This window comes from Acinetobacter sp. WZC-1 (assembly GCF_052544965.1).
This window is the reverse complement of the sequence record NZ_CP199370.1, coordinates 1-57671: the sequence shown is the minus strand read 5'-3', so window position 1 is coordinate 57671 and position 57671 is coordinate 1. Positions and strand designations below refer to the sequence as shown.

Genomic DNA, 57671 nt, shown 5'->3' with positions numbered 1-57671 from the left:
TCTTTGTATTAGATATACAAACTTAATAATATATTCAGGAAATAATAGAAAAATAATCCGGTTACATGCCCACAAAGCAAACAATTTAACGTACAATTTGTGTTTCCTTTTTTTTAATATATTGATGATATGGAACAAAAAAAGAGTGTTCAAAAAAGACAACAATTACTTGCTGCTGCGCTGGATGTCTTTTCCCTCTATGGTTTCAATGGGGCCAGTCTGGATGAAATTGCCCGTATGGCAGATATGCATAAGTCCAATATTTTCTATTATTATGAAAATAAGGAAGCACTTTATGTTGAAGTGCTGACCACAGTCATGCAAAAGTGGCTTGCGCCGCTGCAAACACTTGAAACAGAACTGGAACCCACCGAGGCATTGACTCATTATTTAATGACCAAAATTGAACTCTCCAGAACGCAGCCCAAGGCATCCAAATTATTTGCACTGGAAATTATTCAGGGCGCACCGCATATTTCAACCATTTTAAAAGGACCATTAAAAAAATTATTTAAACGCAAAGCCCGGGTCATTCAGGGCTGGCAGGAACAGGGTAAAATTTCAGACAAAATTGACCCGGAATTACTGATCATTAATATCTGGGGGTTGACACAGCACTATGCCGATTTTGGCGCACAGATTGAGATGGTCACCGGTAAGTCCCTGCGCAATAAAAGTATGTACCAGCGAATGATTGCGCATTCCATCCATGTGACTTTATATGGGGTATTACCGCGCGGCAGTTAATCGATCCTTATTCACCCATTTGCTGAAATAGTTCTGAATTCAGACAAATGCTGATTACTGCGGATGACCACCGGCCCATATAAACCGAATCAAACGCTGTACATGAACTCTCAGTTCATAAAATGCAGGAGACCAGCCCTTACAATTTAAATCAGGCATCCATAATATTCTCCGTGTCACCTCCGGCCTCTGTTAAACAGGTTCCAGATAACCGTTTTACGCCATCAATCGGTTTAAATATCCACTCCCACCAGCATAAAATAATTTGTCAGATCAAACACAATTGCAAGACGAAATTGTGAGAATATGGCAATATATATCCTTTTCAAGTTTTAAGCTTATTTTGAAATCATGAAGCTATTACGTCTGAATGCCTTAGCGCCTGATCTTCAATTACCAGAAACTGCGGTGACCATTGGCAATTTTGATGGTGTCCACCTGGGGCATCAGGCCATGATCTCCCAACTGAAATCCATTGCGGCAACACAGGGACTCAAAACCCTGGTGATCATATTTGAACCTCAGCCGCTGGAATACTTTAAAGGTTATGACGCGCCGCCCCGCATCAGTTCATTGCGGGAAAAAGTCGAATATCTGACCGAACTGGGCGTTGACTACATTGCAATTGCCAAATTCAATGATCAATTCAGAAACTTAAATGCCGGCACTTTTGCTGATATCTTAAAACAAAAACTCAATGCACAAAGCCTGGTACTGGGCGATGACTTCCACTTTGGAAAAGACCGCCAGGGCAACAGTGAATTTTTAAGACAACATGGTTTTCATGTCATCAATTTAAATACTGTGGAGTTTGAGGGAGAACGGGTCAGTTCCACCCGGATTCGCCAGGTCTTGCAGGCAGGCAATTTATTGCTGGCCTCAAAATTACTGGGACGCCGTTATAGCATCATCGGCCGGGTACAATATGGTGACCAGATTGGGCGAACCCTGAATTTCCCGACCATTAATGTCCGCCTGGGACGTCACAGACCCTGTCTGCATGGTATTTACGGAGTGGATGTCATCTGTGAAACAACTTCACTGACTGAAAAAGTCATAGAGGAAAATTCAGATAAATCAGGAATTTCCGGCTACCAGACAGGTTCATTGTTCGGCGCAGGTCATGTCGGAACCAGACCGGCTATTCAGCAGCAACATCCGGAATGGCGATTGGAAGTACATTTTCCTGATGTTTCTGCTAATCTGTATGGCCTGTTAATGCGGGTCACCTTCCTGGACTGCCTGCATGGTGAGATGGATTATCCTTCACTGGAAGCATTGCAGCAGGGAATTGATGATGATGTCGTACAGCTGCGTGAATTTCGCAAAAACACCCCCATATTCCCCTTTTAACCCGGATTTTTATTGTAAAACATGTCAGCAATCCTGCTGATCATATTGGATGACAATTTGCATGAGCGAAAAGCAAACTCCTGAAAATGCAGTGGATTATAAAGCCACACTCAACTTACCCGGTACTGAGTTTGCCATGAAGGCAAATCTTGCAGTACGTGAGGCAAAATGGCTGGAAGAGTGGTATGCCGACAACATTTATCAGCAGATTCGTGCATCGCGTATTGGTAAGAAAAAATATGTCCTCCACGATGGCCCACCCTATGCCAATGGTCAGATTCATCTGGGGCATGCCGTCAACAAAGTACTGAAGGACATCATTGTCAAAAGCCGGATCATGGATGGCTTTGATGCACCCTATGTGCCAGGCTGGGACTGTCATGGTCTGCCCATTGAACTGAAAGTGGAAGAAAAAATCGGCAAGGTCGGGGTCAAAGTCGATGCCTCAACATTTCGCAAAGCCTGCCGGGAATATGCCTATACCCAGGTCGAATTACAAAAGAAAGATTTTGTGCGGATGGGTGTGTTCGGTGACTGGGATCACCCTTATCTCACCATGAATTTCAAACAGGAAGCGGACATTGTCCGCGCCCTGGGTCAGATTGAAAAAGCCGGCCACATCCAGCCGGGACTGAAACCGGTCAACTGGTGTATGGACTGCGGCTCAGCCCTGGCTGAAGCAGAAGTTGAATATGAAGATAAAAAATCTGACGCCATTGATGTCGGTTTCGGTGTGGTTGACCTGGCAGACCTGTCTGAACGACTGGGTATTATGGTTTCCAGACCCACCGATATTGTCATCTGGACCACCACGCCCTGGACCATACCGGCCAACCAGGCCGTGGCATTACATGCAGACATTGAATATCAGCTAATTGAAGTGCAGACAGACCGCGCCAGCCAGAATCTGATTCTGGCACGTGACCTGGTCGAATCTGCCTGTGAACGCTACCAGTTAAAAGAGCCGCAGGTACTGGCAACTTTCAGCGGCAGCATACTGGAAAAACTACAGCTTCAGCATCCACTCATTGCCGGACGTCAGGTGCCTGTCATTCTGGGGGAACACGTGACTGCAGCCAATGGTACCGGTGCAGTACATACTGCTCCTGGACACGGTGTGGATGACTATAAAGTCGGTCTGCAATACGGCTTAAGCGTGGATAATCCTGTTGGCGGCAATGGCGTATATTTGCCTGATTCGCCCCTGTTTGCAGGTGAACACATCTACAAAGCCAACCCACAGATTATTGAAGCGCTCAACAAATGCGGCAAATTATGGGCACATACCACTATTAAACACAGCTATCCGCACTGCTGGCGCCATAAAACCCCGATTATCTTCCGTGCCACACCACAGTGGTTTATCAGCATGGATGAAAAAGGCCTGCGTGAAACGGCGCTGAAAACCATCCGTGATGATATCGAATTTATCCCGGACTGGGGTCAGAACCGTATGGAATCGATGGTTGAAGGTCGCCCGGACTGGTGTATTTCACGTCAGCGGACCTGGGGCGTGCCCATCCCGTTCTTTGTGCATAAGGACACCCATGCGCTTCACCCGCGGACCCCTGAACTGATCGAAGAAGTGGCTAAACTGATTGAGCAGGAAGGTGTTGATGGATGGTTTAACCGGGAAGCCCGTGACTTTATTGGTGATGATGCTGAACAGTATAATGCTGTGCGTGATACGCTGGATGTCTGGTTTGACTCCGGCACCACCCATTATACCGTCCTCGATCAGCGTGAAGAACTTACCGACCCGGCCGATTTGTACCTGGAAGGTTCAGATCAGCACCGTGGGTGGTTCCAGACTTCATTACTGACCAGTATTGCCATGCATGAACGTGCACCCTACAAAGGACTGCTGACCCACGGTTTTGTGGTGGATGAAAAAGGCCGCAAGATGTCCAAATCACTGGGCAATATCATTACGCCTCAGGACATCATCAAGGACATGGGGGCAGATGGCTTACGCTTCTGGATTGCCTCTTCAGACTATCGTTATGAAATGACCGCAGGAAAGGAAATTTTCAGTCGTGCCTCTGACGGTTATCGCCGGATCCGCAACACCCTGCGTTTTCTGCTGGCCAACCTGAATGGTTTCACGCCATCGACAGATGCGCTGGCCGTCGATGAGCTGATTGCGCTGGATCAATATATTCTGCAACGTGCAAGTGAAGTTCAGCGCACCATTCGCCAGGCCTATGACGATATGAATTTCCATATTGTATGCAGCACACTGACCAATTTCTGTATCAATGACCTGGGCGGTTTCTACCTGGATATCATCAAAGACCGTCAGTACACCACACGGGCAGACTCGCAGGCGCGCCGTTCAGCACAGACTGCACTGTATCACCTGGTACAGGCCTTTGTCCGCTGGATGAGCCCAATCTTAAGCTTTACCGCTCAGGAAGCCTGGCCACTTATTCCGGAACAGTCTGAAAAATATGTATTTACCGCAGAGTGGTACCCGATTCCTCTTGCTGCTACCGCCAATCTGATTTCAGAAGCCGACTGGCAGACCTTGATCCAGATCAAATCCGCAGTAAACAAACAGATTGAAGCCGCACGTAATGCTAAAGTGATTGGCAGTAATTTATCGGCAAAGGTTGAGCTGTGGGCGCATGCCGATCTGCAAAAAGTACTCAGCCAATTGGGCGATGAATTGCGTTTTGTACTGATCACCTCCCAGGCAGAAGTTTATGATTATGCTGAACAGGGCGAAGCCACCGAGCTGGATGGTTTGCGTGTCCGGATTTCAGCAGCAGCCGGTGAAAAATGTGTCCGCTGCTGGCATGTACTGCCAGATGTCAACACACATGCAGGATATCCCGGTTTATGCGGACGCTGTATTATTAACGTCACAGGCAGTGGCGAAGTGAGAAAATATGCTTAACCCTCCGTCTAAAAAGGGCCTGTTTCAGTTCCATGCCCATAATCTGGCCTGGTTTGGATTGGCTATTCTTACCATTGTGCTGGATCAATGGACAAAATGGATAGCCAGTACCCATCTCAATTATGCAGATCCGGTACAGGTATTACCTTTCCTGAACTGGACCTTATTGCATAATAATGGTGCAGCCTTCAGTTTTCTGTCCGATGCAGGTGGATGGCAACGTTATCTGTTCACCTCACTGGCAGGGCTGGTTTCAGTGGTGTTTATTTTCTGGTTAATGCGCATGCCCCGGCACAGCGTGGTATTACCGGCGGCAATTGCGCTGATTCTGGGGGGCGCCATCGGCAATCTGATTGACCGTGTTACATTGGGCTATGTAGTTGATTTTATACACATCTATTATAATACCAGTCACTTCCCGGCATTTAATATTGCCGACAGTGCCATTACATTGGGCACCATTTTATTATTAATTGATACCTTCTTTCTGGAAAAGCAGCGTATCCAGCGTGCGGAAGCGCAACATGACTGAAATCATTAATCCCGGTGATGAAACCCGTATCGCCGCAGGTTCAAAAGTGGAACTGCATTTTTCGGTTGCCATTGAAGGCGGTGCAGAAATTGACAACACCCGCAGCCGCGAGCAACCGGTCAGTCTGGTCATGGGCGATGGCAGCTTGCTGCCGGGTTTTGAAAAAGCACTGTATGGATTACGTGCCGGTGACCGCCGTACCGTCAGTTTGCAGCCGGAAGATGCTTTTGGTCCCTGGAACCCGGAAAATGTCCAGAAATTTGATACGGTTAAATTTGAACAGACGCCGGTGGCTGGCCATATGATTGAATTTGAAGACAAAGCAAAATCAAGCCTGTTCGGGGTGGTGATGTCTGTCAATGATGACATAACCGAAGTGGATTTTAACCACCCACTGGCCGGTAAAAATATTACTTTTGAAGTTGAAATTTTCAGGGTCACACCGGCAGGACAGCAGGGTATCCAGATCATGTAAATGAACAATGCCGGTTTTTAAAAGCGCCTTTTTCAGGCGCTTTTTTATGTGAATAAGATGATACAAATCCACTCTATGCAAATGTCCACATTCATATTAAGTTAAAAGTCATCACTGAAAACAAAGGCTTAAGTATGAAACTATATATCATCGTAGGCAGTGTCCGTGAAGGTCGCGTGGCCATAAAGATTGCAGACTGGCTTTTAAGGGAAATAAAAAAACTTGATTTCAGTACACTTCAGCCAGAAATTGTCGATCTGAAAGAATGGAACCTGCCCTTCTTTGCAGGTGCGAAACCACCGGCAAGTGGTATTTATGACCAGCCAAAACAACGGGAATGGGCCGATAAAATTGCCGCAGGAGATGCCTTTATTTTTGTAACACCCGAATATAATCACGGCTACAGCCCGGTTTTAAAAAATGCACTGGACTATATTTATAAGGAATGGCAGGCCAAACCCGCCGCCTATGTCAGCTATGGTGGATCAAATGGCGCACGTTCCGTTGATCAGATCCGGCAGGTCGGGACCTCCATTGGCATGATTGACTCAAATGCGGTCATACAGATCCGCGACATTGGCCAGCGCAACAAAACCGAATCATTTGAAGGCAATGAGTTTGACAATAAAGCCATTAAGCTGATTATCAACAAACTGATTCAATACGCCAATGTCTGATGGTCAGACAAAATGCCTGTACGCTCAGGCTTACATCCATCGTCTGATATAACATCTATGGCTGCACTGCATATTTCATTATTCTACAGTTATCGGGAACAGGAAGTTTCTGAAATACAGAATAACAAAAAATAAATCAGTTCAGGGATGAAAGGTACGACAGGAGTTATACCTTGCAATGAATATGAAGAAGCCCCGTCAGGATGATGGGGCTTTTTTTAATGATCTAAAAAATTCACTCGAAGACTTTGTTAATTTTCCCAGAAGAATTATTCCCGGGGAATGGTCAAAAGCAGGATTTATTTTATAATCACATATCAGCAGAAGTCTTAATTTTCACACTTTATCTATATTAGTTTTTTGAATTTCTGTATTCATATAGCCACATGCAAATTAAAGGCTACATCTCTTTAAATTCGACACCAAAAGCCCATTCTTAGAAATAACCATAGTCAATTTTCCATTGAGGAAGAGCTTGGAGTTTATCCAATGTAGTTCAAAAAGTGCATTTGGCTATATACACCAAATCATATTAAAAAAGATATCCATGAATCAGAAATGTAATGAAAGATTATTTATTGTTATAAACAACCTGATCATATAGTTTTTTGGGAGGAGGTCAAACCTTGCGTTTAGGCGCGAATGTGGTAAATTATGCTATAGTGCACTTGAGTAGTCAGGTCACTACCGATATTTAAAACCTCGCATTTGCAGGATGGGGTTAATTTAAAATGAAACACTCAATATACTGTTAAGACAAATCAAAGATAGGTGATTTTTTAGTAAGCTTTTTTAGCATTTTATGCGGGAAAATTTATTCACAGAGAGTTGGTGGGAAATAACCCTATTGCTTTTCATTGTTTGGATGGTGATGTATTTTTCAATAAGAATAGATCGTGGGCTCACAGAAGTGAGTATTTAGTTTTTATCTACAGAAAGTTAGTAATTTATGAAAAAAATATTAGTTGGACTAGTTGGTTGTTTAGCTGCTTTTGCAAATGCTGCGACTTTGGAATGTGAACATAGCTATTCATTATTTAAAGAAATAATCCAAAAAAAATCAGATGCCGACTATATGAGTGGCTGGGATGAGATACATGATTATATTGCGAAATATGATTACACACAGATATTTAATAAAAATCACCCAGGTAAACAATTTTGGGTAGATAAACATTTATATTTTGCAGAATCATCCTGGGGTAATAATCAATGGATAAGTCAACGGGAATATAATAAAAGAATTAAATTAATTGTTAAACGCAATGCCGAAAGTGTTTTTAATCCATACTTCCATGAGATTCTGCCGCCTAAAGCTAATGTTTTAACTCAATCAGGTGAAATATGTGTAGTGCCAGTTCAGGCGTATCTTAAAGTAGAGGGCGAAACAGCACTGAAGGAAGAGGGAAATCAAAAGACACCAGAAAATTTAGTGCTTGAGGCCATGCGAATTGATCATATTTTTGTTAGAGATATTAAGAACAATGAGTGGCGTGTTTTAGAGTTTAATAGTTATATTACAGATAAGGATTTTTATGAATTTTTTCCAGACCTACCTGATAATATTAAAAGTGAATTGGATGACGGTGTTGTTGAAGCTCAGGAGGCAACAGCAGAGCAAGTAGAGGACCAGGATTGAATAAAATTAAGTCACCGTCATGATCTGCCCCCCAATAAGCTGGACAGTTCAATTAATCGGCTTTTAAGGACTGAGTCCTGTTCTGTACAGGACTCAGTCCTTTTAATTTAACCCTGATTCGATCATGGTTGTAATAGTGAGTATATTCTTTCACGGTTTGCTCCAATTCATCAATCATAGCCACATGTAAATTAAAAGCTACATCTCTTTGAATCCGATATCCAGGGCCTAACAGATGGAAATATTCTGCTGACTCACAATATTTCTGACTTTCCTTTTCAGTACAGGCCATGCCTATTCAATCGGATTTAAATCAGGGCTATATGCCGGAAGGTAGGCGATTCGTATAACCAGATGTACTTTTTAAACTACACCAGTAAACTCTAAACTTTTCCTCAATGGAAAAGTGACTATGATTATTTCTAACAATAGGCTTTTGATGTTGAATTTAAAGAAATGTAGTTCTTAATTAACATTTTGCTATACTAACCTGCAATGTTAAGTCGATTCGCCAGCTGCGGAACCTGTTTGCAAGGAGTCGTTCCAATGCTGTTTGACCGTATCAAAATCGAGGGGTTTTCTCCACAGATCCTGGTATGTCCATTCTGTATTAGGGATGCGCCATATAATTTCTACTGGAATTCCATCAGGATCTTTTCCGTACACAGAGAGATGCATGGCTTGATAGACGCTATCCATATACGCATTTGCTGCTTTTAAACGGTCGCCTAATTTCTCCAGTTCTGCAATTGTTCCTACTTCAAATGCAATATGAAAAATTCCGGGCGAGGAAGGCTCACCCCAACCCGGGCGAGGTAAACTTGCATTTGGAATTAAAGCAATATCATGGTGGTTAGTAGATTCTCCCTGTGCCCGAAAAAACCGCATTTCTTTCCAGTCGCTTTGTTCGGGAAGGGTTGTTACCCACTCAAGACCCAGGACATCTCTATAAAATTGTGTAGATAGATCAAGGTCTGAAACGGATAAAACAACATGGTTGACTCGACGGATTGTCATTCATTTTCCTTGTTTTTAACGGTATAAAATAAGAATTGATAGAACACAATGCAAAATTTTATGATTTATTCTGTTGAGATTTTACAATACGATGTATTAACGTCCCGGCGTCAAGCAATTGTTTTCGCTCAGTATCGGAGAGACATTGCATTGCATCCAATAGCCATTGATCACGTATAACGCGGGTTGCATTGACACGTTGTAATCCATTAGACGTAAGTGAAAGTCGTACTTTACGTTTATCTGATAAATCTGCAACACGTTGTATTAACCCACGTTCTTCTAAATCTTTTAAAAGTACTGCTAAGTTCGATGAACGCAGCTCAAGTTCAAGTGCAACTTGTTTTGGCGTGGCTTCACCGTTGTATCGTTGAATTACGCCGAGTGTCATTAACGCCGCCCACGTTTCATTGTCTGTACGAACAGACCGTTTTAATAAACGAGTTAAGGAGACTATTGCTACACGAAGTTCTGATACTTCTTCAAATTCATTGATATGTTCCATATTTGTTATATTATAATAGTTATTATTATATAGCAATATTTGCTGCTATTTAACGCCCTGAGTTGATCTAGGGTTAGATGATTCCCGATGAAATTGTTTCATGTATTCTAAGACTTACTCGAGGTTCCAGCCTTAATTAGAGATGTTGGGATTAATCAGCTGTCAGGAAAAACAGCGTTTATTTTTCCCAGGTTTTACGTGTGGTGTTACTCAGGGATTGAACTGTACCGAGATTGCCGGAGAGCAACTTTCCTGAGATGAGAAACACTGCTTCGCAAGGCGTCCCGATGACAAAATCAAAATTTACTCGCGAAATCACAGAAAGAGCTATACGCTTATTTTTTTGAATCTGGAAAAACTATCCATCGACTTGGGCAGCAATTACAGCAACTGCATCGGAGATGGGTTGTACACCTGAAACACTTCGCTCTCGGCATAAACGATATGTAGCTCAACAAAACCCTGTTAATTAAAGTGCACAGCTATCTGACCAGCAACGCATCAAACAACTTGAACGTGAGAATAAAGAGTTATAACAGGCAAATGGAATTCTTCGCAAAGCCGCCACTTTTTTCGCCCAGGTGGAGCCAGACCCCACACAATTAATGTTTGATTTCACTCATGATTATAAAACTCACTATGGCGTTGAAGCGATTTGCAACATATGCGCCATAACTGACCTGTCCACCACCTGTAATTGGAGAGCCTTAATCCTTATTTCAAAGTACTTCAAATTCAATACGGCGGTTTTTCTTACGGCCTTCCGCTGTCGTATTGTCAGCAACCGGTTTTTGTGAACCTGAACCAGCGGTGGCCAAACGTGTCGCAACAATACCTTTACCCACCAGATACTGCTTCACCGCATCTGCCCGTTGCTGACTTAAAATTGCATTTTTCTGAGGATCACCAGAGCTGTCGGTATGTCCAATAATTCTGACATTATTGCCCTGAACCTTATTTAAAGCCACCACCATTTCATCCAGAATCCGGGTGCCGGCCGGAGTCAGGATTGCACTGCCGGATTCAAACTCAATAATCCGGTTTTTCAGCGCATTATCAACCACGGCCTGCTCCGCCTGATTGACCGAAAGTTCTGCATTTAACCGGTACGGCGGCTGTACCATGGACTGAAATACATCGGTCAATGGCTGAATCTCCGCCTGATTTCCCATTTTTCCACTCAGATTCACCTGAATCCCGCGCACCGTTAATTTACCCTGGCTGACTTTTTTCAGATCCGGGGTAATCACACGGGTCACCGAGTCACTCCAGCCATTGGGCGCAGACACGGCCCGGATCTGTATTTTATCGACCACCTGATCCTGACCATATACGGCACGCAGCCTGGTCAGAATCGCCTGCTTGCTCGCATCATTGGGAACCGCGCCTTCAACCACAATCGGCTGGGCAAAAACACAGCTGCTGAATCCCAGTCCGATGCACAGGATGACTGGCTGTAATCGCTTTAGAAATTGATCAATTCTGTTCATGTTATTCTTCTATAAAGGTCTGTCGGAATAATTTCATGGCCTGATTCAGACTCAGCTGTCTTTCACATAATGACTGTTCAAATGCTGCCAGCCCTGCATTCTGTTCAAGATATCGGTCAATCCAGTCGGCATGCACCAGGGAAACCCAATGGTCATTGTCCATATTGCGGGTAAAAACATCACTTAAAGCCAGAATATCCGCTCCCTGAAAACCGAACAATAAAATCGGTGAATCGCCATGCAGAATGCCAATCAATGCTTCCGTATTATGTTTCGACAGGAATCGACCAATTAAACTGACCCAGAACGCCGCAATTTCATAGCAATAACTATGATTATTAACCGGCAGAATCAGCACTTTATTCAGTTTTTCCGTGCCTTTTTTGATAATGGGCTGCAATAACAGCCCTAAACCAATCATACTCTGTGCCAGTTCATAGACACTGATCTGCAGCAGTTGTGCAAAGGAATGCATGGTGTGATCTTCAAGAAAATCATGACTCTGCGATGCGGTTAATACCTGTACTTCGTTGCTGATTTTACCGAGCTCATCCAGTAGTACATCCGGTTCACGTATATTGCGGAAAGCCTGATTTTTCTGTACCAGCTCCATGAGAACCGGTTTATGGATATATGGTGCATACAGTAAATTCTGTAAAGGCGACTCCACTTCCATTAAATGACCAAGCACCATGGGAAACTGTCTGCCGGAACTGTCCTGGCTGGTCATTAAATTTGCCACCAGAAACATCCGCTCTTTAGGGTTGGCAATGAATAAATCCAGCGAAGGTAAACTGGCATACGCCTCATTAAAGCCTGGCTGACGCATGGCATGATCCAGTGCTTCCGTTATCCACTGGTCCAATACCTGAATCAGTGCATATTGCCCTTTGGTTTTCAGAAAGTCTCCGCGTGCAGGACTTTTTCCATAGTATAGCGGGGTCGTCTTTAATAATTGCATCCGTCTCTCCCCTGTATTATCGCATCAATTTGACTGATCATTGCGTCCTCCCTGCATGATCGGCAGCAGCAGTATCCGAAGAAACGGTACTCTCCACGGACGGTTGTGCAGCCGGAGCCGAGGCAGGTGTGTTTGCCGCCGCTGGTGCCTGTTGAGCCGCGACCACCCGTGCCGACTTACTGGTGGTTACCTTATCCACCAGTTGCAGGCCGGAATAACCACGCCCTGAACCGACTGAACCACCACTGTTACCACTGTTACCACTGATCAGACGGAAATTCATCTTAATGGACAATGCCGGGTTCTGCTGACTTACCCAGGTCATTTCAAAATTGCCGTTCAACGGTTTGCGCTGTGCAGAATCAATCAGACGATTGATGCCGTATTCACCCGGCTCGTCAAAAATCGTATGGGTCTGTCCTTCCAGGTCCACCACCGTAATCCGTGCACCGGGAATGGCACCCTGATTCGGCCATACAAAATTTACCCATTGCTGAATACCGTTTTCATAGACCATGCGCTGACCATCGATATCGATGGTATAGGACAGCAACTGCGGATTCTGTAACGGATAAAACTGGAAGTTGGACTGATTTGCAGCAGCAGGTGCTGCCGCAGACTGATTCAGATCCCCGGTTGCCACACCATTGGCCGGCGCCACATAGTTCTGAAAGTTCATGACAAACTGAGGATTTAAACTGATGCCCTGATCTTTCCAGGTCTTTGAGGTCAGCGTATAACCACGGCGGATCACAAAGGGATCGAGGGTTTCTTTCACAAAACGGGCAATACTGCCATTTTCACCCATGATCTGCCCAATCTCATGACTGGTCGCCTGAATGGTGGCAGAAGAATTGAATGGATATTTCTGGCTCAGATTCTGACTGAATGGCTGATAAGCCTGCATCACCCACAGTTTATTGATTTCATCCTGGGTCGGTGCAATCAGACTTTCAAAAGCCTGGGTCAGAGGACTGACCAGCAGTTTCTGCACCATTTGCTGATCCAGTTCATTCAGTCCTACAGTCAGTTTTTCATCCACCGTTTTCTGTGTGGTATTAAACACCGACGTCTGTTCATTAATGGTCTGTCGGGTTAAGGCCATGACATTTGGACCGATATCACCCGAGCTTTTTAAATCATTGAATTTACTTCGTATCTGAGAAAAATTCTGCAGATATTCGTCCAGCAATGATTTATTCTGCTGATCATCCCGTTTACGGACCAATTGATAAAAGACCTGAAATTGCTGGGAAATCGGTCCCTGTGCCTGAGTCATGGCCTTTTGAGCAGCATCTCCCTTACCCTGACCCAGTACTTTACGTTTAAACCAGGCCACAAATCCCGTCTGTGGTGCGGCCAGTTCAGCCTGTACGATCGGATTGTCCCAGCTGGTTTCCTTCGCCACCCGATCCAGTAACGTCCGGATCGGCGAATTCTGTGGTTCACCAAGTGAATCTACAATTTTAGCCTGCTGAACAAAATCAGTACTCCTGGCATAATGCATTCCATTCAGGAATTTTTTCCATTCCGCTATATATTCCTGCTGATACAGCTGAGTCAGCTGTTTACGAATCTGGTCCGGACTGCCACTGAAGGTCAGGTCATCTGACTGCGCACTGTTCAGCACCCAGTCCCGGGTATCTGTCGGTTTATTTGCAGCCTCGTCTATCGCCTGCTCCACATAATCATGCCAGGCTTTATGGGTAAACACACCTGGCAGGGCATAACTGCCCAGTACAGTTGCTTTGTTCACCTCACCGACGATCTGTGCCGTGGTCAGTGCAGGAAAGCGTACAGCTGCCCGCATTTTAATTTCATTATAAACCCGGTCACGTGCCGGCATGCCGCGTATTACTGACAGTAAAACCTGACGGGTCTGATCCACCAGCTGCACATCTGATTCAAGGACCGGGAATTTTTCATCATTGGCCAGGGTCATGGTATAGGACAGAACTTTTTCTGCTTTCTGAATCATCTCACCACGGGGCATCTGACCACGACTGGCATCCAGCCACGAACGCCAGAAACGGGTCAGCTGATCACTCAAATGACTGGCATCCATATATTGTGGATTACTCAGCATCAGATACGCTTTTAAAGCATTGTAGGCATCCTGCGGATTGTTGTCGGAAGGCTCCGTTGCCACCTGGGTGGCTGCAGTCTGTCTGATTTCCACATTGCTGTGATTCTGCTTCAGCTGTTCCTGATTACCCGTCACCCGCTGTAAATATTGCGCAATATTCTGCTGGGCCGGGGACAGCACAATCTGCTGAATTCCTTTTAAATACTCGCGCTTTAACCGGTCACGCAGTTCATTGCCCTGATAAAGGCCAAAACCGAATTTTAAGGGGCGATTTTTATTGAAATCATCCAGTCGCTGCTGTAAAACCAGCAGGGCATCCAGCTGAGTGGACAGCTGCTGACCGGAGATCTGCTCCATCTGCACCACTTTATTCAGATCGGCCTGAACATCTGCAATCAGCTGCTGATTATTCCGGTACGACCATACCCACAGCCCAAGAATGACCGACACACCCAGTAATGCGCCAATAAATCCCAGATAGCGTCTGCGTTTTCTGGCAGGGTTAATATGCTGTTTGACCAGATTTTTATCTTTCAGGATCACTTCTGAAAACAGACCTTTCAGAAAATAACCATGATTCTGTGAATTGGTCGACTGAGCAGTATCTGGCTCACTGGCCATGATTCTGGACAGGTGGAATTCTTCAGCAATCTGCTGGGTCATCGGACTTTCAATGGTGCCTTCCTGCACCGCACTGGTAAAGTAAAAGCCGCGGAAAACCGGTTTAAACTGATATGGGTTTTCTTCAAACAGCGTCCCGATAAAGGTCTTCAGCACCGGCTTGAGTGTTTTAAACTCCAGTGGGAATGTCATCACACTCGGAGAAATATTTTTTGAATGGCGGCGGCTTAAATGCGTGGTACTGACACTTTTCAGGCCATCATATAAAATATTGTAATGCTGCTCGAACAGCGCTGTGGCATTCTGTGCGGCCTGCGGATCATAGGCAATGGTAGCGCCCCAGACCTGATCAAACTCCCGGGCATCGTAACATTCAAAAAACTCGGTAAAGCCTGCAATCAGGTCCATCTTGGAAAATACCAGATACACCGGTGCAAAAATTTCCAGCCGCTCGGTCAGATCCTGAATACGGGCGCGTAAATTCTTGGCCAATTTCAGTGAACTTTCCGGACTCTGGCTGACCAGTTCTGCAATGCTGACAATCACAATCAGCCCATTGATCGGTGCCCTGGAACGGTTTTTCTTTAACAGGCTTAAAAAGCCGAGCCATTCGGAGTGGTCCTCCGTATAGACCGAATAACGGCCTGCGGTATCCAGCAGGACCCCTTCCGTAGAGAAAAACCAGTCACAGTTACGGGTACCGCTTAACCCCGCGGACACCATTTTCTGATGTGTTTCTTCAAAAGGAAATTTCAGTCCGGAATTATAAATTGCTGAGCTTTTCCCGGCCGCAGGATTACCAATGACCATATACCAGGGCAGCTCATACAGTGCCGCATTGCCTTTTTTATCTCCCAGCCTGGATTTACGAATCAACTGAATCGAGTCCTTCATCTGCTGGTTGATCAGCTGAAGTTCGTCCTTGTCCTTTTGCTTACCGTACTCGGCCTGGTTATCCTTTGTGATGGCTTCCACCAGCGCCTCACCCTGCTGAGCATGACGCTTCCGCTGGATTAGCCAGTAGATGCCATAGCCGATTAACCCCAGCGCATAAACACCCGCCAGAATCCAGAAATATTGCCGTGGAATCATGTTATACGACGACACCAGCGCAACAAATAAAGACAGGGCAATAATTGCTTTCGGATGGGTAATGTATTGCCACAAATAACCTAGAACTGTATACATGCTATTCTCTTTTTATACTTTTCAATCAATAAAACCGCCATCATGATACAAACCCTGCCCCCACAAAAACCTGTGTCTGCGCATGTTTTGTACTGTAAATCATGGCAACCTCTGCATCTGACTGTAATCCCAGCATGAATCCCAGCAGGTCTGATAAATGCCGGGTATACCCCAGTCCTGATTGACTATATAAATAATGGTGAGGCTCTATCGGTGACGTCAGAAAGTTCTGTTGCAGTTTCCTGAACATCCTGATACCGGACGGATCATCCAGAATCAGTACAAATGGATTTTCATCTTCATACTGCGTCAGTTCATTGATCTTCAGTGCCTCCAGACTGTCTGATATCTCTTTTTCATTCAATACAATACGGACATCCCTGACGGCATTTAAATCCCCGACCTGAACCGCCGGTCCCGTCAGGAAGCAGGCGCCTGCAAACTCTGCCGGGATATGGTTCACCGACATGCCAGACTGTTGATTCATAAATCCCTGATCCAACTCAGAATCAGCCACAATCATCAGCGAAACCTGCTCCGACTGATGCTGTATCTGTTTCAGCAATGACAACCATTCACCATACGCCGCCTCTTTATGCCAGTAATGATATTGCAGCTGAAGCTGCTCATGAATGATGTTCAGCGGGGTCAGATGATCCTGTATCTGATCAGAACAGAATGGTTCATCCCAGACCTGCAGCAAATTCTCCGCAAGAATGATATGAATATTCAACTGTGTTAAACGGGCAACCGGTTCAGCCACAGGTTCAGCTTCCTGTTCGGCTTCAGTCTCTGCCTCCGGATCAACCCATGCCGGATGCATGCGGTAGACCTGCGCCAGCGGGCCATCATAAAATAATGCCGATTGTTTCAGCTGTGCTGCAATTGTCGCCAATGATGTGTCATGCTGTTCAAGCTGTGTCTGAATCAGCGCCATAATGCGTTTGTGTCTGCTATTCATGCCCTGTTCAACCGCTTCTGCCAGGTCGTCAAGATCGGCAATCCGGTAAGAGACCACCTGTACATTCTGCTCATTGACCAGTTGCGAATCCAGGGCGGCGGCAGGGCTGTGCTCCAGGGCCTGTAAATGTGCAGGCCCTTCTCCGAATGAACTTACTGTACTGACCGACAGCACATACAGCTGCACCCATTCCGGCGGTTCACCCGACTGTGTTTCCTCAGGCGTTTCAGCTTCGGCATTCTGCGCTTCAAGTTGCTGTTTCTGCTTTTTTTCCTGTCGGTACTTATACCATCTGAACATCAGCACCGGACTGAGCAACAGCAGACTGATGCCCAGGGGAATCAAACCAAAATAAAGCACCAGCTGCTGCGGACCGGGTTCAAACTGAATGTCCCGCCAGTAAAAAATTACCACGGCGGAGACAATGACAAAAACACCGGCCAGGGTACCCAGAAAAATTTTCAGCATGTCAGGCAGCCCCCAGCAGCACATAACAGGTTTCATCATTGTCCTGCGCAGCATCCGGCATCAAAAATGCACCCTCTGCCAGCCCAGTCGATGACATGGCACTCAGCCGCAGTGGGCTGACATCTTCTTTTGCCAGGATTAAACGCAAATCCACCAGCAGGGTCGGGCTGCACCAGCTCTGTAAAATACTTTTTAATTTCTCACTCTGTTGCTGTCTGGGTAAATACTGCAGGTACTGTTGCCGTCTGAGTGGACCAATCTGTATTTCAATTCTGCCGTCAATCTGACGGATGCTGTCACCACAGAAGGTATTGATCCCCAGCAAAGCCGGCCCTCCCACACTTGACTCACCCAATTGGGCTTTTTGCTCATCTGAAAGCTGGAATTTTTCTTCAATGAATTCCTTAATTTCAATTTCCTGATGAAAAATACAGCACAGCATGGTTTTTAATGCATGTGCGGTATTGTTCTGCCCCTGCATCAACCCGGCAAACTCAGCAAAATAATCATCCAGTTGCTGCTGTTGATGCTGAGTACTGATATAGCCATTTAAGGCATGCAGAATATTCAGATAGTGGTTTTCATGCTCAACTTCATAACGTACCGGCAAGTTATAGGCCAGACTGGCATCCACATACTGGGCCGTAAATTTATGATTGAACAGATCGATGAATTTATGCACTTCCTCACGCTGTTTACGTGGTGTCTGCCGGATTTTACTGGTATAGACATAAGGTAATACCCCCTGAATACCGGTTAATCCCACCATTAACCCGGTCATCTGAATTTTTCCATCCTGCTCAGTCAATGATTCAATTTCAGCTTCAGGAAAATTTAAATTCAATGAACTTGCAAATCTGAACGCATCAGCCCAGGACTGACTTTTCTGCTGAAAAGGTACATGCCTGAACAGCCGTGTCGTCTGAATAAATTCGTAAGCGGCAGGTGACTTAAAAAGCTCATCAATTACAGAAGCTTCTTGCCACCAGTGTTCTGCACGCATTGGTATAACTCCTGTTGGGTATTTGAGTCAGAAATCAGTACATTGACAAAACTGTTCATCTGAACCTTTAAATTAAAAATATGGCTGAGCAATTCGCTGAAAATATACAGGCTGTGCCCCCTGAAAATCTGAGCGTCAATGGACAGCGTCACCTGTACCCCACGGACAAACATCGGAAAGGGTTTTGCCTCCACCAGCCGGTGGGTCAGTTCAAACTTAATCTGCTTGATCGCATCAATGATCAAATGGTTTTCCCTGGACTTCGGCAGGTTATACAACTCCAGTAATTCCTTGATATGACTGACTGCATCGCCCTTCATTAAAGCCAGTGTATTCAGTGAAAGATGTGAAATGACCCGCCACTGTTCCTTCTTATTCTGCTCAAAATGACAGGGAACCGTAGGACGTTTCAGCAAACGTATCTGATGTGTTGCATCACTGTCATTCAGGCTGAGAATATTATTGGACTGACTGAGTGCCTCGTGGGGTAAATCACGATTCGAACACAATAACCGGGTACTGATAAAATCAGATTTAATCTGATGCGGGCTCAGCTGCCTGGAAATAATGGTATAACCGGTTTCCACAAACTGACTGTGCAGCTGTGTGGGATTCAGGGCATAGAAAAACTGAACTTCATCGCCATGGTAATGGCTCATGGCGAAAAACGGCAGAACCGGGTGCAACACCTGATCCTGATCACTTTTCTCACGCACCATATTCATCTCTAAAATGGAGTACACCTGATAAAGCTCAGGATGCCGCATATCTGCAATCAGCGGATATTCCAGCTGCTTATGATCAATTTTCTGCGGTTCTGCCTGTTTTTCAAATAGATTGACCACCGGCGTGGTAAACAGCTTGAAGTTGGCGACATTCAATTCCGAATAGTTCCGGACAACGGCCTGATCATTCAGGTTCAGCTTCAGATGGATCTGAAGTTCAAAACTACCCTGCGTCAGATTCAGATGTTTTAAAAAACTGAGATCAAGATTCAAATAATTATATTTATCGGGAAAGCAGAAATATTCCATCAATAACCGATAGGCATGGTGGGTATGCTGGTCAATCGGTAACAGGCTTTGCGACTCAGTAAACCCCATCACCTGAAAAGGATTCTGAATATCAATCACCCGGTGATCTGTCTTCATGCTGAAACCGGTGCTGTTCAGAAAAACACTGTCCAGTAGCTGCAAGGGAAAATTGGAAATAGCATCCAGATAAATGGGCAGCTTTTCATGTTGCAACCATGTATGTGCCTGATTAAAAATTTCAAACCTGAGGCTGAGTGTTGCATTCTGGTTCAAATGAATATGAGCACTCGGATTAGTTCTGAAATTCAGCTTTGTCAACTGCAGTGGCAACAGACGCACTTCATTTGTAGTATTAAACTCACAGTGCACCCCCTTGACATTACGGGATTTTAAAGCGGTATGCCTGGCAATGGAATGAACTTCAGTCAGCTGCAGCTGCTTGCCGGCATCTTCAAAACTGACGACGGAACAGGCAGGGAAATGACGCAGATACTGAGGAAACATGACCTCAAATAACGCACGTGTAAATATGTCATAACTGTCGGTCAGTTTTTTATCAATTCGTGCTGCAATTAGTGAAAAAGCCTGGATTAAGCGCTCAATATGCGGGTCATCAATCTGCTCCTGATTTAAGGACAGACGCTGTGCAATTTTTGGATACTTTTGTGCAAACTCCCGTGATTGCTGACCAAATTCCTGTAATTGCTTTTCATAATACGGCAAGAGTTCTTCAATCAAATCGCACCTGCTTTATGCCCTGGCAGAAATTACATACTGCTGAGTTGTCGGTTTTAACAATGCATCAAAAATCACGGGTTCATATAAGGGGTGAATATTCAGATACGCCTGGATACTCAGACACAACACGCCCTTATTGTGCCCATCCATCAGCATTTGCACATTAATATGCTGCAAACGTGGCTCATGTGATGCAATTGATGCTTCAATGGATTTACAGATTTTGCTCCGGTCAGTCGGATTGGCAGTCGACAAACCCACAAAATCGATAATGCCAAACTGTAAAATTGACTTTTTGACCAATGGAAAATCGTCAATAATATGATCCAGATTGACCATCCGGCTATTCAGTAAATCCTCCAGATCCTGTGCGACAGATTGACGCAATTCCTGAATGGAGAGCCCCCTGGACGTTTCATTTTCCGGAATCAGACGATTGAATAATGTCGAACGGAATCCATAGGGATGGAGCTGATCTATATTCATTGCTGTTGTATTTCTTTTTTAAAAGTGGTCCATAATAAAATAAATAGAGGCTAAAACTGAGTTTAACCCCTATGAAAATCAAATTGTTACATTAAGCAGCATAAGATGCGGTATTGTTGGAAAGTGACCATTTCTTAGTCACAGCACCTTTCTGAGTACCGTTGATATCCTGCTGGTTATAAGTCCACTCAACCGCTGCATATTTCAGACCGAATGCTTCAGTAGGAACACCTTCTTCATTTACAGTCGGTGTAACACTTGCAACCAGTACGTGTTTCAGTTTGATCTGCAGATACTTAATGCGCTTATCACCATTTGCACGGTAAAAATCGATCTGTACCTCATCAAATGTATAACCCGCTGAACAGGCTTCCCACAGCTTGGGACTGGTTGCATCCAGGTCCTTCACAAAAAGCATGTCAGCATGTTCAACACGTTCTGCCGTATGACCACCAACGCTTGAAGACGTCGCTGATTTCGGTTGACGGATGTTGTGCGCCCAGGAGTTTACTTCGAGCCAGTCTTTGTGTTCGGTGTCCCGGGACTCACCATCCACTTTATACTTGCCACGAAATTGAACGTATATGTCTTTCATTGGATTCTTCCTGTTTATTTAAATTTAAAGTTATTATCAAGCTGTGCTCATTTTTAATTTGAGGACTGAGGTAACTCAGTAACGAGTCGCAAAGAAACAGACAACTCATCCAGCTGAAAATGTGGTCTTAAAAAGACCACAGACTTGTAGTGTCCTGGCTCAGCAGGGTTCTCTACAACCTTAACCGATGCTTCACGCAATGGATATTGAGCTTTTGCTTCCTGTGAAGCGCCATCATCAAGCAATACATACTGAGATAGCCAGTCATTCAGGAAAGCCTCAACATTACCGGCTGAAGCAAAGCTTCCCACTTTATCCCGCATCATGGCCTTTAAATAATGCGCAATACGGGAAACGGCCATAATATATTGAATCTGACTTGACAATGCAGAGTTTGCATTTGCTGTATCGCTGTCATATTTCCTGGGTTTCTGGGTAGACTGAGCCCCAAAGAAAGCAGCGTAATCTGTATTTTTACAATGCACCAGGGGAATAAACCCAAGGTCACTCAACTCTTTCTCACGACGATCAGTAATGGCGATTTCAGTCGGGCATTTAAACGCCACCTCACCATCACTGGTTTTAAAAGTATGTACCGGCAGGCCTTCCACCATGCCGCCGCCTTCCACACCACGGATTGCCGCACACCAGCCATGCATATCAAAAGCATTGGTCAGACGTGTACCGAATGCATAAGCTGCATTCATCCACAGGTATTCATCATGATTCTGGCCGGACACTTCCTCAACAAAGTTAAAGCCCTCAGTCACCATGCCATCCTTTGGATGGTACGGCAGACGCCCCAACACTCTTGGCATGGTCAATGCCACATAGCGCGCATCATCACTTTCCCGGAATGAACGCCACTGAACATATTCGGCTGTTTCAAAAATTTTCGATACATCCCTGGGACGATCAATATCCGTAAATGACTCCAGTCCCAGCATATTTGAACTTGCTGCAGAAATAAATGGCGCATGCGCTGCTGCAGCCACATGTGAAATCTGCTCCAGCAAATACATGTCCGAAGGCGTACGGTCAAATTCAAAATCACCGATCAGTGTTGCATAGGGCGCGCCACCGAAAGAACCATATTCTTCTTCATAAATTTTCTTGAACAGAGAACTCTGATCAAAATCCGTTGCCCCCTGAAAGTCCTTGATCAGCTCTTTCTTGGTGGTATTCATCATGCGGATTCTGATCATCGGATTGGACGGCGTTTCCTGACAGAAATAATATAAACCGCGCCAGGTCGACTCAATTTTCTGAAACTGCTCATTGTGCATGATTCTGCTCAGCTGACTGGAAATCAGTGCATCAATTTCTGCAATCCGCTTATCCAGCGACAGCGTCATATTTTCAGACACAGTAATGGTTCCTGCCATCACCTCCCTGGCCAGTTCACCAATCAGATTCCGGGCACGGTCATGTTCCTCTTCATTGCGGGCGATACGACTCTGTTCCACAATGGAGTCCAGTAAACTTTCCTGCTGAGTCACCGTACCGTCAGCAGCAGCTGCCTGTAAATTAGTCATTGTCTGCTCCCGCCTCTACACTCAGCTTACGAATCTGATCCGTATTTTTCAGCACTTCATCCAACAGATCTTCCAGCCGCTCACTGTTGGAAATCTTGTTGCGCAAATCGGTCAGGCGCTCACGGGCTTCAACCAGTTTACGCAGCGGCTCCACCTGCTGGGCAACCTGTTCCGGCCTGAAATCCTCCATGGACTGAAATGTCAGATCAACCGACATGCGGCCACCTTCTTCGGTCAGTGTGTTTTCGACCTGGAAAGCAGCTCTTGGCGCCAGTGATTCCATGACTTCATCAATATTTTCCAGATCAACATTAATGAATTTCTTATCTTTCAGCTTGGTCTTTTCCAGTTCCGATGCAGCAGAAAAGTCACCCAGAACACCGACCACAAACGGTAATTCCTTAATTTCCTTCCCGTCACCCACCTCCACATCGTAAGTCAGCTGAACACGGGGAGGTCTGATGCGCTGTAGTTTTTTCTGTACGCTTTCTCTTTTAGCCATAATAAAATTCCTTCATTTTAATCCTAAAGATCCTTAAACGGATTTGCACCTGACCTGGTCGCCGGGGCAGTTGTTGTCGTCGCCTTTTGTTTATTCACCGTACCGCTGCCGGCTGCCTTACTTTTCTGACTGACCGTTTTCTTTTTCCTGGTGACTGGCGCTGCCGGACTACCGGACCGAGCCGTTTTCACGACAGCCCCTGCTTTCGCCTCATCATCCGCTTTTGCATCCACGATGACCGGGGTTGGTCGGGCAAGTGCGATTTCATCGGAAAAACCCTTTGCCACCGGATATGTCCCGTCTTCGGTTAGATAACGCAGCTCATGCTCACGCATTTGCTTTAATGCAGTATCTGCAACACTGACACCCGCCAGAAATTTAGTATCTGTTAATATGGTGCTCTGAATATTCTGGGCATGCAGTGTATTTATCAGCTGTAATGCTTTTAAATTCTGACCAAGCTGCTGAAATCTCTGAGCCGCCTGCACCAGTAAATTATTTTTATTATCCTTGTTTTTTTTGTCGCATATTTGCTGATAAATTCCCAGCAATGCAGCATCCTTTTCACCGCTCACAAGGGGGTTACCCTTAATACAGCTTCTTTTCAGCTGTATATCAGCAGGTTCATTTGCATACGTCGCCTCACCACATAAACCGGCACATATAGCAGTACATAAAATTACTGTTCTATTCAAAATAAGCCTCTGTATATATAATAAATTTCCGAGTTTTTATGAAATAATGCAGATTATTCAAACTCATTCAGACTCTATAAAAAAACCCATAAAATCATCATGAAACATAAATTATGTTCCGATTAAACTAAACTCATACCATTCAAGTCAAGACAGTTTAATATTTATTTATTAACTAAATATTTCAAGAATATAATATAAAAACACAATAACGCATCAAATTTTTAATAATTTTATTCACAAACAGATATTTTTATGTACAATAACTGAAAGCACTTCATAAAATAACGCTCAATCCGTTGATATTCATTATCTTTAACGAATGTCAAATCAGCCAGCTCCATTATTTATACAAGTTATTTATACAAGAAAGATGAAGTGAAACACTCGAGACTAATGATGAATAATTTAAAGATTCTGATTACCAGGCTATCCAGTCCTGCCCGTACGGCATTAGAGAAATCTGCAAATTTCTGTATTAATCAGAAAAATTATGAGATTGAAATTGAACATTTATTCTTTGAATTATTAAATCAGAATAATGCAAGTGATATTGAGATCCTGCTGAATAAATACCATGTTTCCACACATTTATTAATGGATGATTTACAGGAAACCATCTCACAGCTGCCCAAAGGCAATACCCGCACACCCATTTTTGCAAAGTCGATCACCAGCCTGTTGGAACAGGCCTGGTTGCTGGCTTCCGCTGAACAGAATCCAGTCATCCGCAGTGGTCATTTACTGGTGGCATTGCTGACCGCACCGGACCTGTATCAGATTGCGATCCGAGCCTCCAGCCTGTTTGACCTGTTACCAATCGACACCATGAAACATAAGTTTCTGGAAATCTGTGCTTCAAGCTCAGAACACGAAAAAGAACAAAAACTTAGCAACAAAGAAGACACCGACATTCCAGCATCTGCAGAGAATAATCCACAGAAAAACAAAACCCCGGCACTGGATCAGTACACCATTAACCTGACTGAAAAAGCCCTTCAGGGAAAGATAGATCCGGTCATTGGCAGGGAATATGAAATCCGCCTGATGCTGGATATTTTAATGCGCCGTCGTCAGAATAATCCAATTCTGACCGGTGAGCCCGGGGTCGGAAAAACGGCGGTTGTTGAAGGGCTGGCGCTGAAAATTGCTCAGCATCAGGTCCCGGATGCCCTGAAAAATGTTCAGCTGCATACACTCGATATGGGGCTGCTTCAGGCCGGCGCCAGTGTCAAGGGCGAGTTTGAAAATCGTCTGAAACAAGTGATTCAGGAAGTCCAGAATTCAACATATCCAATTATTTTATTTATAGATGAAGCACATACTTTGATCGGTGCCGGTGGACAGGCCGGACAGAATGATGCCGCTAACCTGTTAAAACCGGCATTGGCCCGTGGCGAACTCAGAACCATCGCCGCCACCACCTGGGCAGAATATAAACAATATTTTGAAAAGGATGCTGCGCTCAGCAGGCGCTTTCAGGTCATCCAGGTTGAAGAGCCGACCGAAGAAGTTGCCATTGATATGCTGCGCGCCATGATTCCCGTCATGGCAAATCACTTCAATTTACAGATTGATGATGAAGCCATTGTCACCGCGGTACATGCTTCACATCGTTATATCAGCGGACGTCAGTTACCGGACAAGGCCATCAGTGTGCTTGATACCGCCTCTGCCCGGGTTGCACTCACTCAGAATGCCCAGCCGGTCAGACTTGATCAACTTAAGGCCCGGCAATACAACCTGAATCTCGAGCTGAAGATTGTCGAAAATGAACAACAGCAGTTTCCCATCCACAGTGAGCGCCTGACTGCATTAAAACAGCAGCTTGACAGTCTGAATCATGACATTCAGCAAACTGAGCAAAAGTGGCAACAGGAACTTGAACTGGTCAGACAGATTCAGGCACTGCAACAACCGTCGGACTCAGCTCAGCCGATCAATCAGCCTGAGATTATGCAACTGCGGGAACAGCTGCAACAGTTACAGGGGCAGGACCCGCTGGTATTCGAGCGGGTCAATGCCCGGATGATCAATGAAATTATTTCTGACTGGACCGGGATTCCAGTCGGTAAAATGGTAAACGATGAAATCCGGCAGATTCTATCGCTGAAAGAGAAGCTGGGTGAGCGGGTGATGGGACAGGACCATGCACTGACACAGCTTGTTCAGGGCATCAAGACCTCGAAAGCCCGACTTGAAGATCCTGGCAAACCTCAGGGGGTATTTCTGCTGGTTGGCCCGAGTGGGGTCGGTAAAACTGAAACAGCGCTGGCACTGGCCAATGAATTATATGGTGGTGAATCACATCTGATTACCATCAATATGTCTGAATACCAGGAGGCACATACCGTTTCATCCCTGAAGGGAGCGCCACCGGGTTATGTGGGCTATGGTCAGGGCGGTGTCCTGACCGAAGCTGTACGCCGTAACCCCTACAGCGTGGTCCTGCTGGATGAAATAGAAAAAGCGCATGGCGATGTACAGGAGCTGTTTTACCAGGTCTTTGACAAAGGCATGCTGGAAGATGGTGAAGGACGGGTGATTAATTTTAAAAATACCACCATCCTGCTGACATCAAATGCAGGCTCCGGCAGCATTATGCAGGCCTGCCTGAATCATCCGCCGGCAGAGTGGCCAACCGCCGAGGAACTGACTGATCAGTTGAAACCTGCGCTGTACAAACACTTCAAACCTGCATTCCTGGGACGTATGCGTATTGTTCCCTACTTCCCACTGCATGATGAGCTGTTGGTCCGCATTATTCAACACAAATTAGGCAAGATCACGGCCCGCCTGGAAGCACAATATGCCACAAAAGTTAAATACAGCGAGGATCTAATTGAACTATTACTCAGTCGCTGTACTGAAGTGGATAGCGGTGCACGTAATGTTGACAATATTTTAAATGCATCGGTATTGCCGGCACTGGCCACCGAAATCCTGGTTGCTTTGGCCGAACAGAAATTACCACAGCAGATTCTGATCGATGTTCAGGACGATGAAATTATTTACCAGCTCGACCCCAAAACTGAAAAGACCAGCAGGAAACGCGGCAGAAAGGCGAAAACAGCAGACACCTGAAAGACATTTAAAGAGAATCATATGACATGAGTTTAGACATCGATATTCTGCTCAATCCCATTTCAGAAACCCATTTATGTGGAGAGGACTGTTCATTCTCCAATGAGTTTCATGAAATAAAAAAAGCCAGGACCCAGGACGACCCACTGCTTGATTTAGGTGATTGGGTCTCGGAACCGAAACAGGCAGACTGGTCCTTTGTTGCTGAAAAAACCGCCGAATTGCTGCAGAATAAAACCAAGGACATCCGCCTTTTGACCTGGCTGACAGAAGCCTGGACACATCTCTATGGTTTTGAGGGAATTGCCTGCGGGCTTGAGCTTGCCCACCGGATGCTGGATCAGTATTGGCTGACCATTAATCCGGAAATTGAAGATGATGATCTTGACCAGCGACTGGGGCTTTTACAGGGTTTAACCCATCAATTGCCCAGTCTCATTAAACAGGTGCCATTGCTCAATACCCAGCCGGGTTATTCACTGCTGGATTATGAAAATTTTCTGCATCAGCAGAACAATCGCCGGAAAAATACCGATGAATCCGGAGCCGTGGAAAGCTCACCTGAACTGGAACAGTTTGATCAGGCACTGTCCGGCAGCTCCCGGGACTTTCAGCTCAGACAGTATCAGTACTTCAATGAGATCTTGCAGCACTGGCAAGTCATCAAACAGGTCCTTGATCAGCTCATGGAACTTGAAGCCCCCAGTTTTGCCAATATTGACTCTCAGCTGGACAGCATTCACAAAACCCTGAAAAAAATTTATAAGGCAGACCATGTGGCTGCCACCCCGTCAGCAGCGACAGATCAGACACTATCAACAATACCAGCGGTACAACATATTTCTGATGGATCACAACAGATGGTGCCCATAATGGACAATCAGCATCAGCAATCGTTTCAGCCACAAGCCCAGAACCATTTACAAAATCGTGAACAGGCCATGAAGGTACTGCAGGACATTGCAAATTACTTTCAGACCAATGAACCTCATAGCCCGGTCAGCTATATGCTGCAAAAAACCATTAAATGGAGTCAGATGCCCCTGCATGAATGGCTGACCCAGGTCATTAAGAATGACAGCCCCCTGGAGTCAGTACAGGAATTATTAGGGGTTCAACACAACAGCAACGAATCAAACGACTGGTAAGCTCTTATGTTTAAAGCGGAAAAAATTCTCTGGGGTGAAGGTCTGTTTTTAAGGCCTCAGCACTTTCAGCTCCAGGATACCTATCACGAACAGCGTTTAAACCATACAATCCGTTCAACCGTACCCTTTGCCTACGGTATACAGGACATCCGCTATGATGAAAGCCAGCTGGGTACCCATATTCTGACACTGGAAAAAATTGAAATGGTCTGGCAGGATGGCGAAATCTACAACGCCCCTGCACGGGACTTATTGCCCGAGCCGGTTCAGCTGGATGATCTGGATCTGCATGGAGAAATGCTGATTTATCTGGCATTGCCTGTTTTACAGGCCAATAAACAGAATGTTGACTCGAAAAAAGGCACTCAGCCCACCCGTTACCATTCATACCTGGCTGAAACCCATGATCTGTTTACAGAAGCCACTCCGGCTGCAATTTCTCTGCTGAAACGACGTGCAGCACTGAAATTACTGGAAGTCGGTACAGATCCCAATCATGATCTGGATGGTTTCCTCTACCTGCCTGTCGGAAGAATTAAACGTCACAGCTCGGGTAATTTTGAACTTGATCATAAGTTTATACCACCGATTCTGCATATTGAATCATCTGAATCATTACTCAACGATCTAAAACGCACCCTGAATGTCATTAAAGCCAAAATTAAAACCATTCAGGCCAATAACCGGGAAAATGAACAGAAGCTGATCGAGTTCCGTTCCGGTGATATTGTGTCCTTCTGGCTGGTTAATGCTTTAAATACAGCACATTCAACCCTCAACCATCTGTTGCAGAACCCTCAGATTCATCCTGAGCGCCTGTTTTATGAATTACTGCGTTTAACCGGTTCCCTGCTGACCTTTTCCACCGCTTATGACGTTGAGCATTTACCACAATATAAGCATCATCATTTACAGGACAGTTTCACACAGTTGGACATCATTCTCAGAGACCTGCTGGATACCATTATTTCAAGCCGCTATATTAATATCGCGCTGAAGGAAGTCCGGCCATCCTACTGGGTTGGTAGCCTCGAATCGGACAAGATTACCCGGGAAAGTCGCCTGTATATTGCGGTTTCAAGCAGCATGATGCAGACCCATGAACTGGTACAAATTGTTCCACTGCGTTTCAAAGTCGGCAGTACCGTCGATGTCGAACAACGTGTTGTCGCAGCTTTACCAGCCATTCCAATTCATCATTTAATGCAGGTCCCAACCGCAATACCGGTACGTTCCGGGGTCAGCTACTTTGAAGTGGAGCCCCACCATGAGCTGTATCAGCGCATGCTGGAGTCCGAATCAATCTGTATTTACGTCCCCGCAGGATTCCAGGATATCAGCCTGGAATTAATTGCGGTCATGAATGCCTGAAAATAAGGAGCAAAACAAATGAGTCAATCCGGCGGGGCCCCTTCCTTATTTGATGATGGTCAGATTGGCAGTGGCGTCCAACCTCCCCTGAACTCGCGGATATCACAGACGGCCAATCTCGTTGATTTGCTGCATGATGGTTTTTATCTGGTTTTTTTAATCAGAAACCAATACGTCCCTGAGAAAGCTGATGCGTTCCGGGAAAAAATCCTGGATCTTTTAAACCAGTTTGAACAACAGGCGAAAAAACTGCAATTTTCAGCAGAAGATATTCACGACGCAAAATACGCTTATTGTGCATTGCTGGATGAAACCATTGTCACACAACAGGATCCCCGTTTCTTTGAGCTGCAGAACTCCTGGCTGATCAGCCCCTTACAGTTGAGCCTGTTTGGCTCACAACTGGCAGGTTATCGTTTTTTTGAATTTCTGGAACAACTCAGAAGTCGGGGTAAAGACCGTCTGCCGGCATTGGAAGTATTTCATTATTGTCTGCTGCTCGGCTTTCAGGGTAAATATCGCATTGAATCCATTGAAAGTTTAAATCATCTGGTCGCCCGTACAGGCGACGAAATTGATTATCTGAAAGGGAAAAAAGCTGCTTTTTCACCCTTTGCCGCTTTACCGGATCAAATCAGGAATATGATTCATAAAGAGTTGCCTTTTTTATGGATCCTTCTTTTTTTATTGCTATTTGCTGTGCTGGCATTTTCCGGTTTAAGGTTCATGCTGTCAAAACAGGAAAATGCAGCGCTGTCTCATTTCAGCAATGTCATCAGCAGCCCGACTGAGCAGGCAAACATTACCATTCATCTACCTTAAAAAAGACAACAATATGACACAGGACAATCGAAATTCACTGCGGGTTTTACAACGTACGAACCAAAAATCACCTGCCCGTGTAACGCGCCATCTTCTGCTGGGGTTTATCATCGGCGTGATATGTGCCTGCATGGTGATCTTCATTTATAGCGCCAGTGTCAATCAACCGTCCAAAACAGATTCATTCAGTACACAACAACAGACAGACACTCTGCAAAACATGGCTGATCACATTCCTTCCGAGGCATCGACCAACCCGTCGGATGACTCACAGGAAGATGATCCTAACTATACACCCATAAATGAAAAGGAATTCAGTGGCTTGTTTAAGCATCAAAAACCCGCAGCTGATGTGAAACCGCGTCCAGGCACCTCACCCTTTGACAATGCTTTCGGTTCAGAGCAGAAATCGAGAACTGCTGTCAGACCGGCCGCGAACCAGACCAGGGCATCCGCACCCATTACATTGCAAACAACCACTGTACCGTCAGCCATCGGGCAGAAACCGGTCAGTGTTGTGGCAACTGATCAAAATATAAAAGAAGATACAAAAGATCAGGATGTTGAATTACCGAAAGGTTCAGTGCAAATTTCAATAACTCAGACACCAAAAGAGGATTAAAATGTCAGTGGTTGTCCCTGTTGAACGCCATTTTCCGATCCTGTCAGATAAAAATAAAAGAACCGCGATGAACAGATTCAAGTAAAACCAGCAGCCCGCTTTATCATTTAACAACATAAAAGAACTGAAATGATTATCCTGATAATCTGTTGTTTTATTTGCCTGACCATTGGCCTCAGCTTCATGATGTCATACGAGTTACGCAAAAAATTCATGACGTTTCTGCATCACCTGTTGCCACGGAGTAAACAGGGGCTGATTCATGCCGGTCGATTGGCACAGCAGATGAATGACGCCGCTTCTGCCGAACAAACTCAGTCACATTGGCACCTGCAGCAGTGGTGGATGCTGATTGCCGGTTTTTGTCTGCTTGGCAGCATTCTGTTGTTTGCGTTTACCCGGCCTGTGGATCCAACGAAAATTGAAGCAGACTATCTCAGAAAAGCAGATCCTCAAATTTATGCATTGCTCAATGGAGAAATATTGTCTCCACCTCCTGTAATTGAAGATCAACTGGTGAACCAGGCCATTGTTGAAGCCATTCAGCTGGAAAAACAATACAAGACCGATCATTCACATCTACCGGACTCCACCCTGACTATGGATGAATCCACCATTGATATGCATGGCCATTTTGACACCAGTATGGTTGACCGCAAATGGAATCGTATGAATCCACGCTATAAACAGCGTCTGCTTATGGTCTTTAAAATCATGAAAGAACGCCATGGTTACGAGCTCGTTTTACTTGAAGGATATCGCAGCCCTGCCCGTCAGAATATGTTATCAGGCAATAAGGCCACCACACTGGCAAAAGCCTATCAAAGCTACCATCAGTTTGGACTGGCAGGAGACATTGCATTTAAGAGGAATGGGAAAGTCGTTATTTCAGAACGTGACCCCTGGGCATGGAGGGGCTATCAACTTTATGGGGAAGTTGCAGAATCTGTTGGCCTGACCTGGGGAGGACGCTGGAAATCCATCCAGGACTACGGTCATACCGAATATCGCATGCCGGGTTTACGTAAAACTGCTGAGATGGCTGAAAAACTGACCAATGAAGATCAGTTCATGGCCAGCAATAGCAACTGATGACATCCTACAGAATGGAAATCATTTTGTAAGAAATAACCTACAGTAATTGCTGAAATTGACCTCTGTGCCCGTGTCTTCAAATTGAATATTCTATAGTCATAGGGAACAGGAAGTTTCCGGAACCAAAATAAAAATTATCAGTTCCAGCATCAGGATGTGATCGGTAAACAGGAAGTTATACCCAGGTCAAACGATACGAAAAAGCCTTGTCAAACGATGAGGCTTTTTCTTTTTGAAGATCAGTGCCTGGTCAGAACAAAACGATTCCAGGCAAAACTTTTCTTTTTTTAATGGCCTGAAATGACTCAGTTTAATTTTTAACTATCACGGCAATGACAAATGATAAAACTGATTATATGGCCCATCGGTATAATCTGAAAAAGCTGTACCTTTTTGAAAACCATTTTTTGTATAAAGTGCAATTGCTGCCTTAAAGGTTTCTTCCGGCCCTGTCTCCAGACTCAATTGCTTAAAACCATACATCGTGGCATCTCTTACAATATGCGCCAATAAAACCTGTGCTACACCTTTACACAAATAATCAGGATGCGTTCTCATGCTTTTCAGTTCGGCATGATCGGCCGTCAGTTTTTTTAAAGCACAGACTCCGGCAATACTTCCATTGATCCATGCACTCCACACCTGAATATCAGGAGATTGCAATACGGATATATCCAGAGCAAAAACACATTCAGGCGGAGAATTCTTCATCATTTCAGTGAGATGAAATAAAACCAGTTCCCGTGTGTTCTGGCGTGACAAATCATCCTTTTCAACCAGAATATTCTCAGACATATTTTACTTCTCTTAATACACATACTTATTTTAATTAAGCAAAAAACATACCGATCAATTTTTAAAAGCCTGGAATCCCGGACTTCATTGTTCCTGCTTTTATTCCCGGCATAAGAAGACACCCCGATCTGGTTAGAGATCGGGGTGCAGGAATAATGAGCTGGCGATGACTTACTCTCACATGGGTAACCCCACACTACCATCAGCGCTAAGAGGTTTCACTTCTGAGTTCGGGATGGGATCAGGTGGTTCACTCTCGCTATGGTCGCCAGCACAACTGTTGATGGATACTCGCCAGGTCTTATTTAAATGCCACAGCTTTCAGCCAAAAGAGTATTAACAGAATATCTGAGTTGAATATTGTATCCGGCTTTTTAACTGAATCAATTAACTTTGATCCTTTTCATGAAATCAATCAATGCCTCATAAACAACCGCTTGGGTGTTGTATGGTCAAGCCTCACGATCAATTAGTACTGGTCAGCTTCACACGTCACCGTGCTTCCACATCCAGCCTATCAACGTCCTGGTCTCGAACGGATCTTTAGTGAACATAAAGTTCAAGGGAAATCTTATCTTGAGGTGGGCTTCCCGCTTAGATGCTTTCAGCGGTTATCCCTTCCGAACATAGCTACCCGGCGATGCGACGGGCGTCACAACCGGTACACCAGGGGTTCGTCCACTCCGGTCCTCTCGTACTGAGAGCAGATCCTCTCAAATTTCCAGCGCCCACGGTAGATAGGGACCGAACTGTCTCACGACGTTCTAAACCCAGCTCGCGTACCTCTTTAAATGGCGAACAGCCATACCCTTGGGACCTGCTTCAGCCCCAGGATGAGATGAGCCGACATCGAGGTGCCAAACACCGCCGTCGATATGAACTCTTGGGCGGTATCAGCCTGTTATCCCCAGAGTACCTTTTATCCGTTGAGCGATGGCCCTTCCATTCAGAACCACCGGATCACTAAGACCTACTTTCGTACCTGCTCGACTTGTGGGTCTCGCAGTCAAGCGCGCTTTTGCCTTTATACTCTACGCGTGATTTCCGACCACGCTGAGCGCACCTTCGTACTCCTCCGTTACTCTTTAGGAGGAGACCGCCCCAGTCAAACTACCCACCAGACACGGTCCTCGTCCCGGATAACGGGACAGAGTTAGAACCTCAACATTACCAGGGTGGTATTTCAAGGATGGCTCCAGTCAGACTGGCGTCCAATCTTCATAGCCTCCCACCTATCCTGCACAGGTAAGGTCAAAGTTCAGTGTCAAGCTGCAGTAAAGGTTCACGGGGTCTTTCCGTCTAGCCGCGGGTACACTGCATCTTCACAGCGATTTCGATTTCACTGAGCCTCTGCTGGAGACAGCGCCGCCATCATTATGCCATTCGTGCAGGTCGGAACTTACCCGACAAGGAATTTCGCTACCTTAGGACCGTTATAGTTACGGCCGCCGTTTACTGGGGCTTCGATCAGGAGCTTCGCTTGCGCTGACCCCATCAATTAACCTTCCAGCACCGGGCAGGCATCACACCCTATACGTCCACTTTCGTGTTTGCAGAGTGCTATGTTTTTAATAAACAGTTGCAGCGGCCTGGTTTCTGTGGCTGCCAACAGCTCAGGGAGCAAGTCCCGTCACCGTCAGCAGCGTACCTTCTCCCGAAGTTACGGTACCATTTTGCCTAGTTCCTTCAGCAGAGTTCTCTCAAGCGCTTTGGTCTACTCGACCTGACCACCTGTGTCGGTTTCGGGTACGATTCCTGTGTAACTGAAGCTTAGAGACTTTTCCTGGAAGCAGGGTATCAGCCACTTCGTAAGTAAAACTTACTTGATGTCAGCTCTCAGCATAAAGCACCCCGGATTTGCCTGGGATACATGCCTACAACCTTTCACCTGGACTACCATCGCCAGGCTGACCTAACCTTCTCCGTCCTCTCATCGCATTACACAGAAGTACTGGAATATTCACCAGTTTCCCATCGACTACGCCTCTCGGCCTCGCCTTAGGGGTCGACTCACCCAGCCCCGATTAACGTTGGACTGGAACCCTTGGTCTTTCAGCGAACGGGTTTTTCACCCGTTTTATCGTTACTCACGTCAGCATTCGCACTTCTGATACCTCCAGCATGCTTCTCAACACACCTTCATCAGCTTACAGAACGCTCCCCTACCACTTGACCATAAGTCAAATCCGCAGCTTCGGCACATGGTTTTAGCCCCGTTACATCTTCCGCGCAGGCCGACTCGACCAGTGAGCTATTACGCTTTCTTTAAAGGATGGCTGCTTCTAAGCCAACCTCCTGGCTGTCTGTGCCTTCCCACATCGTTTCCCACTTAACCATGATTTTGGGGCCTTAGCTGGCGGTCTGGATTGTTGTCCTCTTGACTGCGGACGTTAGCACCCGCAGTCTGTCTCCCGGATAGTACTCACAGGTATTCGGAGTTTGCATCGGTTTGGTAAGTCGGGATGACCCCCTAGCCGAAACAGTGCTCTACCCCCTGTGGTATTCGTCCGAGGCGCTACCTAAATAGCTTTCGGGGAGAACCAGCTATCACCAGGCTTGATTAGCCTTTCACCCCTATCCACAAGTCATCCCCTGGCTTTTCAACGACAGTGGGTTCGGCCCTCCAGTCAGTGTTACCTGACCTTCAGCCTGCTCATGGATAGATCGCCTGGTTTCGGGTCTATACCCAGCAACTATGCGCCCTATTAAGACTCGGTTTCCCTACGGCTCCCCTAGACGGTTAACCTTGCTACTGAATATAAGTCGCTGACCCATTATACAAAAGGTACGCAGTCACCGAACAAGTCGGCTCCCACTGCTTGTATGCATGCGGTTTCAGGATCTGTTTCACTCCCCTCACAGGGGTTCTTTTCGCCTTTCCCTCACGGTACTGGTTCACTATCGGTCAGTCAGGAGTATTTAGCCTTGGAGGATGGTCCCCCCATGTTCAGACAGGGTTTCTCGTGCCCCGCCCTACTCGTCTTCATCATGCATGCCCTTTCGTGTACGGGACTATCACCCTCTGTGGTTGCTCTTCCCAGAGCATTCCGCTAGAACATGCATCACTTTATGGGCTGTTCCCCGTTCGCTCGCCGCTACTCAGGGAATCTCAATTGATTTCTTTTCCTGGGGGTACTGAGATGTTTCACTTCCCCCCGTTCGCCTCGCATGACTATGTATTCATCATGCGATACCTACCTTATGGTAAGTGGGTTTCCCCATTCAGATATCTCCGGATCAAAGGATATTTGCCGCCTCCCCGGAGCTTTTCGCAGGCTGTCACGTCTTTCTTCGCCTCTGACTGCCAAGGCATCCACCACATGCACTTAATTACTTGACCATACAACCCCAAACAGTCGTCAACACCTACAAGTGAGTGTTGTCCGTGCGATTATTCATCGCTACTATTTGTGGCCTGTGAATTCAATCACTGTACAGCTTCAATCAATTTCATATACCAAAACGCTTGATTCAGTTTGTTCGCTAGTGCTCATTCCATTCAGCATCAACAGTTCTCTGTTAAAACTTCATAAAATAAGCCAAACAATTATTTCAACTCAAATATATGCTGTTAATGATTCACTACCGCCTCGTCAGCAGGTAGGTATCCGTGATGAATCACAGAAGTTAATAAACTGAATGTTCATTAAATTCCATAATCAATCCTGTCTTTCAAATGGGTGCCTGCGCGAAGCACAGCTTCCTGCAATATTTTTCTTTCACTGTCATGTAAAATCAAATACTACGCGCAGCATAGCTGCTTGTCTTGCGTTTCGGCAAAGCGTTGCTTTGCTGATCCGAAACTCTGGTGGAGACTAGGAGAGTCGAACTCCTGACCTCCTGCGTGCAAAGCAGGCGCTCTACCAACTAAGCTAAGTCCCCGACTTATCAATAAGTCAATGTGTCTGATTTTCCGTACTGCGTCAGTAGTGGTGGGTCTGACAAGACTTGAACTTGTGACCCCACGCTTATCAAGCGTGTGCTCTAACCAACTGAGCTACAGACCCTCAGATACATCGTCATGAAGAACAACCTGTTGTGAATTCTCACCAATCGTCAATCTTTCGTTAAGGAGGTGATCCAGCCGCAGGTTCCCCTACGGCTACCTTGTTACGACTTCACCCCAGTCATCGGCCACACCGTGGTAACCGCCCTCTTTGCAGTTAGGCTAGCTACTTCTGGTGCAACAAACTCCCATGGTGTGACGGGCGGTGTGTACAAGGCCCGGGAACGTATTCACCGCGGCATTCTGATCCGCGATTACTAGCGATTCCGACTTCATGGAGTCGAGTTGCAGACTCCAATCCGGACTACGATCGGCTTTTTGAGATTGGCATCACATCGCTGTGTAGCAACCCTTTGTACCGACCATTGTAGCACGTGTGTAGCCCTGGCCGTAAGGGCCATGATGACTTGACGTCGTCCCCGCCTTCCTCCAGTTTGTCACTGGCAGTATCCTTAAAGTTCCCATCCGAAATGCTGGCAAGTAAGGAAAAGGGTTGCGCTCGTTGCGGGACTTAACCCAACATCTCACGACACGAGCTGACGACAGCCATGCAGCACCTGTATCTAAATTCCCGAAGGCACTCCCGTATCTCTACGGGATTCTTAGTATGTCAAGGCCAGGTAAGGTTCTTCGCGTTGCATCGAATTAAACCACATGCTCCACCGCTTGTGCGGGCCCCCGTCAATTCATTTGAGTTTTAGTCTTGCGACCGTACTCCCCAGGCGGTCTACTTATCGCGTTAGCTGCGCCACCAAAGCCTCAAAGGCCCCAACGGCTAGTAGACATCGTTTACGGCATGGACTACCAGGGTATCTAATCCTGTTTGCTCCCCATGCTTTCGTACCTCAGCGTCAGTATCAGGCCAGATGGCTGCCTTCGCCATCGGTATTCCTCCAGATCTCTACGCATTTCACCGCTACACCTGGAATTCTACCATCCTCTCCCATACTCAAGCCGACCAGTATCGTATGCAATTCCCAGGTTGAGCCCGGGGATTTCACATCCGACTTAATCAGCCGCCTACGTACGCTTTACGCCCAGTAAATCCGATTAACGCTCGCACCCTCTGTATTACCGCGGCTGCTGGCACAGAGTTAGCCGGTGCTTATTCTGCGGGTAACGTCCACTCTCATCAGCTATTAACCAATGCAGTCTCCTCCCCGCTTAAAGTGCTTTACAACCATAAGGCCTTCTTCACACACGCGGCATGGCTGGATCAGGGTTCCCCCCATTGTCCAATATTCCCCACTGCTGCCTCCCGTAGGAGTCTGGGCCGTGTCTCAGTCCCAGTGTGGCGGATCATCCTCTCAGACCCGCTACGGATCGTCGCCTTGGTAGGCCTTTACCCCACCAACCAGCTAATCCGGCTTAGGCTCATCTGTTAGCGAATGGTCACAAGTGATCCCATCCTTTCCCCCTTGGGGCGTATGCGGTATTAGCGTCCCTTTCGAAACGTTGTCCCCCACTAACAGGCAGATTCCTAAGTTGTACTCACCCGTCCGCCGCTGGGTCAGTTGCCGAAGCAACATCCCCCGCTCGACTTGCATGTGTTAAGCCTGCCGCCAGCGTTCAATCTGAGCCATGATCAAACTCTTCAGTTAAAATCATTTTGCACCTTAATTTAAAGACAAGGTGCCAATTCCGGCTCATCAATTACTGACAAATTCTCTCAAATAAACTTCGAGTAATTTAAACCAATCAATCAATGATAATATTTCGATCAATCAATCAGTGAAAATCCACACAAGTTGTTCTTCATAAGCTCTTAATGATTCACTTTCTGCTTCGTCAACAGAAAACTCAACGTGATACATACCTGAAACTTAACCCTGTGAGCTAAGTCTGCTTCGTGTATCGCGTCGGGATGCAGCGTATTCTATACACTTTAAAAACTCTTGCAAGCCCTATTTTTATTTATTTTAATTGTGTGGCTTTTTTTTCGACTATTTTGTTGAGAAATATGATTTTTCAACTGTTTTTTAACCAGTTTCACTGGAAATCCGCAATAAAACCCGGTTTTTGAATCAGGCAGACCGGAGTCTGCATTCATTTCAGTCATTCTCTACAGGCTCAATCTGTAAAGATCACCCGCGCAATATCTTTTTTACCGGCCTGAATAATGCAGGTTTTATTTTCTTTGACAGAGAACCCCGCATCCACTACCTGCCAGTCCACTTTTACTGCACCACGTGCAACTGCATCCTTTGCCTGTGCTGCATTTTTGGTTAAACCGGCAGTCCGTAAAATGGAGGCAATAAAAATTTCACCACCAAAATCTGCCCGTGAAATGGTGACTTCGGGTGCATCTTCCGGCAATTCGCCCTCAGTAATAACATTCCCTGCGCCTTTATGTGCATTGACCGCTGCATCGCTGCCATGAAAACGCTCCACCAGTTCCAGTGCAAGCATTTTCTTGATGTCCTGCGGATTACGTCCCTGTTCCATTTCTTTGAGTAATGCTGAAATCTCGTCCAGGCTTTTAAAGCTGAGCAAATCAAAATAACGTTCAATCAGGCTGTCCGGCATGGACAGTACTTTCTGGTACATGGCACCCGGGGCATCAAATACCCCAATATAGTTGCCCAGGGACTTGGACATTTTGTTGACGCCATCCAGTCCTTCAAGAATCGGAACTGTAATACAAACCTGTGGTGCCTGATCATAGCGCCCCTGCAGTGTACGTCCCATCAGCAAATTAAAGGTCTGATCAGTGCCCCCCAGTTCCACATCTGCCTGCAATGCAATCGAGTCATAGCCCTGTACCAGCGGATACAGAAACTCATGAATGGCAATAGGCTGATGGTTGTTATAGCGCTTGGTAAAATCATCACGCTCAAGCATGCGGGCCACGGTCTGCTGGGACGCCAGCTGAATCAGATCAGCTGCTGTCTTTTCTGCAAACCATTCCGAGTTAAAACGTACATGGGTTTTATTCGGATCAAGAATTTTAAATACCTGTTGCTGATAAGTCTTTGCATTTTCCTGAATCTGCTCAGCTGACAATGGCGGACGGGTTGCACTTTTCCCGGTAGGATCGCCAATCATGGCAGTATAGTCACCAATCAGAAAAGTCACCTCATGCCCCAGGTCCTGAAAGGTTTTCAGTTTGTTAATCAATACGGTATGACCTAAATGCAGATCAGGCGCAGTAGGATCAAAACCTGCCTTAATGTTCAGGGGACGGTCCTCTTTGAGTTTCCTGAGCAGATCCTCTTCAGAGATAATTTCATGAGTGCCCCGTTGAATAAGGGCAAGTTGTTCTTCAGCCGGCAGGAAATTTGACATCACAAAACCCAAATACATCCGTTATACAATTTGTGCGATATACTAACACTTTTTCAGCATTGTGCAGGCGAAGTATCTACCATGACAACAATCTATATTGGCGTAATGACTGGCACCAGCATGGACGGCGTCGATTTTGTTGCTGCATCATTTGATCCTTTATATATTCATGCCACCTTAACTGTCCCGTTTGATCCAGCCCTGCGTGATGAACTGATGGCGCTGACCCTGCCGGATGACAATGAAATTGACCGGATGGGGCAGGCGGATGTCGCACTTGCCACCATGATTGGGCACGGTATTAACCGGCTCATTGCAGAAAATAATTTAGATAAAACGCAGATTAAGGCCATTGGCTCTCATGGACAGACTATTCGTCACCGTCCTGAACATGGTTTTACCCTGCAAATTGGTGATCCGAACAGAATTGCTGAACTGACCAGCATTGCCGTGATCTCGGATTTCCGTCGTCGTGATATCGCCGCCGGTGGTCAGGGTGCGCCATTGGTCCCTGCATTTCATCAGGCGCTGTTTCAGCATCCGTCCATCCACAGGGTGATTTTAAACCTGGGGGGCATTGCCAATGTCAGCCTGCTGCCTGCGGGCTGTCCTGATGATGTCTACGGCTTTGACACCGGTCCGGCCAATATTTTAATGGATGCCTGGTGCAACCGTTATACCGGCCAGCCGTATGATGAAAATGGGAACTGGGCCGCCTATGGACAACCCATTCGTGCTCTGCTCGACCGCTTGCAGGCACATGAATATTTTTCCAGGGAACCGCCAAAAAGTACCGGCCGTGAAGATTTTAACCTGGAATGGCTGGATGAGCAGATTTCGGACTGGCGTAATGCTCTGGACTATGATGAACTGGAAGATATTCCTGAGAATGTACAGGCGACCCTGCTCAAACTCACCACACGCGCCATAAAAAAGGCCATTTACCGTTCACCGCTGGATACCGGTGAGGTCTATATCTGTGGCGGAGGTGCCTATAATTCGTATTTGCTGGAACAATTGCGCTGGCGTTTACGCAAGCATCACTGGTCGGTACAGACCACCGCAGCACTGGGCCTGTCCCCCACCTGGGTGGAAGCCACTGCGTTTGCATGGCTGGCCATGCGCTTTGATCAGCAATTGAGTGGTAATTTACCTGCGGTTACCGGTGCTGCCGGTTATCGGGTGCTGGGGACGATTACTGCGGTTTAAATGCAATACGTGAGCTGTGACTGTTGCATCATCCGTGTTTTAATCATCAGGCTCAGGCATTATACCCGGACATTGTATAATGCCATTCATGAAAGACCATCATGGAGTCAAGGCATCTTTTGATCCTGGACAATGCTTCCATTTTTTTTGTCATCAATCGCTGTCAGAAAAAACAAAAATCCCTGTCATCATTCGCCGGGATTTTTATTGAAGCAGATGTCCATATTCAGATGGAAAAAGAAGACCCACAGCCACAGGTGGTGGTCGCATTGGGATTATCCACAATAAAGCGTGAACCTTCCAGACCCTCAATATAATCCACTTTCGATCCGACCAGATATTGATAACTCAGGGAATCCACCAGCATGGTGACATCGCCATTTTCAAACCTGGCGTCATCTTCATTGACACTTTCTGCAAAGTTAAATCCATAGGAAAAACCGGAACAGCCACCACCGGTGACATATACCCGTAACATCAATTCCTGATTTCCTTCGCTGTCACGCAGCTGACGGACTTTATTTGCAGCACTGTCCGTCATCTCAAGCACTTGTGCGTTCATGATGCGTCTTCCTCAAAACAATTCAAATGGCCTGAATGAACAAAGCAAAAGGCCATATATTCAATATAGCATACTCAATATATGGCCAATATGTGAACTTTAAAGTTAATTCAGCATATTTCCCTGTAATTATTTATAGTTTTCATCCGACAAACTGCATTCAAAGTTGGACGGTGCCTGTTTACAGCGGAATCGCCATAACAGTTTCATCATCCGTTTGTCATAAACACCCTGTTTCGTCAGATTAATCCGCGATTCACGCATCAGCTTCTGGTAACCCTGCTGATCTGCTGCCGGAATCTGCATCCAGTATTTAGCCGGAATATCCGCTTTCATTTTTGCCAGAATACCATTGGCACGCGGTAACTGGGATTTCACCCATTCACGGGATTTCTGACCAAAACCGGCCGGAAATTTATCGGGACGAATAATCAGATTGCCGGTCACCTGCAAAATTGGATAATTGACAATTGCACCCTTCGTGCCCAGTCCCTTGTACAGTTCCAACGGTTTAAATGCGGCCGCCGGCGCACCGACGATATCCACCTGGCCATTGTTAAACTTACTGCCAAAATTGGTAACATCGGCACTGACCGCCTGCGCACCGATCTGCTGGACCATAATTTTCTGGGCCTGATCATAATCCAGTACAGCAATTTTTTTACCGGCAGCTTTTGCAACCGTATTTATGCTGCGGTCATTCACCATTAAAAAAGCGTCCCCGACCGGAATCACCCCGGCGACTTCATATTTACCATTGGTCATATATCGGGTAAATGCAGGATCCGCAAGGCCCTGCATAACTTTAACCGCCAGGCCAACATTAGGAATGGCGCCTATGGCATCGAGCGAACCGGTAAAGTTATTGAACTGACGGCCACGCATGCCGGTAATACTGACCGCATCACATTTACCTGCCTTGAAATCTTCAGCAATCACTGCCTCATTCTGTCCGACTTTCAGTTCAATATCAGCGCCCCAGTTTTTGGCAGCCAGCTGATAATCCTTCATTAAGGTAAATACATCACCGTTTTTACCCACCAGATCAAATACACACATCACCTGTTTTGCCTGCACTGCCGATGTGGCTGTCATCAGACCTGCTGAAAATAAAAGGGCTTTAGACCATTTCATTGTTTTTTCCTTTCCATGACCACTGTTATTTTCATTCACTGCCCTGAAACATAAACCCTGTCGTATATGCTTCAGGACGGTGAATATCCTTGCTTACAGATCAGCAGTTTGCCAAAAGCTCATGTTCTTCAAAGCCCACTCCTGATCGTCATATACAAATAATTCTGACTCTGCATCAAGAATAGATGATTGAACCACAGGTTCAATGGCTTAACTGACATCATCTCCATAAAAAAAGCCCGGAAAAAATATCCAGGCTTCTTCTTAAAAATCAATATTACTCTCCACCCATCGAACACTCGAAGTTGGTCCTATCGACAGCACAGCGCGCTTTTTTCAGTACAGTCATCATGCCAGGATCATAAATACCCTGCCTGGTCAGATCCATACGGCCTTCACGTAACAGTTTCTGGTATTTCAGTTTTTCTTCAGCAGACAGGTTCAGCTTATATTTTGCCGGAATGCCAGCTTCCATACGGTTAATCATGGAGAGGCTTTTTGGTAAATTCTTAATAAACCAGTCCCGTGATTTCTGACCGAAACCGGCCGGGAATTTTTCCGGACGAACAATGAAATCCGCTGTAACCTGTAGCACAGGGAAGTTAAACATTGTTCCATTTGTGCCCAGGCCCTTGTAAATTTCAAGTGGTTTATAGGCATAGGCAGGCGCACCGACCATATCAACCTGGCCATTATTAAATTTGGCAACAAAGTTTGAAATATCAGAAGGTACAGCCTGAGCACCCACACGTTGCACCATCACTTTCTGGGCTGCATCATAACTCAGTACAGCAAACTTTTTACCCGCGGCTTTTTCAATCGAATTGATGCTTTTATCACGGACAAAAATAAAAGCTGAACCCAGCGGGGCAATACCGGCAACTTCATATTTTTTACCGCCCAGGTTGGTGATCATTTTCGCAGCATTACGGCCATCCAGCGCAAAAGTAATTGCTTTCTGAGCAATCGCATTGCTGGGCACCCCTCCCAGCGAATCAAGTGAACCCACAAATTTATTGTACTGGCGTGCGCGCATGGCTGTCATAAACACGCCATCACATTTTCCGGCTTTAAAATCATTATCTGCAACAGCCTCATCCTGACGTGGAATCAGATTGACATCGGCTCCCCAGCTTTTGGCGGCCAGTGCCCATTCCTGTGCCATCTGGAATGATTCACCGGATTTACCCAGTAAATCGAATACACAGACATTCACCGCTGCCTGTGCAGTTGAAGCAAACCCTGCAATTGAGGTCGCTGCAATAGCGAAAGCTATTTTTTTCATAGTTACATCCCTATCAATTTTATGTTCGTTTGTCTGGAACATGTCCATAGGCGTAATATTAATCAGCTTCAATTAAAAAAAATAGAGTATTTGCTCCATTTTTTTTAATGAAATATTTTTATTTATTTTTTTCAGCTCTTTATTTCTCATTATAGGCGTTGAAATTACAAATTTTTATGCCTCTTTACAGCCTCTTGATCAAAAGAATTTATTTTATCCCAGGAAACATCATTACAGTCCGTGCAGGCAGTTCTTCTTCATTGCATAGCCTTATACTGATGATGTAAGTTTATATAAAGAAAAATTAAACACCTGAACCAATAAAAACAGTGCCATAGTCCTGGTTTCGGATAAGCAACAGGATTTAAGTTTTTATTATTTTTTGGTTCTGTATCTGTTTATCCTTTAAAATAGTACCCCCAGTCTTCAAAGTTTGATCCTCAATGATTCAGTTAGAACAACTTTCCATACGTCGTGGTGGACGTGTTTTATTTCAGAAAGCGTCCATGCAGTTGCATCCGGGATGGAAAATTGGTTTGACCGGGGTCAATGGTGCAGGAAAATCCACCTTATTTGCAGCCCTGCTCGGCGGAATGGAGTCTGACAGTGGCAGTCTGACCCGTCCCAGTGTATGGACGGTGGCACATATGGCTCAGGAAATTAAGGCGCTGGAGATGAAAGCCCATGATTTTGTGCTGTCCGGAGATGAAGAATACTGGAATATTCAGCATCAGCTGAATCATCCTGATGCATTAAGTGATGATGAACTGGCACATCTATACAGTCGCTTTGATGAAATCAATGGTTACTCCGCCGCCGCAAAAGCATCACAGTTGATGGCCGGACTGGGCTTTTTTGAGCATCAGTCCCCGTTACTGGTCTCAAGCTTTTCCGGTGGATGGCGCATGCGCCTGAATCTTGCACGAACCCTGATGAGCCGTTCTGACCTGCTGTTGCTGGATGAACCGACCAATCACCTCGATCTGGATGCAATTTTATGGCTGGAAGACTGGTTAAAGGCCTATGAAGGCACCCTGATCCTGATTTCTCATGACCGCGATTTCCTGGATGCCATTACCGATCATATTCTGCATATCGAAAATCAGGAACTGATTCTGTATACCGGTAACTATTCAACCTTTGAAAGTACTCGTGCCGAACGTCTGGCCCAGCAGCAACAGGCCTATGAAAAACAGCTGGAAACCCGCGCCCATCTGCAGAAATACATTGATCGTTTCAGGGCTCAGGCCACCAAGGCACGTCAGGCCCAGAGCCGGATCAAACAACTGGAGCGGATGCAGGACCTGGCACCGGCCCATGTGGATACTCCCTTTACTTTCAGCTTCCGTGAACCCACCAGAATGAGCTCCCCGCTGCTGACCCTGGAACATGCGGATATCGGCTATGGGAATAAACTGATTGTCACCGATGTTAATCTGCAGATTACCCCAACCAGCCGTATTGGCTTACTCGGTATGAATGGTGCAGGGAAATCCACACTGATTAAATCCCTGGTGGGTGATCTGCCGTTAATTCAGGGATTACGCAAGGATTCAGAACTGCTGAATATCGGTTATTTTGCTCAGCATCAGATGGATGCACTGGACGGAAATGCCAGCCCCATGCTGCAACTGGCACGTATTGCCGACAAAAAAATCAGCGAAGCCTCCCTGCGGGCATTTCTGGGAAGCTTTGGCTTTAACGGCGAACGCATGGATACCCCCAGTGAAAGTTTTTCCGGTGGCGAACGCGCCCGGCTGGCGCTGGCGCTGATTGTATGGCAACGTCCTAATGTACTGATCCTGGATGAACCAACCAACCATCTGGATCTGGACATGCGGCATGCCCTGACCATGGCATTGCAGGATTTTGAAGGCGCCGTCGTGCTGGTTTCACATGAACGCCAGCTGATTGCCAGTGTCTGTGATGAACTACTGCTGGTGCATAACGGTCAGAGTCGCGAATTCGAGGGTGATTTACAGGATTATGCCAATTGGCTACGCCAGGCCCGGATTGATCTGATCAAAAACGGACAACAACCCAGTGCCCCCGTTCAATCTCAGGTTGAAATCAAACCGGCGATTTCAAAACTGGATAAGGAAGCACAGCGTAAGGAAGCTGCCCGCCGTCGTGACTTAAGCCGTCCAATCCGCAAAAATATTGAAAAACTGGACCACCAGATCATAAAACTGCAATCCCGCCTGACAGAGATTGAAGCTTTGCTGGCAGAGTCTGCTTTGTATGAACCGGACCGTAAGGATGATCTGCTCAGACTGATGAATGAGCAATCTGAACTAAAAATCAGCCTGGAACAATCAGAAGAACAGATGCTTGAACTGATGATGACGCTGGAAGAGTTGGAAGGCTCCCTTGAATAAGCTGCAATAAAGATCAGCAGAGTCACTCCAACAGCCATGCTGTCAGGCAGTGACCCTGTCTGACAGGTCCTGTGCCCATTCGTTGAATCAGAAACTGACAGTCGCTGACAGTAACAGCGTTCTCGGCATGCCCGATATCACATAACCACTCGGATTGGCTTCCCAGTATTTTTTATTGGCAACATTATTTAAATTTGCCTGCAGACTGACTGGCGTATGGTTCAGCATCATGCTATAGCGCCCGCTGAGATCCACCCGGGTCCAGTCCGGTACCGTCTGCTGATTGTCCTGATTGATATACGCCTTTCCTGTATGAATAACCCGGCCACTCAAAATAAAATCCGGAATATAAGGCACTTTCCATTCCAGATTTGCATTGGCCTGAAACTTAGGCACACCGACGGCATGATTACCTTCATTGCTGCTGTCCTCAGTATTCTTCAACTGAGTATCCATAAAGGTCATGCCACCCAGCAGACTGAGTGAATCAGTCATCTTTCCAAAACCATTCAACTCCAGGCCCCGGTTTTTTTGCCGGCCATCCAGGCTGTAAATACTGGTCGATGGATCCAGCACACCATTGGGCTGATTGATCTGAAAAATGGCTGCCGAGGCACCGAAATCATCAAAATCAAATTTCACTCCGGCTTCATATTGTTTTGATTTATAGGGTTTAAATACAGTCTGAGCATTTATCGCATCCGCTGGTGCTGTGGCCACACTCAATGCTTCAATATAATTGACATAGAAAGAGGTTGATTTAAATGGCCGATAGACCAGCGCGGCAGAAGGCGTCACCTTACTTTCATCATATTTTGAAGTTTTAACACCCTGATCTGAAAAATTTGCAGAACGGACCTGCTGATGCCGTGCGCCGGCAATCAGTTTGATCGTATCATCCATCAATGACAGGCTATCCCCAAGTGCAAAGCTGGTGAGATAGTTTTCAGAGGATCTTACTTCATCCTGCCCACCAATGACCGGACCTGCATTTTCATAAAAAACAGGCTGATAAATATTGGTCATATACTCAGCGCGGTTCTGCTGACCCAGCCAGGATGTCTGACGCATGGTATTGACACTGGCCACCAGCTGATGCGAAACCGGCCCTGTCTGGAAGCTCTTATTCAGCCCTGCCTCAGCAGACAGGGTTTTGATTTTACCGGACTGGAACGTGGACACTGATCTTGCATCGCCCTGTGCATTCTGAATCACCGGCCCCGGCGCTTCCTGCTTATCATAATTGAACCAGTTATGACCCACTGTTGCATAGACTTTCAGACTTTCATCCGGGCGATATTCCGCCCTGGTCAGTGCCGTCAGGCTGTCCGAATCTGAATAGTCATAATCCTGGGATAAATTGATCTTAGGATCCGGTGCTGCCGGCATGGGGATTCCCGGTTCAATGGTATATCCCCGGGCCAGTCGATGCATCCGGTCTTTCTGATAAATGACATCTCCGGACAGATTAAACTTATCATTCTGATAATCTGCGCCCACAGAAGCAGAGGTATTACGTGAAGACTGGCCATCAATACGGGTATCCCCGTCTCTGTGTGCCGCATTCAGCCTGAGTCCAAATTGCTGGTCTGTACCGAAACGCCGGCTCAGATCAGTGTGGATACCATAATGGCCGTCCTGCTCATATTCTGCGGTCAGTTCCGTCAGTGGCGTTGCTGCAGCCCGTTTGGTCACGGCATTCACCGACCCGCCAATACTTCCATTCGGGGAAATACCGTACAGGAAAGCTCCGGCCCCCTTAAGCAGATCAATCCGTTCAATCGGATCAACCCCGACCCGGTAAGCCGGTACCAGACCATATAAACCGTTCAGCGCAATATCACCATTTTCTATACGAAAGCCCCGGATCGTCAGCGCATCATAACGGTTGGCACTGCCAATGGAAGTTCTGACTGAAGAATCGGCAGTGGTCAGTGCTTCTGCAACACTGATCGCCCGCTGATTTTTAATGGCCTGACTGGTATAAGACAACTGACTGAAAGGCGATTCCATGTAATCCAGCTCTCCCAGAATCCCCAGGTTTCCCTTACGCGCAACCTGGCCTTCTGCAAAATTCTGATGCTGAACTGCCTGTACATGAATAGCCGGCAGAGCGGCTTCCGGCTGAACCTGATTCCCTGCATTTTGCTCAGACATCGGCTGTGCCGGAGACTCATCGGCCCGCGCAATACCGGCTTGCAATAGAGTAATTGCCCCCAGTAAAGCCGTATTCAGGGCCCGTAATTTTTTCCTGTTTTTCTGAAATACAGGCCTGCATTCTCTTGATACCATAGTTTTTACTCAGAATATCTATTTTTTAAACATAGGTTGATAAAAATAAGCGCACATAGACCAAATCAGGACGCTGAATAATTCAGTATGGAATTATTCAGCGTCCTGATTGGACAGGCTTATCATTTTTATTAAATAAAAATGATAAGCATTCAGATTACCATTTGTTATATTATATCATCAAGCCTGAAAATTCATCAAAATAGTGGACAATAAAATATCTGAAAACCACAGGGCAAACATTGTCATAAAATTAAGACCTTATTCCATAATTCACAGCCATGCTGCAAGCAGACAGACCAATAAGCCTGAAATCAGCACCATCATTTCAGCTGACTGAACCGCAGCTCCATGACTTTCCAGCCATCATCATCGTTCCATAATTCATGAATACGCATCTTTTCCATTTCAGAGGTGACCCTGCATTGGGTATTTTCACGGTCAAACTCAAATGCCTCACTCTGAATTTCCGGCTTGTGAGGCTTCCACACACCATTATCCACTGCGTGCTGAATCATTTCATAACGGTTCAGATTGGTTTCAACCACGCCCTGATGTTCATAAATCACTTTAAATGCAGCGTCTTCATATTGCGCCATTTGCTGTACATTACCTGTATAAAAGGCATTCATCCAGGCATCCCTGGTTTGTTCCAGTTGCTTATCCACGATTCCACCCTGTTGTTTTATATGAAATTTATGATTTCTCCAATATCCTGACATAAAAATAAGTCATTTGTATAAAAAAGCCATTCACACAAAGATCAAATCAGTCCAGCGAACAAACCTGAAACCCAGCCAATAAAAAAGCATCCCGAAGGATGCTTGTTTTGAATCAATTCAGAAAAATTTATGCATCAATATCTGCATTTAATGCATTTTCCTCAATAAAGGCACGACGTGGTTCAACATCATCCCCCATCAAACAGACAAACATACGATCTGCCTCAATGGCATCATCAATGGTCACCTGCAGCATATTCCGGTTTTCAGGATCCATAGTGGTTTCCCACAGCTGTTCAGCATTCATCTCACCCAGCCCCTTATAGCGCTGGATCATCATTCCACGACGGGAATCAGATAGAATTTGCTGCCACACCTGGTGGAAGCTGGCCACATTGATTCTGCGCTCACCTTTTTGCAGATAAGCCCCCTCTTCAAGCAGGCTGAACCAGCTTTTCGAGTTCTGCAACAGACGCTTATATTCACCTGAAGCCAGCAAACCTGCATCAAGCAGATAATGATGCGGCAGGTTGTGGACATAGACCGTCACACGTGGCCAATAATGAATTACTTTCTCACCATTGGCATGCTCTTTTTCAAAAGCTTCCAGACGGATTTCAGGACGTAATCCGGCCTGATTCATTTCAATGGCAGCACGTAACTGTTCAGACCATTGCTGCACATAACTTTCGTCATGATTGTGATCAAGTCTGAATGCCTCCATGCCCAGCAGAGCATCAAGCAGGCTGGCCGGATAACGTACCGTCAGACGGCTCAGGCTTTTCTGAGAAGTCTGGTAATCTGCAATGACTTTTGCCAGTGCTTCACCCCGGATTGCCGGTGCATCTGCACTGATATGCAGCTCAAGTTCATCAATCGCATTTGAAATCAGATAGGTTTCAAGGGCGTCGTTATCCTTGATGTATTGTTCCTGCTTCCCTTTTTTCAGCTTATACAACGGTGGCTGGGCAATATAAATATGACCACGTTCCACCAGTTCCGGCATTTGACGGAAGAAGAAGGTCAACAACAGGGTGCGGATATGCGAACCATCCACATCCGCATCAGTCATGATGATGATTTTGTGATAACGCAATTTATCCGGATTGTACTCTTCACGCCCGATGCCGCAGCCCAGTGCTGTGATCAGGGTGCCGACTTCCTGAGAGGAAATCATTTTGTCAAAACGTGCGCGTTCCACGTTCAGGATTTTACCCTTCAATGGCAGGATGGCCTGCATCTTACGGTTGCGGCCCTGTTTGGCAGAGCCTCCGGCAGAGTCACCCTCGACCAGGTACAGTTCAGACAATGCCGGATCCTTTTCCTGACAGTCAGCCAGTTTACCCGGCAAACCGGCAATATCCAGCGCACTTTTACGACGGGTCATTTCACGGGCTTTACGGGCCGCATCACGTGCACGGGCCGCATCAATAATTTTACCGGCAATGGATTTTGCAGCCGCCGGATTTTCCAGTAAATACTCGGAAAAGGCTTTATTCATGGCCTGTTCAACCGCAGGTTTCACTTCACTGGACACCAATTTTTCCTTGGTCTGTGAAGAGAACTTCGGATCCGGCACCTTGACGGAAACAATAGCCGTCAGGCCTTCACGGGCATCATCACCGGTCACGGCAACTTTTTCTTTTTTCAGTATATTTTCACTTTCCAGATACTGATTCAAACCACGGGTCAGTGCTGCACGGAAACCGGCCAGATGGGTACCGCCATCCTTTTGTGGAATATTATTAGTAAAGCAGCGTACATTTTCCTGATAGCTGTCATTCCACTGTAAAGCCACTTCCACCACAATGCCATTATCCGTATCTGCAGTAAAATGAAAAATTTCATTCAGATGATTTTTGCCCTGATTGATATATTTGACAAATTCGGACAAGCCGCCTTCATAATCAAAAATATGTTCCAGGTCAATCCGGGCATCACGCAATACAATCCGTACACCGGCATTCAAAAATGACAGTTCACGTAAACGACGGGCCAGAATATCCACATTGAATATGGTCTGACTGAATGTTTCAGTACTTGGCCAGAAACGCACCACAGTACCGGTGGTTTCAATATCACCGACCACTTTCAGTGGATACTGGGGGTCACCATGGCGGTATTCCTGCTGATGAATATTCCCTGCACGGTGAATGGTCAACTCCAGTTTACTGGACAGCGCATTAACCACGGAAACACCCACGCCATGCAGACCACCGGACACCTTATAACTGTTGTCATCAAATTTACCGCCTGCATGCAGAATGGTTAAAATCACCTCTGCTGCAGAAACCCCTTCTTCCGGGTGAATATCGGTTGGAATGCCCCGGCCGTTGTCAGCCACACTGACTGACTCATCTTCATGAATAGTGACCAGAATTTCATCACAGTGCCCCGCCAGTGCCTCATCGATCGCATTGTCCACAACCTCAAACACCATATGGTGCAGGCCAGTACCATCGTCGGTATCACCAATATACATTCCCGGACGCTTGCGCACGGCGTCAAGTCCACGCAATACTTTAATACTGGAAGAATCATAAGCCTTTTCAATGCCTGGCTCTGTCTGAGAAGTAACGTGATCTTCTGAACTCATGGTTTCTCCCTGGTGAGGTTCATCCCAAGATGGGTAAATATAAAATCAGAATCATGGCACGACAACATGCACCTGACCGTTTTCAACGTGAAATAACCGATAGGAAATGGCCAGTTCATGTAAGTGTTTTTTGACTGATTGCTGGTCCAGTGTGGTCATAAAAACCTGACTTCCCAACTGGCTCAGGCGCTCAATTAAACGCTGCTGTGCAGTTAAATCCAATTCTGCTGTTACATCGTCCAATAATACCACAGTTTCCCTGTTACAGGCATGCAGCATGGCGATTTGTGACAGTTTTAAAGCCATGATCAGGAGTTTTTTCTGACCTCTTGAGAGTACCACATCGGCATCACCCAGCGGGGTTTTTAATCGTAAATCCGCACGGTGCGGACCGTACTCGGTATAGCGCCGATCAACATCTTTCTGATGGTGCTGAATCAGATCAGCATAGAGTCCCTGTTCCACATGGAACCCGGCACTGTATTCCAGCTGAATCTGCAGATCGGGCAGCAGTTGCAGTAAATCTTCCTGCAGCCGGCTTTTCCATTGCTCCACAATTTCCACGCGCTGTGAATGCAGAATTTCACCATAATCACCAAGCATTCTGTTCCAGGGTTCAAGATCATCCAGGCTTAAATGACGCCGTGACTTCAGCAGACTGTTGCGTTGTTTTAATGCCCGGGAATAATACTGCCATGCATGATAAAACTCCGGTTCCACGTGAAACATCAACCAGTCCAGCAGTTGCCTGCGGGGTCTTGCGCCATGGTCAATAATATCGGTACTGAGTGGATCCATCAGCTGTAAGGGCAGAATCCTGGCCATCTGTCCCTGGGTGGCGACTGTGTCTCCATTGACCCGGATCAGCTGCTCGCCGCTCTGCAGCTTCTGCATGCCAATTTTTTCAGTGGCTGACTGTGCAAATACAATGGCATCCGCCGTATCGTGCTGAATATAGTTGCGGGGAATATGGGTCCTGAAGGAACGTCCGGTTGCAAGCAGGTGAATGGCTTCCAGAATGGAAGTCTTACCGGAACCATTCTGCCCATAAAAAACATTAAACGGCTGCAACTCATGGAGTGCAACCGTCTGTAAATTGCGCACACGCTGTATATTTAAACGCGTTATATGCATGACTGACTAATTTTGTACCCTGTGCGATTAAACACGCATTGGCATGACCACATAGGTCTGATCCTGCTGGGTCGGGTCCTGCACCAGCACCGACTGATTGGCTTCAGTCATGGTCATGGAGACATCATCACCATCCAGCACACCCATGACATCCAGCAGATATTGCGCATTAAATGACATTTCCATGGCTGTACTGGCATACTGAATCACCAGGTCTTCCACTGCTTCGTCCTGCTCCGGGTTATTGGCCCGCAGCTGCAGCGAATCGGTACTGAAATTTAAAAACACCCCACGTAATTTTTCATTGCTTAAAATTGCAACACGCTGCAGGGATTGCTTAAAGACATCATGGGCAATCACCACGTTTTTATCACCGCCACGTGGAATAACCCGGCGATAATCCGGGAATTTTCCATCAATCAATTTGGTGGTAAAACGAACCGTAATTTCGCCCTGTTCCCGGTCACGGCCTGGACTGCTGATGGTCACATTCAATAATTCACGGCCAATCAACAGGGTTAATTGTCCATCTTCAATGCTCAATAAACGCTGTAACTCACCAACTGCCTTACGTGGCACAATCGCCTGCACCAGCTGTGCTGCATCTGAAGATGCCGGCATTTCACACAGGGCAAGCCGGTGACCATCCGTAGTTACTGCACGTAATTGATTTTCATCAATTTCAAGCAAAGTTCCAGTTAAATAGAAGCGGACATCCTGGACTGCCATCGCAAATGCAGTTTTTTCAAATAAACGTTTTAATTCACGTTCAGTCACCTGAACCCGGGTCCCCTGACTGTTTTCTGTGGTCAATAAGGGATAATCTTCCGCCGGTAAGGTTCCCAGCACAAAACGGCTGTTGCCTGATTTTAAAATACAGCGCTGATCTTCGGTAATCTGTAAATCAATCAGGGCTACTGCAGGCAGTGATTTACAGATATCCATCAGCTTACGTGCCGGTACTGTCGTTTCACCGGCTTGCAGACAGGCACCTTCTGCCAGTGTGGTACTGGCCACCAATTCCACTTCCAGGTCAGATCCGGTAATGGTCAGGGACTCATTTACAGCCTGAATTTTAACGTTTGAAAGAATGTTCAAAGTATGGCGACGCTCAACAGCTCCAGCCACATGGGACAGGACATTGAGTAAGCTCTCTTTTGCAATTTTCAAACGCACGGTGGATTTCCTCTGAAACAAAAAACGGATCTGAAATAATTTTTGAGTAATGTACTATGCGGTAGATTATACTGCATTGCAAGAACAGAATCTGATCAAAATATTAGCTTTGCAGCAGGCGCAGCAGGTTCTTATAGTCTTCATCAAAGATCGGATCATCATCCCGCAGGCTCTGTACTTTTTCACAGGCATGCATGACCGTACTGTGATCACGACCACCAAACGCCATCCCGATTTCAGGGAAACTGTCACCGGTCAGTTCGCGGGCCAGTCCCATGGCCAGCTGACGCGGACGCGCATAGATCCGGGTCCGTTTGGGTCCGACCAGTTCCTTCAGTGGAATACGAAAATATTCACTGACCACCCGCTGAATATTTTCGGTACTGATGGTCCGGGCCCGGATGGCCAGTACATCCTTGAGTGATTCACGCACCACCTCCAGGTCAATGGAGGTTCCCTTAAAACGGGAAATTGCCACCACCTTGTTCAGCGCACCCTCCAGTTCACGGACATTGGCCACCACCTGCTGGGCAATAAACAGGGCACAGTTACGGGGCAGATCAATAACGCTGCTTTCTGCTTTTTTCAGCAGGATTTCAATGCGGGTCTCTATATCCGGTGGTTCCACCCCCACCGACAATCCCCAGGAAAAACGTGACACCAGTCGTGGATCCAGTTCAGTCAATTCCTTTGGATAACGGTCTGAGGTCAGAATAATCTGCTTGGATTCATCCAGTAAGGCATTAAAGGTATAGAAAAACTCAACCAGGCTGGCCTCCTTTCCTGCCAGCAGGTGAATATCATCCACCAGTAACAGATCCAGCGAACGACAGTTTTTCTTGAACTCTTCAACTTTGCCCCTTTGCAGGGAACTGACAAAATCCTGCACAAAGCTTTCTGCGGTCATATACATGATCCGGGCATTCGGCTTTGCCTGTAATAAGGCATTGCCCACAGCCTGCATCAGATGGGTTTTACCCAGTCCGGTCGGACCATATAAAAACAGTGGATTATGCTGGGACTCCCCCAGTTGGGTCAGCACCTTGCGACAGGTTTCCGCCGCCATCTGGTTGGAACGGCCTTCAACAAACAGGGCAAAACTGAACAACGGATTCAGCAGGCGTTTTTTACTGTGCTTTGGAGAAACATTTTCATATTCCCGGTCTTTACGGCTCCTGGCAACTGCAGGCACTGTCACAACGGATTCCAGTGCGGCTGTTGTGGTTGCCGGTTGTTCTGAGACAGCCAGAATGGCACCGGGTCTGGAATCCACCATAATTTCAACCTTACGGACACGGCCTTCTGACAACTGTTCAGCCAGAATGGTGATCAGTTCAATATGATGTTCCTGAATATAACGGGTCCAATAGGGATTCGGCGCATAAAGACGGAGCGTATCCTCTGTGTCTTCAGCCACCAGGGGCCGAATCCACATTGCATAGACATTATCAGAGAGCTCTTGTCGCAAGCGAGTTAAGCAGTCCGTCCAAAGCATGTGAAACCCCTTATTCTGAATACTATTTTAAATTTAAAAAACAGGCCCTGAATCCAGGGGGAGCCATTCTAACCAGCTTATCCACAGATGTCATGACTGATTCCGTTGCTTTCGTTTAAAAAAACAGCTTCCGCAGCCCGGTTTAAATTCAAAATCGGGTGTGGATAAGATTTTGCGTAAGCTGTGGATAAAATATAGCACAAACTTATCCACAATCTGTACAAACAATAGAAACAAAGATATCCACAACGCAGGTTTTTGTTTTTTAAATTTAAAAATGTAATTTCCACAGAAAAATGAGCTACTAATAATAATAAATTTAAATTTATAAATTTGAATTTATTATTAGTAGCCAACGGATGTGGATAAGCTCGGTTTATGAATTTAAAATTGAGTGTGCAGCAGGAACTGAATTTAAAATTTACGTGCTTTGTGGATACATTTGTGGGTATCTGTGTTCATAACCTGCATTTGCTTTATAAATGATGATGTTGGCCTGTTTATATCTTTTTTGCAAGCTAGAGGTCATTGCTATTGATCAACAGCTCTGGATCAATTTTTGATATTAATGCTGAACCAGACACAGTTATTGATTGACAGAATAAACGATTCACAATAGAATCGCGGACCTTTACAGAAAGATCATTTTGGAGTTTCGAGATGAAACGTACATTCCAGCCATCTGAATTAAAACGCAAACGCGTTCATGGTTTTCGTGCCCGCATGGCAAGCAAAGCTGGCCGTCAGGTATTGGCCCGCCGTCGTGCAAAAGGTCGCCACAGCTTAACTGTTTAATTACAGGATCCTGCTGTGACCACGGGTGTAACATCACGTTATGGTTTTGGCACAGAGCTTAGACTACGCTGTGCTGCAGACTATAAGGGTGTATTTGAAGGTGCGCTTTTTAAAGTGCATCAACCCGGCTTTATGTTCCTTGCAAAAATGACCGAACAGTCTAACAGCCGTTTGGGTATTATTGTTGCCAGGAAAAAAGTACGCCGGGCTCATGAAAGAAACCGCATCAAACGTCTTGCACGTGAAAGTTTCCGCTTAAATCAGCACCAGCTGGATTTACTGGATATTGTGGTCATGCCCAAAGTGGGCATTGAAGACATTTCCAATGCAGAATTACACCGGCAATTACAATTTGCATGGCAAAAATTGCAGCGCCTTGTTAAAAAGCACCATAAAATAGCTGTTCCTTCCTCTCAGAATTAGAGATAACCAGTGGTCCGCTTATTACATTGGTTGAT

At 46.0% G+C, this 57671-nt stretch carries 40 protein-coding genes, 2 tRNA genes, 3 rRNA genes and 3 pseudogenes; 18 read left to right on the top strand and 30 right to left on the bottom strand.

The window, feature by feature from the left end; all coding sequences use genetic code 11:
• The first annotated feature begins 120 nt into the window (after nt 1-120).
• The 7 genes from ACT6PV_RS00240 (at nt 121) to ACT6PV_RS00210 (ending at nt 8322) form a co-directional block, all read left to right on the top strand.
• Entirely contained in the window at nt 121-747 is a 627-nt protein-coding gene (locus ACT6PV_RS00240) for a TetR family transcriptional regulator C-terminal domain-containing protein (protein WP_445116977.1), read from the top strand.
• A gap of 351 nt (nt 748-1098) precedes the next feature.
• The gene (ribF, locus tag ACT6PV_RS00235; RefSeq protein ID WP_445114535.1) at nt 1099-2100 is read left to right on the top strand and encodes a riboflavin biosynthesis protein RibF; all 1002 of its coding nucleotides are present in this window, start codon (nt 1099-1101) and stop codon (nt 2098-2100) included.
• Between the two features lie 61 nt (nt 2101-2161).
• On the top strand, nt 2162-4999 hold the full coding sequence (gene ileS, locus ACT6PV_RS00230; protein WP_445114534.1) for an isoleucine--tRNA ligase: 2838 nt from the start codon (nt 2162-2164) through the stop codon (nt 4997-4999).
• Nucleotides 4992-5531 carry a signal peptidase II gene (lspA, locus tag ACT6PV_RS00225; protein WP_445114533.1) on the top strand — a complete coding sequence of 180 codons (540 nt, stop codon included), beginning with the start codon at nt 4992-4994 and terminating at the stop codon, nt 5529-5531. The genes ileS and lspA overlap by 8 nt, the downstream gene beginning before the upstream one ends.
• Nucleotides 5524-6006, top strand: a complete 483-nt coding sequence (locus tag ACT6PV_RS00220; protein WP_445114532.1) for an FKBP-type peptidyl-prolyl cis-trans isomerase — start codon at nt 5524-5526, stop codon at nt 6004-6006. The genes lspA and ACT6PV_RS00220 overlap by 8 nt, the downstream gene beginning before the upstream one ends.
• Nucleotides 6007-6140: 134 nt before the next feature.
• Nucleotides 6141-6683: an NADPH-dependent FMN reductase gene (locus ACT6PV_RS00215; protein WP_445114531.1), complete on the top strand. Its 543-nt coding sequence runs from the start codon at nt 6141-6143 to the stop codon at nt 6681-6683.
• Between the two features lie 949 nt (nt 6684-7632).
• Nucleotides 7633-8322: a hypothetical protein gene (locus tag ACT6PV_RS00210; RefSeq protein ID WP_445114530.1), complete on the top strand. Its 690-nt coding sequence runs from the start codon at nt 7633-7635 to the stop codon at nt 8320-8322.
• A 52-nt stretch (nt 8323-8374) separates the two neighbouring features.
• Here the strand turns inward: ACT6PV_RS00210 and ACT6PV_RS00205 are convergent.
• The 3 genes and pseudogenes from ACT6PV_RS00205 to ACT6PV_RS00195 form a co-directional block, all read right to left on the bottom strand.
• Nucleotides 8375-8497, bottom strand: a pseudogene (locus tag ACT6PV_RS00205) (IS3 family transposase); the annotation flags it as partial.
• A gap of 323 nt (nt 8498-8820) precedes the next feature.
• A complete protein-coding gene (locus ACT6PV_RS00200) occupies nt 8821-9339 on the bottom strand; it encodes a VOC family protein (protein ID WP_445114529.1) in 519 nt (172 codons plus the stop codon).
• A gap of 58 nt (nt 9340-9397) precedes the next feature.
• Nucleotides 9398-9844, bottom strand: a complete 447-nt coding sequence (locus ACT6PV_RS00195) for a MarR family winged helix-turn-helix transcriptional regulator (RefSeq protein WP_445114528.1) — start codon at nt 9842-9844, stop codon at nt 9398-9400.
• Nucleotides 9845-10191: 347 nt separating this feature from the next.
• On the opposite strand from ACT6PV_RS00195, the pseudogene ACT6PV_RS00190 reads away from it, so the two are divergent.
• A pseudogene (locus ACT6PV_RS00190) lies at nt 10192-10521 on the top strand (transposase); the annotation flags it as partial.
• 42 nt (nt 10522-10563) lie between these two features.
• On the opposite strand, the gene ACT6PV_RS00185 reads toward ACT6PV_RS00190, so the two are convergent.
• The 11 genes from ACT6PV_RS00185 to ACT6PV_RS00135 all read right to left on the bottom strand — a co-directional run bounded on the left by ACT6PV_RS00185 (nt 10564) and on the right by ACT6PV_RS00135 (nt 24087).
• Nucleotides 10564-11334, bottom strand: a complete 771-nt coding sequence (locus ACT6PV_RS00185) for an OmpA family protein (RefSeq protein WP_445114527.1) — start codon at nt 11332-11334, stop codon at nt 10564-10566.
• 1 nt (nt 11335) lies between these two features.
• On the bottom strand, nt 11336-12295 hold the full coding sequence (gene tagF, locus ACT6PV_RS00180; RefSeq protein WP_445114526.1) for a type VI secretion system-associated protein TagF: 960 nt from the start codon (nt 12293-12295) through the stop codon (nt 11336-11338).
• Between the two features lie 37 nt (nt 12296-12332).
• On the bottom strand, nt 12333-16190 hold the full coding sequence (gene tssM / locus ACT6PV_RS00175; protein WP_445114525.1) for a type VI secretion system membrane subunit TssM: 3858 nt from the start codon (nt 16188-16190) through the stop codon (nt 12333-12335).
• Nucleotides 16191-16230: 40 nt separating this feature from the next.
• Nucleotides 16231-17619, bottom strand: coding sequence for a hypothetical protein (locus tag ACT6PV_RS00170; RefSeq protein WP_445114524.1), 1389 nt, complete (start codon nt 17617-17619; stop codon nt 16231-16233).
• A gap of 1 nt (nt 17620) precedes the next feature.
• Entirely contained in the window at nt 17621-18622 is a 1002-nt protein-coding gene (tssG, locus tag ACT6PV_RS00165; protein ID WP_445114523.1) for a type VI secretion system baseplate subunit TssG, read from the bottom strand.
• Nucleotides 18586-20394: a type VI secretion system baseplate subunit TssF gene (gene tssF / locus ACT6PV_RS00160; protein ID WP_445114522.1), complete on the bottom strand. Its 1809-nt coding sequence runs from the start codon at nt 20392-20394 to the stop codon at nt 18586-18588. The genes tssG and tssF overlap by 37 nt, the downstream gene beginning before the upstream one ends.
• Nucleotides 20395-20406: 12 nt before the next feature.
• Nucleotides 20407-20880, bottom strand: a complete 474-nt coding sequence (tssE, locus tag ACT6PV_RS00155; RefSeq protein ID WP_445114521.1) for a type VI secretion system baseplate subunit TssE — start codon at nt 20878-20880, stop codon at nt 20407-20409.
• A 91-nt stretch (nt 20881-20971) separates the two neighbouring features.
• Nucleotides 20972-21475: an Hcp family type VI secretion system effector gene (locus tag ACT6PV_RS00150; protein ID WP_445114520.1), complete on the bottom strand. Its 504-nt coding sequence runs from the start codon at nt 21473-21475 to the stop codon at nt 20972-20974.
• A 53-nt stretch (nt 21476-21528) separates the two neighbouring features.
• A complete protein-coding gene (tssC, locus tag ACT6PV_RS00145) occupies nt 21529-23010 on the bottom strand; it encodes a type VI secretion system contractile sheath large subunit (protein ID WP_445114519.1) in 1482 nt (493 codons plus the stop codon).
• A complete protein-coding gene (gene tssB / locus ACT6PV_RS00140; protein WP_445114518.1) occupies nt 23003-23512 on the bottom strand; it encodes a type VI secretion system contractile sheath small subunit in 510 nt (169 codons plus the stop codon). Before tssB ends, tssC begins: the two co-directional genes overlap by 8 nt.
• 23 nt (nt 23513-23535) lie before the next feature.
• On the bottom strand, nt 23536-24087 hold the full coding sequence (locus ACT6PV_RS00135) for a hypothetical protein (protein ID WP_445114517.1): 552 nt from the start codon (nt 24085-24087) through the stop codon (nt 23536-23538).
• 516 nt (nt 24088-24603) lie between these two features.
• Between ACT6PV_RS00135 and tssH the strand changes: the two genes are divergently transcribed.
• The 6 genes and pseudogenes from tssH to ACT6PV_RS00105 all read left to right on the top strand — a co-directional run.
• Nucleotides 24604-27291 carry a type VI secretion system ATPase TssH gene (tssH, locus tag ACT6PV_RS00130; RefSeq protein WP_445114516.1) on the top strand — a complete coding sequence of 896 codons (2688 nt, stop codon included), beginning with the start codon at nt 24604-24606 and terminating at the stop codon, nt 27289-27291.
• A 26-nt stretch (nt 27292-27317) separates the two neighbouring features.
• The gene (gene tssA, locus ACT6PV_RS00125; RefSeq protein ID WP_445114515.1) at nt 27318-28439 is read left to right on the top strand and encodes a type VI secretion system protein TssA; all 1122 of its coding nucleotides are present in this window, start codon (nt 27318-27320) and stop codon (nt 28437-28439) included.
• A 6-nt stretch (nt 28440-28445) separates the two neighbouring features.
• Nucleotides 28446-29810 (top strand): type VI secretion system baseplate subunit TssK, encoded by a 1365-nt coding sequence (gene tssK / locus ACT6PV_RS00120; protein ID WP_445114514.1) that lies wholly within the window; start codon nt 28446-28448, stop codon nt 29808-29810.
• Between the two features lie 18 nt (nt 29811-29828).
• Nucleotides 29829-30632: a type IVB secretion system protein IcmH/DotU gene (icmH, locus tag ACT6PV_RS00115; protein WP_445114513.1), complete on the top strand. Its 804-nt coding sequence runs from the start codon at nt 29829-29831 to the stop codon at nt 30630-30632.
• A 130-nt stretch (nt 30633-30762) separates the two neighbouring features.
• A complete protein-coding gene (locus ACT6PV_RS00110; protein WP_445114512.1) occupies nt 30763-31254 on the top strand; it encodes a hypothetical protein in 492 nt (163 codons plus the stop codon).
• A 276-nt stretch (nt 31255-31530) separates the two neighbouring features.
• A pseudogene (locus ACT6PV_RS00105) lies at nt 31531-32346 on the top strand (M15 family metallopeptidase); the annotation flags it as partial.
• 327 nt (nt 32347-32673) lie between these two features.
• Here the strand turns inward: ACT6PV_RS00105 and ACT6PV_RS00100 are convergent.
• The 7 genes from ACT6PV_RS00100 to tyrS form a co-directional block, all read right to left on the bottom strand.
• Entirely contained in the window at nt 32674-33144 is a 471-nt protein-coding gene (locus tag ACT6PV_RS00100) for a GNAT family N-acetyltransferase (protein WP_445114511.1), read from the bottom strand.
• Between the two features lie 158 nt (nt 33145-33302).
• Nucleotides 33303-33417 (bottom strand): 5S ribosomal RNA (gene rrf / locus ACT6PV_RS00095).
• A gap of 175 nt (nt 33418-33592) precedes the next feature.
• Nucleotides 33593-36484, bottom strand: a 23S ribosomal RNA gene (locus ACT6PV_RS00090).
• A 466-nt stretch (nt 36485-36950) separates the two neighbouring features.
• A tRNA-Ala gene (locus ACT6PV_RS00085) sits at nt 36951-37026 on the bottom strand.
• Between the two features lie 48 nt (nt 37027-37074).
• A tRNA-Ile gene (locus tag ACT6PV_RS00080) sits at nt 37075-37151 on the bottom strand.
• Nucleotides 37152-37212: 61 nt separating this feature from the next.
• Nucleotides 37213-38751, bottom strand: a 16S ribosomal RNA gene (locus ACT6PV_RS00075).
• Together the 16S, 23S and 5S rRNA genes with 2 tRNA genes alongside form the textbook arrangement of a ribosomal RNA operon.
• Nucleotides 38752-39220: 469 nt before the next feature.
• Complete coding sequence (tyrS, locus tag ACT6PV_RS00070) at nt 39221-40453, bottom strand: tyrosine--tRNA ligase (RefSeq protein WP_445114510.1); 1233 nt, start codon at nt 40451-40453, stop codon at nt 39221-39223.
• Between the two features lie 63 nt (nt 40454-40516).
• On the opposite strand from tyrS, the gene ACT6PV_RS00065 reads away from it, so the two are divergent.
• On the top strand, nt 40517-41644 hold the full coding sequence (locus ACT6PV_RS00065; protein ID WP_445114509.1) for an anhydro-N-acetylmuramic acid kinase: 1128 nt from the start codon (nt 40517-40519) through the stop codon (nt 41642-41644).
• A gap of 226 nt (nt 41645-41870) precedes the next feature.
• On the opposite strand, the gene erpA is transcribed toward ACT6PV_RS00065, so the two are convergent.
• The 3 genes from erpA to ACT6PV_RS00050 all read right to left on the bottom strand — a co-directional run bounded on the left by erpA (nt 41871) and on the right by ACT6PV_RS00050 (nt 44625).
• Complete coding sequence (gene erpA / locus ACT6PV_RS00060) at nt 41871-42206, bottom strand: iron-sulfur cluster insertion protein ErpA (RefSeq protein WP_445114508.1); 336 nt, start codon at nt 42204-42206, stop codon at nt 41871-41873.
• A gap of 129 nt (nt 42207-42335) precedes the next feature.
• Nucleotides 42336-43340 (bottom strand): putative solute-binding protein, encoded by a 1005-nt coding sequence (locus tag ACT6PV_RS00055; RefSeq protein ID WP_445114507.1) that lies wholly within the window; start codon nt 43338-43340, stop codon nt 42336-42338.
• A 277-nt stretch (nt 43341-43617) separates the two neighbouring features.
• Entirely contained in the window at nt 43618-44625 is a 1008-nt protein-coding gene (locus ACT6PV_RS00050; RefSeq protein WP_445114506.1) for a putative solute-binding protein, read from the bottom strand.
• Nucleotides 44626-45068: 443 nt separating this feature from the next.
• Here ACT6PV_RS00050 and ACT6PV_RS00045 point away from each other — a divergent pair, with 443 nt between their 5' ends.
• On the top strand, nt 45069-47003 hold the full coding sequence (locus tag ACT6PV_RS00045) for an ATP-binding cassette domain-containing protein (RefSeq protein WP_445114505.1): 1935 nt from the start codon (nt 45069-45071) through the stop codon (nt 47001-47003).
• Nucleotides 47004-47090: 87 nt separating this feature from the next.
• Here the strand turns inward: ACT6PV_RS00045 and ACT6PV_RS00040 are convergent, their stop codons facing one another.
• From ACT6PV_RS00040 to dnaA, 6 genes are all read right to left on the bottom strand, one after another.
• On the bottom strand, nt 47091-49295 hold the full coding sequence (locus tag ACT6PV_RS00040; protein WP_445114504.1) for a TonB-dependent receptor: 2205 nt from the start codon (nt 49293-49295) through the stop codon (nt 47091-47093).
• Nucleotides 49296-49618: 323 nt separating this feature from the next.
• Complete coding sequence (locus ACT6PV_RS00035) at nt 49619-49963, bottom strand: hypothetical protein (protein WP_445114503.1); 345 nt, start codon at nt 49961-49963, stop codon at nt 49619-49621.
• Between the two features lie 181 nt (nt 49964-50144).
• Nucleotides 50145-52613 (bottom strand): DNA topoisomerase (ATP-hydrolyzing) subunit B, encoded by a 2469-nt coding sequence (gyrB, locus tag ACT6PV_RS00030; protein WP_445114502.1) that lies wholly within the window; start codon nt 52611-52613, stop codon nt 50145-50147.
• A 51-nt stretch (nt 52614-52664) separates the two neighbouring features.
• Nucleotides 52665-53747 (bottom strand): DNA replication/repair protein RecF, encoded by a 1083-nt coding sequence (gene recF, locus ACT6PV_RS00025; protein WP_445114501.1) that lies wholly within the window; start codon nt 53745-53747, stop codon nt 52665-52667.
• 27 nt (nt 53748-53774) lie between these two features.
• The gene (gene dnaN / locus ACT6PV_RS00020) at nt 53775-54923 is read right to left on the bottom strand and encodes a DNA polymerase III subunit beta (RefSeq protein ID WP_445114500.1); all 1149 of its coding nucleotides are present in this window, start codon (nt 54921-54923) and stop codon (nt 53775-53777) included.
• A gap of 103 nt (nt 54924-55026) precedes the next feature.
• Nucleotides 55027-56418: a chromosomal replication initiator protein DnaA gene (gene dnaA / locus ACT6PV_RS00015; protein WP_445114499.1), complete on the bottom strand. Its 1392-nt coding sequence runs from the start codon at nt 56416-56418 to the stop codon at nt 55027-55029.
• A 660-nt stretch (nt 56419-57078) separates the two neighbouring features.
• Here dnaA and rpmH point away from each other — a divergent pair.
• Both rpmH and rnpA read left to right on the top strand, forming a co-directional pair.
• Nucleotides 57079-57213 (top strand): 50S ribosomal protein L34, encoded by a 135-nt coding sequence (gene rpmH / locus ACT6PV_RS00010; RefSeq protein ID WP_445114498.1) that lies wholly within the window; start codon nt 57079-57081, stop codon nt 57211-57213.
• Between the two features lie 15 nt (nt 57214-57228).
• Nucleotides 57229-57636, top strand: coding sequence for a ribonuclease P protein component (gene rnpA / locus ACT6PV_RS00005; RefSeq protein WP_445114497.1), 408 nt, complete (start codon nt 57229-57231; stop codon nt 57634-57636).
• Nucleotides 57637-57671 lie beyond the last annotated feature (35 nt).

Excerpts from the sequence above, each read along its gene's own strand:
- ribF (WP_445114535.1), top strand. The coding sequence starts at position 1,099 with ATGAAGCTATTACGTCTGAATGCCTTAGCGCCTGATCTTCAATTACCA.
- ileS (WP_445114534.1), top strand. The coding sequence starts at position 2,162 with ATGAGCGAAAAGCAAACTCCTGAAAATGCAGTGGATTATAAAGCCACA.
- lspA (WP_445114533.1), top strand. The coding sequence starts at position 4,992 with ATGCTTAACCCTCCGTCTAAAAAGGGCCTGTTTCAGTTCCATGCCCAT.
- ACT6PV_RS00220 (WP_445114532.1), top strand. The coding sequence starts at position 5,524 with ATGACTGAAATCATTAATCCCGGTGATGAAACCCGTATCGCCGCAGGT.
- ACT6PV_RS00215 (WP_445114531.1), top strand. The coding sequence starts at position 6,141 with ATGAAACTATATATCATCGTAGGCAGTGTCCGTGAAGGTCGCGTGGCC.
- ACT6PV_RS00210 (WP_445114530.1), top strand. The coding sequence starts at position 7,633 with ATGAAAAAAATATTAGTTGGACTAGTTGGTTGTTTAGCTGCTTTTGCA.
- ACT6PV_RS00200 (WP_445114529.1), bottom strand. The coding sequence starts at position 9,339 with ATGACAATCCGTCGAGTCAACCATGTTGTTTTATCCGTTTCAGACCTT.
- ACT6PV_RS00195 (WP_445114528.1), bottom strand. The coding sequence starts at position 9,844 with ATGGAACATATCAATGAATTTGAAGAAGTATCAGAACTTCGTGTAGCA.
- ACT6PV_RS00185 (WP_445114527.1), bottom strand. The coding sequence starts at position 11,334 with ATGAACAGAATTGATCAATTTCTAAAGCGATTACAGCCAGTCATCCTG.
- tagF (WP_445114526.1), bottom strand. The coding sequence starts at position 12,295 with ATGCAATTATTAAAGACGACCCCGCTATACTATGGAAAAAGTCCTGCA.
- tssM (WP_445114525.1), bottom strand. The coding sequence starts at position 16,190 with ATGTATACAGTTCTAGGTTATTTGTGGCAATACATTACCCATCCGAAA.
- ACT6PV_RS00170 (WP_445114524.1), bottom strand. The coding sequence starts at position 17,619 with ATGCTGAAAATTTTTCTGGGTACCCTGGCCGGTGTTTTTGTCATTGTC.
- tssG (WP_445114523.1), bottom strand. The coding sequence starts at position 18,622 with ATGCGTGCAGAACACTGGTGGCAAGAAGCTTCTGTAATTGATGAGCTT.
- tssE (WP_445114521.1), bottom strand. The coding sequence starts at position 20,880 with ATGAATATAGATCAGCTCCATCCCTATGGATTCCGTTCGACATTATTC.
- ACT6PV_RS00150 (WP_445114520.1), bottom strand. The coding sequence starts at position 21,475 with ATGAAAGACATATACGTTCAATTTCGTGGCAAGTATAAAGTGGATGGT.
- tssC (WP_445114519.1), bottom strand. The coding sequence starts at position 23,010 with ATGACTAATTTACAGGCAGCTGCTGCTGACGGTACGGTGACTCAGCAG.
- tssB (WP_445114518.1), bottom strand. The coding sequence starts at position 23,512 with ATGGCTAAAAGAGAAAGCGTACAGAAAAAACTACAGCGCATCAGACCT.
- tssH (WP_445114516.1), top strand. The coding sequence starts at position 24,604 with ATGATGAATAATTTAAAGATTCTGATTACCAGGCTATCCAGTCCTGCC.
- tssA (WP_445114515.1), top strand. The coding sequence starts at position 27,318 with ATGAGTTTAGACATCGATATTCTGCTCAATCCCATTTCAGAAACCCAT.
- tssK (WP_445114514.1), top strand. The coding sequence starts at position 28,446 with ATGTTTAAAGCGGAAAAAATTCTCTGGGGTGAAGGTCTGTTTTTAAGG.
- icmH (WP_445114513.1), top strand. The coding sequence starts at position 29,829 with ATGAGTCAATCCGGCGGGGCCCCTTCCTTATTTGATGATGGTCAGATT.
- ACT6PV_RS00110 (WP_445114512.1), top strand. The coding sequence starts at position 30,763 with ATGGTGATCTTCATTTATAGCGCCAGTGTCAATCAACCGTCCAAAACA.
- ACT6PV_RS00100 (WP_445114511.1), bottom strand. The coding sequence starts at position 33,144 with ATGTCTGAGAATATTCTGGTTGAAAAGGATGATTTGTCACGCCAGAAC.
- tyrS (WP_445114510.1), bottom strand. The coding sequence starts at position 40,453 with ATGTATTTGGGTTTTGTGATGTCAAATTTCCTGCCGGCTGAAGAACAA.
- ACT6PV_RS00065 (WP_445114509.1), top strand. The coding sequence starts at position 40,517 with ATGACAACAATCTATATTGGCGTAATGACTGGCACCAGCATGGACGGC.
- erpA (WP_445114508.1), bottom strand. The coding sequence starts at position 42,206 with ATGAACGCACAAGTGCTTGAGATGACGGACAGTGCTGCAAATAAAGTC.
- ACT6PV_RS00055 (WP_445114507.1), bottom strand. The coding sequence starts at position 43,340 with ATGAAATGGTCTAAAGCCCTTTTATTTTCAGCAGGTCTGATGACAGCC.
- ACT6PV_RS00050 (WP_445114506.1), bottom strand. The coding sequence starts at position 44,625 with ATGAAAAAAATAGCTTTCGCTATTGCAGCGACCTCAATTGCAGGGTTT.
- ACT6PV_RS00045 (WP_445114505.1), top strand. The coding sequence starts at position 45,069 with ATGATTCAGTTAGAACAACTTTCCATACGTCGTGGTGGACGTGTTTTA.
- ACT6PV_RS00040 (WP_445114504.1), bottom strand. The coding sequence starts at position 49,295 with ATGGTATCAAGAGAATGCAGGCCTGTATTTCAGAAAAACAGGAAAAAA.
- gyrB (WP_445114502.1), bottom strand. The coding sequence starts at position 52,613 with ATGAGTTCAGAAGATCACGTTACTTCTCAGACAGAGCCAGGCATTGAA.
- recF (WP_445114501.1), bottom strand. The coding sequence starts at position 53,747 with ATGCATATAACGCGTTTAAATATACAGCGTGTGCGCAATTTACAGACG.
- dnaA (WP_445114499.1), bottom strand. The coding sequence starts at position 56,418 with ATGCTTTGGACGGACTGCTTAACTCGCTTGCGACAAGAGCTCTCTGAT.
- rpmH (WP_445114498.1), top strand. The coding sequence starts at position 57,079 with ATGAAACGTACATTCCAGCCATCTGAATTAAAACGCAAACGCGTTCAT.